We start from the raw sequence: 54,639 nt of genomic DNA on the forward strand, positions 1-54,639 counted from the left end.
CCGTACGCAATGATCGTGCCCGGCGGCCTCGTCCCCACCCTTGCCGCGATGGCCGACGAGAGCCTGCTGCGGAATCTGCGCGACGCCGCAGCGCGGTCCCAAATCGTCGGCTCCGTGTGCACCGGCTCGCTGCTGCTCGCGGCGGCCGGCCTCCTGGAAGGCCGCAAGGCCACCACGCACTGGATGTACCGCGACCTGCTCGCCCGCTTCGGGGCAACACCGGTCACCCGGCGCTGGGTCGAGGACGCGCACTTCATCACCGCCGCCGGAGTCTCGGCCGGCATCGACATGGCACTGCACCTCGTCGGTCGCCTCGCCGGCAGCGAGGTCGCGCGTATGGTCCAGCTGTTCATCGAGTACGACCCCGAGCCGCCCTTCGGCCCGATCGACTGGACGGCGGCCGACACCGGTCAGTACACCCCCTTCGCCCGGCAACTGCTCCAGAACGCCCTCGTTGACCACCCAGCCCTGCTGGCGCGCCTGAGCAGATGAGTGACAGCGCGCCGTCGGCGCGGGACATCCGCCTGCGCGGCGAACGCCAGACCGTGGGCGACGGCCTGACCGAAGGTCTTGGTCCGATGTCCAGCCTCGGCGAGTGGCGACGACCGGACCTCATTTCCCGCATGAGAGAGGGGCCGCCCCCGGGACGGCCCCTCTCTCGGTCTGTGCGGTGGTGGCGGGATCAGCTGAAGACGACGGAACGGAGCTTCAGTCGGCTGGAGGCGTGGCCGCCGAGCGGCCGGAGAGAGAAGAAGTCGCCCTCGCAGTCGACACCGGTGAAGACAACGGCGGTTGCGTCGGTGTGGTTCCACGGAGTGTGGGCGGGGTTCGAGGAACCGGGGTCGGCGACCTCGGGCAGGGTGATGCACACCCCGCTCGGCGGGTCGAACAGGAAGCCGACCTGCGGGGAGCCGTCGAGACCGGTGTACGTGTAGCTGAATTCACCGGAGGCCGCATTGGCCGAGGACGGCACAGCCACGATGAGCGCGAGTGCGCCGAAGGCGGCAGCCACGGTGGAACGAAGACGCATGAAGGGCACTCCTTGAGCGGGAAAAACGGAACCGGCCCAAGCTTGTGCCGCTGACCTGCAGTTACTGTCAGATTCGGGTTTCCGTCACCCGGAAGGAGCTGCTGAATCGGTTCTGCCGACGGCCATGTGGGTCATGCACCTCGGGCGCCGAGTTGACCGCCGCTGCGGTTTTCACGCATTCCCTGACCTGAGCAGCGTTCCGCTGTTCGCTCACCGCAGCCACCACGAACCGCTCATCGACGCCATCGCCACCAACTACGCCGCGACTCTCCTGCACCGCGCCGCGCCGCGGTACGGCAGTGGGCGCAGGCAACGGAGCCGGAGCGGGAGAACGGTGAGCGGTTCGCAGCCATAGCCAAGGGCTGGATCACCTGGCGGGCCCGAGCCGTCATGACCGAGTGCCGCGAACGCTGCGGTGCGCAGGGGCTTTTTCTGGCCAATGGAATCGCGGGCCAGCTGGCGGCCAACGAGGGAACCATCACAGCGGAAGGTGACAACCTCGTCATCTGGGTCAAGGCCGCCGGCGAAATGCTTCTTGGACACTTCACTCCGAAGGAGCCCCATGACGTGCCGCCCGAGACTCGCGACCTCGACGATCCGTTCTTCCTTCAGGACCTGTTGGCGGACATCGAACGCATCTGGCACCAGCGTGCACGTACGCGCCTGCGCAGCGCACCGGCCGGTGCGCCCCGGGAACCCAGGTCACGGTCGTACGCGTCTGCCCGCGCCGCAAGGAGCGCCTTCGCCCCCGCTACGACCATCGGGCCGTGACGGGGGCGTTTGGCCGAATTCCCTTGCGGGAGACTTCAGTTGGCGGGCGCCTGGTACAGGCCTCGGCCGGCACGGTGCGCCCGGGAAGTGGCGACGAGCCGGTCGAGGGTGCTGCGTACGGTGTTGATGCTGTTGGGGGTGAGCTCACGCCCCAGTGCCTTCGTGACCTCGCGGGCACGGACAGGGGTGTCGCCGAACGTGGACAGCACCTTCATGGCCATCTCGGTGAGGCTGCCGCTGTCGTCGACGGCAGGTGCGGCAGGCGCTGCCTTCTTCGACGCCCTGGCCTTTGCGGGCTTGGCGTCCTTGGCGGACACGGTGGCCTTCGCGGGCTTGGCGGACTTGGTGGCGACCGCCTTCTTGGCCTGCCCGCGCTCGCTCTTCGGCTTGGCGGGAGCCTGCTTGCGGCCCTTGGGCGCAGAGGCCTTCCGGGCGGCGCGGCGCGCGGGGGCGGCCGCTGCCGGCTCATGCGGGACCTCCGCCGGGACGGTGGCGTCGATGGAGTCCTGAGCCTGCTGCGGAATCCTGGGAGCGGCAACGCTCTCGGTCTCCGCCTTGACGTCCCCGGCTTCTGCCTTGACGTCCTCTGCCTTGACCTCCTGCGCCTGTGTGTTCGAGGCAACAGGGGAAGTGGACAGCGAACGCAGGGCCGTCAGTGCGGTCCGCACCGACTCCAGGCGCTCGGTGACGGTCGCGAGCTCCTTTTCCAGGGTTTGCTGGTGCTGCTCAAGACGCGGAAGTTCCGCCTCCAGCAAGGCAGTTGTGGCATCGATGGTGCCGAGTGTGTTGGTCTCGGAGGTCATGTTGTCGCCCTTCTCTTCCGGCCGACTGATGGCGACCGATGTGTTGCAGCGTACGGGGCGTTGTGTTGTGGCCGGAAATCGACCTTTGGCGTGAACCGTCCAGAGCCACCCCCAGTACTGACTGCCAGTCTCCTGAAACTCCCTGCCGCACGTCCCGGAGACGGACTGATCGGCACTCATTTGGCCGCACACGCATCACCGGAGCCGGCCCCCTCCAGCCCTCCCCAGCCCTTCTGCCCCGGTCACCTGCTGTCAGCTGTCACCGGCCACATCGCCACCGCGCGAGGCGGCCTCAACCATGCGAGCCGTGGTGCCGGCACCGTCCAGCGCCTCGCGGATGATGTCCGCGTGCCCACTGTGGTGCGCGATCTCCCGGAAGACATGCAACAGCACGTGGCGGACGGTCCAGGTGATCGGTTCCGGCGGCGACCAGGGGTACTGCGGGAGATTCACGAGGCTGCCGAGGTCGGGCGCCTGCCGGACCGTACGAATACAGCTGGAGCCGGGTCGGGCGGAAGGCGGCAAGGGCGAGGAGATCCATGCCGCCCTCCAAGGACGTCTGCCGGTGGTCAAAGGACGGCTCGTCGGCGCCCGTTCCGATGAGGGGGTCAGGGGGAGTCCCGATGACCGGCTCCGGTCGTCTCAGCTCCGAACGTTCCCGAGTGTCCGCACCTCCTGGCCGGTGGGCGGCGTCTGTCGCGCGCCGACGCGGTCCAGTCCCAGGCGCAGAGCCATGGCAATCAGTGCGGCGACCGCGAACCCAGCTCCTGCCCAGGCGAGTTGACGGGCGCCGTGCTCGGCCAGGACCCAGCCCCCGACCGCGGTTCCGACGGTGATGCCGAGGTTCGAGAACGAGATGAAGAGGCTGTTGCCGAACTCGGGCGCGTCGACGGCGTCCCTCCCCAGCCAGCTCTGGCTCACGATGAGCCCGCCCGAGTGCACGGCCCCCCAGAGCAGTACGGCCAGGACCATCGGCGTGAACATCGGGCCGACGGCGTACAGGAGCACGTAGACGAGCAGACACAGGACCGGGTAGGCGACCACCGTACGAATCAGGTTGCGCCGCAACAGGGTGCCGAAGGCGAAGTTCCCGAGGATCATCACGATGCCGAACGCCATCAGCATGGCGCTGACCCAGGTGCCGTCCATGTGCGTGACCTGGCCGAGGTACTCGGCGAAGTAGCCGTAGACCGAGAACATCGCCGCGAAGACGAGGACGACCGACGTGATGGTCAGCCACATCCGGGACTGCTTGAGAACGCTCAACTGGGCACCGTAGGAAACCCGTTGTCCGACAGGCATCGACGGTACGAACCGCAGGATGCCGAGAAAGGCGATCAGGTTGACGAGTGCGCCGAACCAGAACGCCGATGCCAGGGACACATGCTCGGCGAGGTACGAGCTCAGCGGCACACCGAAGGCGAAGCCGACGGTGACACCGCCGAACACGGTCGTCGTGGCCCGGGTCGCGTCCCCGGCGGGCACCAGCCGTGCGGCGGTCGCGAGCGCGACCGCGAAGAACACCGGATGGAAGAGGGCGGGAACGACGCGGAAGGCCAGCATCACCTCGTACTGCGTGGTGAGCGCGTAGACGGCATTGGAGACGGCGAACACCGCGATTGCGGCGGCGAGCACCTTCTTGCGGTCGATGCCGGAGGCGAGCAGTGTGGTGAACGGCCCGGACACGGCGATGACCAGGGCAAAGACCCCGACGAGCCACCCCGCGGCGGACGGTGTGACACCGAGCTCGGCCGAGACCTGGGGGAGCACGCCGACCATGCCCATCTCGGTGGTGATGATCCCGAACACGCCCAGGGCGAGTACCAGGACGGTGAGGGAGGTCTTTCTCATTGCGACCTTTCATCAAATCTAGAAAAGTAGATGCATCGGATGGCGGGAAGCCCCGTGAAGGGCTCCGGCGGAGTCGGGGTGGGCTACAGCTCGTCGCGGACGTGCGCGGCGAACTCGGCGATCACTGTTTCGTTGCGTCGGTAGTACGTCCACTTGCCGATGCGTTCCGAGGTGAGCAGCCCCGCGTCCTTCAAGGTCTGCAGGTAGCCGGACACCACCGACTGCGCCAGCCCGGCACGCTTCTGGATGTCGCCGACGCACACGCCGATGTGGAAGCCGAGCCCCTGCTGCCGGTAGGAGTCCTCGTCGAAATGCTTCGCCGGGTCCTTCAGCCACTGCATGAACTGCAGGCGCGCGGGATTGGCGAGCGCCTTGTGTACAGCCAGGGGATCCATCGGTCTGCCTCTCGGTCCACCTCTTCAGAACGTATCCAGCTTTCGCGATATGTAGTGGCAAGTCAAACCGGGCGGCTTCCCCCGCTCCCTTCGGGCGATGTTTTGACGCGACGGCCGTCCTACGCGCCCCGCCCACCATTCGGGCCATCGAAGATCTCCCGGAAGACGCGCGCACACGAGCGCTCATCGGCCTCCAGGCACTCGCGATCGGCGCAGTCGCCCATCTCGAAGCCGAAACCGTGTAGCGACTTGAGTCGTTCGCCTCCAGCGAGCGCAGCAGCGCCGGCCCGGAATCTCTCGCGCTCACACTCCAGAGCCGACCCGACCAGGAAGAGGCCCACACCCCGTGACACATCAGAATCCCACCCGCACGACAGAAACCCCCGACACCCCGGGCGAGCCTGCCAGGCCCTGGATGCCCCGCCAGGAATGGGTCAAGACCCAGCCTCAGGCACTCATCGCTTCCTGCGTCGTGCTCCTCGACCAGCAGGGCCGGATGCTCGTGCTGCGCTACGCCGAAAGCGATCCGAGCGGCGGCACCTGGTGGTTGCCGGGCGGGATGCTCGACCACGGCGAAGACCCGTTGACCGCAGCGCGGCGAGAGATGCACGAGGAGACGGGAGTCACGATGAGCCCCGCCCCGCGGCTGATCGGCTACGACCACCGCGTCGATGTCGGCGGCACCGGACCGGTGCTCGACTTCTTTTGGTACGGAGGCACCGTCGCAGACAACCCCGCGATCCGATTGAGCCCCGAGCACGATCGGCACGCCTTTCTGGGGCTGGACGAACTGACCAACACGCCACTCGCCGCGCATATGCGCACTCTGGAAGCACTGCACACCGCTGCCACAACCGGGACCGTCGTCTGCCTGCGGGAAGGGCAGCCGATCGGACCTGACGATTCGTCGCTGTAGCGTTGATCCGAGGCACAACTGGAGCCAGACCACCAATGATGTGTGCAGGAACGCCATGTACGCGTCTCGGGCTTGCGCTCGCATGCGGTCGAAGGGGCCCGCAGGCGGCCGACAGCGTCGCCTGCACCGATGGGGCCCTTGGACAGGTGCAGCTCTTCCTGGGGGCGAAGGGCCCTGCTTGTCGCCGAGAGCTACGGTCCGCCGGGGCCTTCCCCGTAGCTGTGCGACTTCGGAAGCTCGACCCGTAGGGTGAGCCCGCCGGTGGGATTCGCGGTCGCGGTGACCGTACCGCGGTGGGAGGTGGCGATCGAGCGGACGATTGCCAGGCCCAGACCGTGGCCCGAGCGATCGCTGCCGACCCGGGAACGCGCCCGGTAGAAGGGCTCGAAGAGACGGTCCACCACGGCGTCGTCGACTGCACCACAGCCCGTACGCCGACAGCTCTGCCCCGAGCGCGTAGTGATGCTGCCCCGGGTCTGCCCCGGGGGTACTTCTCAGAGGCGGCCCGCTGTCGTGAGCATGGAGACCGGCCAGGAGGAGGGACGTATGCGCGCACAGTCCATGCTGGAGGCGGAGCTCGCTCACGCTCAGGCAGCGCGGTCACGGCGGAGCGGCGAGCGGGGCGGAGTGGCGGCAGTGAGCGCCGGAGCGCCGCCGGAGGGGGCGCTGCTCGCCCTGCAGCGCAGCGTCGGGAACGCCGCGGTCGCAGCCGTGATCAAGAGAAGCCGCCACGGACACGGCCCCGGGTGCGGCCCGGTCGACTACGACGGGGCCGTCGGTGTCGGTGTCGTGCAGCGCGCCAAGAAGAAGGACTGGAAGCTCGGGTCGACGAGCAGCGAGCTGGCCGCGGTGAAGACGGCGCACTCCAGCGGTCCACTGGTCGATACGCTGCACCACATCATTCCCAAGTCGCTCTTCCAGCCGTTCCTCGCCGTGCTGACCCCCGCTCAGGAGCAGCAGATCAGCACCACGCTGGCGCCACTCGCCCCCAAGGCGTTCGGCACGTCCGATGTCGACAAGGCACTGAAGAACATGCCGGCCAACTTCCGAGTCGGCCCCCGGCCCGAGGACAGGACCGACGACCCGGGAGACGGCCTCGACCTGAACAAGGACGCCAAGGGCAACACCACGCCCCGCTCCGCCGAGCTCGAGAACGCCTTCAATTACATGACGGCCGCCATCAAGGCGGGGACGGTCACCCAGACGGACTTCGAAAGCAAGTTCCTCGCTCCGGTCGAGGCGGCGTGCAAGCTGCACGGGACCCTCATCAACATCGACCCCGCACGCGGGACATGGTTGCAGGACAGCAGCGGCAAGTACCACATGCCCTAGTACTGCAGGGCTGGATCTGAATCATCTGGAGGAGCATGCGTCGGCGGAAGTGGTGGCGCCGGGCGTCGGCTTGGTGTCGACGGCGGAATGTCGACCGACCCGACCAGCACGTCCCGCAGCCGGTACGCGTCCCACGGCTCAGGTTTACGAACCGCTGCACGCGCTTGGGCTTGGGCGCGCCCGCGTACTCGGTGATCGTCCAGCCGTTCTTCTTCTCCAGCGGCGCCAGCAGTCCGCGCAGGCACCCACGCGCGTGCGCCCGGTGAAGGCGGTGAACGACGCCGACGAAGGGTGCAAGCTCGCCCTCGCCTCCCTGACCCAGGACTCGAACCTCCTGGACGGCGCGGTGGGCGGCTTCAACCGGGAGCCAAAGGCGAACCCTTACCCGTCCCTGGAAGAAGCGGCGAAGGCCCAGCACATTTCCCAAGGGCAAGCGCGAGAGCTCAGACGGCTTCGGTCAAGAGTCCGATCCCTCATGTATCCCGTTCAGGAAAGACGCTGGATCGTTGGGCGCATCCCGCCTTACGGTGACGCCATGAGCGATCACTCGGAAGCGCCTGTCGCGCCCGTCGAGGCCTATGAACCCCCCTACTACGTGGCTGTCTTCACTACGGTGCGAACCCAGGATCAGAGCGGCTACGGCGAGACCAACGCACGCATGGAAGACCTGGTGAAGGACGTCCCTGGGTTCCTGGGGATGGACCACGCGCAGACTCCCGGCGGGCTGGGCATCACCGTCGGGTACTTCCGCGACGCCGATGCCCTCACGGAGTGGCGGTGCAACGCCGAGCACCACGCGGCGCAAAAGCGTGGGCAAGCCGAGTGGTACCAGAGCTATACGCTGCATGTGGCGAAAGTGGAGCGGAGCCACGGGTTCATGCGAGCGTAGGTCCTGCAGAGCCCGACAGCAGGCTGACCAACCGAAGTCACCTCCTGGTCCGGCGAAGCGCCGTCCCGCCAGGTGTCCGGGTGGCAGAACGAGTACGCGTCCGCGAGATCGATGACGACGAGGGCAAGCGCCTGCTGCGGATCATCCGCAGGGGCACCGGCTCGGTGGTGACCTGGCGGCGGGCCCAGAATTGCCTGATGCGGCACTATGCGGCACTAGGTGAGAGTGGACACCACGTACGCGGCAGCCTCGGCGAGGAGGGCCTGGTCGTACTCGGCGTCCTTGGTGGCCTTGCTGGACATGATCGCGATGACGAGTGGCGCGGCATTCGGGGGCCACACCACAGCTATGTCGTTGAGGGTGCCGTAGTCACCGGTCCCGGTTTTGTCCGCCACGTTCCACCCCCGCGGTACGCCGGCCCGGATACGTTGCACGCCGGCAGCGGTGGCGTTGCGTTCCAGCAGGCGGCGGAGGAAGGCGCGCTTGTCCGTCGGCAGGGCGTCCCCCAACAGGATCTTCTGGTAGTTGGTACCGAATGCCCGGGGCGAGGTGGTGTCGCGGGGATCTCCCGGGGTGGCTTGCGCGATCGTCGGCTCGATCCGGTCCATCCTGGTGACCGTGTCGCCGAGGCTGCGCACGTACGCCGTGAACCGGGCCGGCCCGCCGAGATCGCGGAGCAGGAGATTGCCGGCCGTTCCGTCGCTGTAGCGGACCGCGGCATCACACAGCTGTCGGATCGTCATTCCGGTGGCCACATGCCGCTTGGTGATGGCCGAGCTCTTCATCAGGTCGCCTTCGGTGTACCTGATGACCGTATCCAGGTGCGACAGCGGATTGCGGTGCAGGACCGCCGCTGCCGCCAGCCCCTTGAACGTCGAGCAGAACGCGAACCGTTCGTCTGCCCGGTGGGTGATGGTGGCCCCGGTGCCGGTGGCGAGGGCGTACACCCCTAAGCGGGCTTCGAACTTCCTTTCCAGTGCGGCCAGTTGAGCGTGGCGAGTACGCGCCGTGGCGGAGGGGGATGAGGGCGCGCCCGCTGACGGTCGCGTCGCTGTCCTCTTGCCCTCCGCGCATCCGGCCAACGGCAGGAGTGCCGCCACCCCTAGAAGAGTGCGGCGCGTGATGGCCGGCTGTCGTGACGTCATGGTCTTCCCTCCACCGGGGCGAGTTACGACTACGGCAAGCGGGCTCGGCAGCGCCGAGCCGGCAGGGCAGACGATATACGTGGAAAAACTGCGCGCCGGCCGGGCCGGACGTAACGCACGCCGACGCCGCATCTGGATCCAGCCGGAGGACGACGTGCCGCACGTGCGCGACCGGGTGATCCGGTTACGGGACGGGGTCGGCCTCCAACCCGCCCAGCAGACGTTCGCCGTCGCCGCCCTCACCGAATCCCGCGTACCGGCCGTGCTGCAGCCCGAGACGGAAGCACTGATGGCACAGGTCGCCCGGACGCTTCGCGACCAGTTGCGGATGGCCTGAACGGACGGACGCTACCACCACTCCTGACGGCTCAACGGGTCTACGCCCGATGAGCCGTCAGGTTCCCCATCACCGCCCGGTTGGCCTACCAGCCGTCGGGGAACTCGACCGGGACGTTCAGGCGGACCGGCTCGGTCGACTGGCTCGCCTGATGGCGAGAAGTCCCGTTCGCGTGGGCTGCCCGCGCCACGGTCATGGGAACACGCTCGAAGCCCATGCCCTCAATCGTTATGCGGGACTAATGGGGCAAGCGGTGCGCCGTGTGACACAAGTGGTCAGAGGTGCATTGACGGGCGCACGCGGTCGCAGGAGGCTGAGTGGAACCCCCCACGGCAGCCCCCCACAGCAGCCCCCCACGGCAGCCCCCTTTTTCTCCTTCACCGTTGGATTGCCCATGCGCCCACTCGTTTCCGCAGGCACGCTCACGGCCGCCGTCGCCGCGACCCTGCTGCTCACCCCTACGGCATACGCCACCGCCCCCGGCGACAACGGCACCGTGAAGATCCACGACGCCGCGACCGGCGAGGAGCTCCGTAAGAACGAGCCCCACGTGTGCACCTTCTATCTCGATGCCTTTGGTTTCGACGCCGACCAGAAGGTCGACTGGCACATCGAAGCCTGGCCCCCGACCGCCGAGGTCAAGGGCGAAACCGTGAAATCCGGTTCGCTGACGCTCGACGCCGAGGGGCACCGCCGTACGGAGGACCAGTCCCTGCCCGACGGCCACTACAAGCTGTTCTGGAACTTCGACGGCGAGCACGGCCGGGCCAAGCACAAGACCTTCTGGGTCGACTGCGACGGCGAGGGCCAGCCGGGCGGTGGCAAGCCCGACAAGCCCGGTAAGCCCAGCGAGCCCGGCAAGCCCGGCGACGGCAAGCCGTCGAAGCCTGCCACCCCGTCGAAGCCCGCCACCCCGTCCAGCCCGGCGCAGCCGACCGCGGCGCCCACGTCGTCCGCCCCCGGAGGCATCGCACCGACGCCCTCGGCCTCCTCCCCCTCGTCGTCACCCTCCACGCAGACCGGCGGGAACCTCGCCGAGACCGGTAACGGCGCGCCCGTCGGCCTGCTGTCCGCAGCGGCCGCCGTGCTCGTCGCGGCCGGCGGCTTCCTGCTGTTCCGTCGCCACAAGGCGCAGCAGCAGCACTGACGCACACACCGGTGCCCCCGTGCTTCGTACTACGAGCACGGGGGCACAGTCATACGCGGTCCAAGCCGGCCGCGCGCGCAGGCCAACTGCCGGGAGCTCCATGGCACTCGGTGATACTCCAAGACCCCCGCTGCGGCGCCCTCTCCGGGGAAGGGCGTGTGAAGTCCCGTTCGCGTGGCGGGGGATGGAAACAGTGCGGTACGGTGACGAAGCCATCACGCTCTGTGTGTTCACGCGCACATAGGGCGGCCCCCGGCGGTGCGCCAAACACCAACCGAGGGCCTTCATCACCAGTGGAACCAGAGGCCACCGGAAATGCTGCGTCATGCTATCGCGCCGTCCGCGCGCTATACGAAGGCATCGCACGATGTCGTCCGCCATCCGCGTCTGAGCAGTGACGCGAAGATCCTGATCCTGTACGTCCAGGGCCTTCCCGACGACTCCACGGACAGGCCCCTGAGTGAGCTTGCCCAGAAGCTGGGCATCAAGGGCCGCGCGTACCAGAAGGCGAAGCAACAGCTGGTCGAGCACGGGTACGTGTACGAGTGGCGAAGCCAGGGCGTCGGCGGCCGTTGGGTCACCGAGCAACTGGTCGCGAACAACCCTCTGACGAGTGAGCAGGCGGGACATGTGCGCGGAACTTTACCCGCAGCCGCCCCGCCGCCGAGTACGCAGTTCCCGACGGTCGGCGAACCGACTGCCCGGCCGACCGGTGGCTATGAACCGGTAGAAGACCACAGTGATAAGACCACTCCCCACCCACCCTCCGAAGCCGCGCCAACGACGAACCCGGACCCAGACCCGAACCAGGACCCGAACCAGGACCCGAACCAGGACCCGAACCAGGACCCGAACCAGGACCCGAACCAGGACCCGAACCCAGACCCGGACCCAGACCCAGGCTTGGAGCCGACGGCGAGGTCGGCCGACACCCTCCAACTGGCCCGAGCGGAAAGGGTCCTGCTCTCCCTGCGCCACTCCCGCCGCGAACTGCACCTGGGCGTACGGGAGGCCCGCGCACTGGCCGTGGAGGCGGTCAAGTGGCTGGAGCGAGGCCTGAGCGAGTCCGACCTGCGCCAGGCCTTACTCGCCGAACGCCCGCAGGACGGCGTGCGCTCAGCAGTCGGCTTCCTCCGTTACCGCCTCATCCAGAAACTCCCCGAGCCCCAGACCCCACTCCAGCCCTACGATCCCCCGACCGTCCGCGAACTGCTCGAATGCAAGGGCCCGGGCGAGAAACACGTCTTCCGCCCCCTGGCCGACGAGACGGAATGTGCCCCGTGCCGCCGGTCCACAGCACACGCGACCTTCTACGGTACCCCCGCCCCGGAGCCCGAACGCATCCCGTGGCGCGAACGGATCGCGAGGATCAACGCAACACCGGCAGCCTGATCCTGGGTGTGGGTACCGGGCCGAAGGAACCCCGGGCGGGGCATCACACTTCGGCACCGGTGAACTCGGACTCGTCTACGGCGTCACTTGCTTGACGGCCGAAATGAGGCAACGGACTATCCGAAGCTTCAGGGCGCGGGCTGGGCCAGCCTCTGGAAGAGGGCAGCGATCTCCCCCTTATCGGCGATCAGGGGCAACGTGTCGAAGTAGAGCTCCCACTCCCCCCGGGGGCCGAACCGCTCGACGATTCCGAACGGGACGTCCGCCCCCTTGGCACTGGTCACCTTGCCATGCCACTCCACGTAGGTCGTACGTTCCCCGAAGGCGACCTGGCCCGCCTTCAACTGCACATCGGCGTGCGCGAAGAGCCGCTTGAGATAGTCGGTCTTGCCCGCGGCCGTGGTCAGCGGTCGAGAGAGCCCCGGCGCCTGCAGCCGGGTGCTGCCCAACCGGTCGGTCAGTGCCGTGACGTCCCCGGCGTTCCATGCTGCAAGCCGAGCTGTGATCTGGTCGGATCGGAACTGCGCGCTTGAACCGCCAGTTGTGCCAGTTACGGGCCCCGAGTCGGTAACTCCCTCGAAGAGGGGCCGCAGTTCGGGGGCGATCGGCTTCAACAACTCGTAACGGTCGTAGTAGCGCCGGGCCTGAATCGTCTTGCCGTCGTCAGAGAGTACGTTTCGGGCGATCTGAGGATAGGCCACCTTGTGTCCCTTGAGTGTGACCTCGTTCCACTGGCCGAACATCATCACTGCGCCGTCAGCCACCACGTTGGTGCCCCTGTACCGCAAGTCGGGGAAGAGCCCGAGCGATCCGGTGATCGAGTTACCGATTGTGGTGTGCCCGTGCTGCGGCAGGCCGCCCGCCTCCCAGAGTGTCGCATCCTCATCAAATATATCCAGATATGCCTGGACCCTCGGGTGAGCGATCTCTCCCGGCTGGGGCGGCATCCCGGTCGGCGTCTCCCCGAAGGTGATCTGCCGCTTCATGAACGCGCACGCGTTCGGCGTGATCCGGCCCTCCAGTCTCTCGACCTTTGCGCGGACTTCCGGACAATCGGTCCCAGGCGACCCCGCGGTGGTCCTCGCCGAGGCAGCGCTGGCCGACCAGGTCGAGCCGGCGGTCAACGTGCCGAAAGACAGTCCAATCCCGATCGCCATCGCGAGCAGTCCGGTCCGTCCCAGTGCCGGCGCATTCGCATATCGTCCTCGCTGGTTTGACCTCATGCTGACACTCCTCTCCTCATCCCCCTCGCATGGATGCGGGAGGGGCACTGCCCGGCACCTTTGCTGCTCCGTGCCTGGTGTGAGCACTCTGCCCGCAGACGTGCAGCGTGGCGATTACCTCCCATGTAATGCGGGGCCGACGGTCCTTTCGGGTTACGCCCGTCTTCCGCCCCCTGGCCGGCGAGACGGAATGCGCCCCGTGCCGCCGGTCCACAGCACACGCGACCTTCTACGGCACCCCCGCCCCGGAGCCCGAACGCATCCCATGGCGCGAACGGATTGCGAGGATCCAGGCCGCAGACGTCCGACTCGGCGAGGGCTGAGGCTGCGGTACCACCGGATTTTCAGGGCGGCTGTGGGGGAGTTGCATCGCACTTTCAGCGCAACTGTTCCGGGCCCGGCCACGGGCGCCAGGGAAGGGCTTCACGCCAGCCAGGTCGCCCGAAGGCCCAGTCTTGAAGGACCTTGGCCACAGGCTCCAAGCCGAAGAGTTCGTGACCCCGCGGCGCCCAAGCCTGAAAGTGTTGCTCGGGGCCCCCTTCCCTGTACTCCAACTGGTAGCTCAGGTCATCGTTGAGGTAGACCTGCATGTAGTGCTGGTCAGCAGGTTCCAGATCGAGTCGGCTGACAACGACGAACCGGCAGCCGAGACTCATGTCGGCAAGCAAGTCGTGCAGCTGTTCCGCGGACGGGTCGTCCCAGGAGGCCCCGTTCGCCTCAGTCGCCTGCAGTATCGGTGTTTCCATGCCGCGACAGTATTGGCTGGCCGTGATGCCGGACGTCCCCGGGCGGGGCTTCTGAAGCACGCCCTGACCAGTCGGCAAGACCTGCCCCTTGGTGCAGCGCTCCGTACGAGGGCGGCAACACGCCCGGCCCGCCGCAGCGGCCGGCCGTCCTCGACCACGCAGCGGGCCAGACGCAGCCGTCCGGTCTCGGTCAGGGGTGCATTGCGGTGGGGCACGAGGGCCCTTCCGTCGCTGGTCGTATATGTCGCAATCCACACCAGGCCAGAAGGCCCTCACCCATTTCAATTTTGTTCAGCCGTGAGCCCTGTCACCGTCCCCAACCTCACGGGTCAGTGCACCTGGCGCTCCTTCTCCAGGTAGTAGGTGCTGCGGCTGTCGGGGTCGCTGAAGAAGAAATACAGCGCCAGTCCCTTGTTGCCGCGCTCCAACTCCAGGGTCCAGGTGTATGTGTCCGGTGCCGGCTCCCTGATGTCAGTGGTGCCGATCGCCCCGTCCTCTGCGTCCTCGTCTTCACGCCATGCCGACGAGGTGCGTTGAGTGACGCTGAGGGACACGTGCTGACCATTACCCCAACCGATGTTCCGGTCGGTCAGTTCCCATGTTCCGGTGCCGGACATCCGCCACTGATCGTCGAAGTCCCACTCCTGCCCGTCGAGAAGCTTCACGACGGCGGTTCCGTCCTTCCGCATGGTGACCGCGGTGCCATCGATACACCGCCAGGTCCCGACGATCTCCGCCGATGAGACCCCGGTAACGCCCGGCACTTCCGCGTACTGCCCCGGCACACACCCGGACACCGAGAGGGCGAACACCACCGAGGCCATCCCTGCCAAGACCCCACGACGACCGCACATGTCCATCCCGCACCCCCTGTTGCCGCCCAACATGGGCAGACGATCACCATCTTCCAGCAAGGGGGCGAGACACGGATTGCGGGGTGGTGGGCTACGCACGCCGGGGCATATGGAGGGACCTCGACCTACTGGGCGCGCAGGAAGGCGACGAACCCCGACCACGCGCTGTGGCGTACGGCTATGTGTGGCCCGCGTGGCCGCTTGGAGTCCCGCACACCGACAGCCGAGTGCAGGTCAGCGACCTCGACGCACTCGGTGCCGCTACCACCGCTGTAGCTGCTCTTTCGCCACTGCAGGCCCACGAAAGGCCGATCTGTCATCACCACACATCCTTGCCGAGCTGCTGGTGCCTTACGGCGGCGAGGAACCCTGCCCACGATGCGTTGCCGAATGCCAGCATCGGACCGTCGGGTTTCTTCGAGTCGCGGACCGCAGTGCCCTGCGAGAGGTGGGCGGCCTCAACGCACTCAGTCGTGTTCGCTCCGCTGTATGACGACTTGAACCAGCAGAGAGACTCGGGGGAGTGAGGAACCGAAAGCATTACATCTCCTTGCGAACGCGCTCGATCAAGGCCGACGACGCGGCCATGTCCAACGCTTGTGCACGCAGGTAGTCGAACGCAAGTCTGTATCGGTCGAGTTCTTCGTCCTTCTCCATGAAGAGCGGGCCGACGTGAAGGTCGACGTACACGACGTCCAGGCTCGCCTCGACCCCGCCGAGGATCACGAAACTTCCCAAGGCCGCGCCGTGGGCGCCCTTGGAGAACGGCAGGACCTGCAAGGTGATGTGTTGTGAGTTGTTGGCTTCCAGCAGGTGACTCAACTGATCGCGCATGCTCTCGGGGGATCCGACGACGCGCCGGATCACCGACTCGTCGAGGATTGCCCACAAGTGGGGTGGCTTCGGTCGGCTCAGGATCTCCTGGCGCTTCAAGCGGATATCGACGAGACGCTGGATCTCCTCGGGTGCCAGACGCATCTCGCTGGCGCATTGGATTGCTGTGCTGTAGTTCCGTGTCTGTAGAAGGCCGGGTACGTAAGTGCCGGAGAAGTGGTCTTCGCGTACTGCCTCGTCTTCGAGCGTCAGCAGGAGATTCATGTCAGCGGGGATGGAGTCGGTGTACGGCCCCCACCAACCCTGCTGTTTTGCGTCCTTCGCCAGGGCGACCACGGCATTCCGCTCCGCGTCGGTCGCGTCGTACTGCCGACAGAGGGCGTCCGCGATGGGCCATTTCACCGGCCCTTCCTGGGTCTCGTAGCGGCTGACCGTGGCCTTTGAGATCCCGACGAGCCGTCCGGCTTCCTCCAGTGTCATGCCCTTCCGCGCGCGCAACTTGCGCATCATCGCGCCGAGCTGTCGACGTCGTGTTGTGGTCTTGACGGACATAGAGAGTGGCCTTCCGTTCCGTGTGCGCTGAGGCTTTCCGGCGCCAACGAGGCTATGTCTGACGCCCGTTGCCGGGGCCTGGATTCACCCGATCGATTCTCGTGAGAAGTTTCATGAAGAGACTTCTTGCTGCCATACTCGCAAACCTGGCCACTCAGCGCAGTCGTTTGGATACGGCAGGTGCAGGGCTGATGTGGCGCCGGAAGGAGAGTGCATGTCCGGACACGACAACCGTTCGCAACTTCGCAGCGTTCTGCCGTTCGAGGCCGAGCCCGCAGCGGTTCGGGACCTGCGAAGAGCCGTCAGGGGGCAGCTTGCGGAGTGGCGCCTGCCGGCTTTCGTCGAAGAAGCTGAGCTGGCAGTGAGCGAACTGGCAGCCAACGTGATCAAGCATGTGGGTAGAGGTGTCGCTGCCACCCTGGTCCTGGAGGCAGCAGGGGACCGGCTGCGGATCGAACTCCATGACAAGAGTTACCACGTGCCGGTCCTCAAAACGGTGGCCTGCGACGACGAGTGCGGGCGGGGCCTGCATCTGCTCGCCGGCATGGCTGCTGACTGGGGAACGTTGCTGACTGCGACGGGGAAAGCTGTCTGGTGTGAGCTGTCAGCCGACCCGGATATGCGATGTCGCCGGGTGCGGCGCGCCGAGGCGGCCTTGACGAACTACCGGCGAGGTGTCGGAGCGCCGCCGCTGCTGCAGACTCGCACGGCTCAGATCCTTGAGGAATCCGCCACCGACCTCATCGCGGATCTCCTCCACTGGGTCACGGCCCAAGGCGGCGATCCGGACGGCCTGTTGGACCGAGCGCAGATGCACTTTGAAGTCGAGGCGGAGGTGACTGCCGAGGCGGCTTGACATTGGTTTCCGACGGCAAAAGTCAGCCGGAAGCCCGGATCGCGGCGGCCAGTATGAAGTCGACATCTTCTTGCCGGCCGGCGTAGTTGCAGGCTGCCGTGATGTTCAGGACAGCCTGTTTGTCCGTACGTTCAGCCGCGTTGATCAGTATGGTTTCCGCGGCGTCCCGCAGGCCGGCCGAGCGGCATGAGTTCACGGCCTTGAGGATTTCGTCCGCAGAGTACGACGCCCCTGCCCGCCAGAGCACGAGGTTCGCGTCGCGCTTCCGGCCGTCAGCGAGGTAGCGAGCCACTACCCCGGTCTCCGCCCATGTGAGCTCGGCGGCTTTTGAAGGGTGCCGGTCCCCCTCCGCTCGGGGGACCTGCACCCTCATCTGTTTTTGCAGCCCTGCAAGTTCGCGCCGATGGACCTTACGGCGAAGGCGCTGCGTTCGCCTCACCGGTGACTTCTGAACGGTGTGGGAAGCCGGCCGCTCCGCATCGGCCGGGTCGTCAGCAGGCGGGTACCCGACGTCGCAGCATTCGCAGTGTCTCTTCTGGGCGTGGGGGCGAATCCCGGGAAGTGGGCGCGAGCCGGGTGGGCGTTGGAGGCGGCCGTAGTACTGCTATGAGCCGGCGGACAACAGAACCGTCGGCAGGGGGGGGCCGCTGTTTCGTTGATGTGCAGGTTGTCCGGAGGGGCTTGGTGAGTGTCGTTTCGCTTATTTCCGCCACGTCGGGATCCCTGAAGCCGGATCCGGTCCGAGCCTTGTAGCCGACCCAGGGGGTCGAGGTGGGATTCGCTCCGGTCAGCCGCGCAGGAACGCGTGGATCGAGGAGGCTATCGCTGTGCCGAGAGGGATGGGCACAGCGTTGCCGATCTGGCGGGCGATGTCGGTCTTCGAGCCGCACCAACGGAAGTCGTGAGGGAAGCCCTGAATGCGGGCGGCCTCGTAGTGGGTGATGGGGCGGGCGTCCGTCGGGTGGAGATAGCGGCCCTTTTCCGGCTTGAAGAACTCGGTCCGGATGGTGACAGAGGGCTCGCCCAGGCGGAGCCGACCCATCACATCACCGGTGCCGGAGTTGTGGTTGTCCCAGCTCTCGGTCGACAGGTAGGCCACCGTCGTCTTCACGCCCTGAGGGTTCGGCTCGCCGAAAATCCTGATACGGCCGTTCTCGTCCACGGTGAACCACTTTTTCCGCAGATCTTTACGGTTTCCACCCGGAGGGATGGCTTTGTAGCGGGCGATCGACAGCGGCTCCGGATTGCGCCCGAAGTGCAGGTCATGAGTGGTGAAGATTCCGAGGACGCGAGCGTTCACGTCGGCGACGTCTTTCTTGGAGTCCGGAAGTTCGGTGCCCCGGAGCCCCAATTCGGAGGACTCCTCGAACACGCTGTCCACGGTGCGCCAGTACGGCAGGCCCACGTCGGTGCCGTCGAGCGCCTGCGCCGAGCCGCCCTTGCCGCGTCGTGGGCGTCGGACGTGAGTTGCCGTGGGGTACGTCATTGTCCGGCCGCTGTCGATGTCTTTGCGGACGCCGATGACGATGGCGCGGCGACGGGCCTGGACCGCGCCGTAGTCAGCGGCGTTGAGGAGGTACCGCTTGATCCTGCGTTCCTCTGTGTCCGTCGGTTCGTGGCCCGGCGGGTCGACGAGTCGGTATTCGGCCAGCCGCCCACCCTCGCCCACCTCTTTGAGTAGATTGCGAAATTCGTCCGATTTCAGGAATCGGTCGACGTTCTCGATGACAAAGACCTTGGGTCTGATTTCCTCGACAACTCGGACGTATTCCTCCCACAGGCGATTGCGCTCGGTGCCCTTCTTGACCCGGTTCAGCGCAGAGAAACCCTGGCAGGGAGGACCCCCGACAACGACGTCTGCACTCAGCTCGTCCGACGTCGGCTTCCAGTCCTCGATGTTCTCGAGATGGATACGTGCCGGTGGAACGTTCTCGTCCCGCCGGACGCTTCCGAAGTTCGCGGCGTACGTGGCAGCAGCAGCCGTGTCGTGTTCGACGGCCGCGATGCTGTGGAAGACCGGACCTCCGTCCGGCGCTGTGGCCGGACGGAACTCGTGAAAGCCCTGTGTGAAGCCCCCGCAGCCGGAAAAAAGATCAAGGACGGTGACGGGCTCGGGGTCGCGGGGGCGGGACGTACGCATGGGGCGATCTTAGCTTTGCAGAGCGGCTGCTATTGCCCGGCCGACGGCACTTGCCAGCGGGGGCGGCATGGCGTGACCGATCTGCCGGTACCTGGACGTTTTGCCGCCGACGAAGCGCCAGTCCTCGGGAATCGACTGGATCAGGGCAGCCTGTTCGACGGTCAGCTTGGGCAGGCCGTCCACGGGGAAATCCGGGCCAGGTGGCTCGTTGCCGAGGCTGCTGCCGTTCACGCCGAGTGCCTCCCACGCTTTCTTGCTGCCGGTCGGACCGAGGTCGGCTCCACCGCGCCGGTCGGAGCCTCCGACGAGGGCGGGCGCAATGCGGTCGGCTACCTTGGTCCAGCGTTCCGCCCCTGGCCAGTCATTTGCAGCCATGGTGGGTCCGAGCACCTGGCCCACGGTCGGCGGTGTCCTGCCGGCAGGCTGGGGCCAGGAGAATCGGGAGTGGTACGGGTCCTGCAGCGCGACCAGGAAGCCGCTGCGACGGTTCTGCGGAACTCCGAAGTCGGCTGCGTTCAGGACTGCCCAATGGCACTCGTATCCCGCTTGTACGAGAGCCTCTGTCACCCATGAACGGTCTGCCTCGAAGTCCGGGCTTCCGACGAGGTCGGGGACGTTCTCCAACAGCACGGCCTTGGGCCTGATGATGCGGGCCAAGTCAATTGTCGCGCGGAGCACTCTGCGCTCGTCGGTGTCCTTGTCGCGGCCGACGGTGGCCATCGACTTGACGCGTGGGAGGCCACCGCTCAGAAGGTCGACTCCGATGACGTCCTGGCGCTCGAATACCCGGAAGTGGGCGAGGTCCATGCAGACGACGTCCCACTCGGGACGGTTCGCCTCGATGGTGAAGCAGGCGTCGGCCTTGCTGTCGATAAGAAGCACAGGCTCGAAACCGGCACGCTCGAGTCCGAGCGCCTGTGCACCGCACCCGGCGCAGATCTCGACGGAGCGGAGCCGACGGTCAGGCACTGACACCGCCCGGGTCGAGGTCGTCCGAGACACCGATGCCGCTCCCTCCGGTGCCGCTTGGCTCCCCCTTCCCTCGAAGGCCGTTCCCTGTGTGGTGCCTCTTGCCCTGTTGCCGGCGATCTGCAGGGTCGCGAGTTGTTGCGCGTCGATGGACTCCTGGGCGACAGCGTGCAGCTCGTCGTCCAGCGCCGCTCCGGCGACGCCGTCGAAGAGAACGAACGGGGCGAGTCTGAGCAGTCGCTTGAGGAAGTCGCGGAGAGTTTCGCGTTCGTTCAGGCCCTGCAGGTCGAGGCCTGCCCAGACCCGCAGGATGGCTCCGACCATATGCGGACTGCCACCGAGCGCGGCTCGGCGCGCGTAGATCTGGTCGAAGGCGGATTCGCCGAGAATCTTCAGAGCACCGTACGGTTCTGGGGCGTCGGAGGAGCGTACGAGCTGGGCCCGCCACCAGAGCCGGCCGAAGACGTGTCGAGTGAGATCCGTACCGAGAACGCGGTCCCTCGGCGGCTGGGGGTAGCGCCAGAAGGCGATGTCGGGAAGGACGATCAAGGCAAGAAATGCCCAGACATCGCGCGCGGCGGCCTCAGCGGGCACCATACCCATCTCGGCGTGCAGGAGCGCGGCGAGAGCGAGGTCGAATTCGGCATTGCGCGTGCGGTCGGAACCGTCCGGGAAGCCTGCTTGCTTGGCAAGGTCGACAACACCATCGCGCAGTTCCCGCAGCCGGTCGGCGGAGACACGGTCGCCGCCGGTGGCCACATACACCGCTGACTCGTGGGTGAAGGCCACGCGTCTGGTCAACTCGGGGATCGGTAGCTCTCGGTACTCGGCGAAGAGGGGTGCGGCCTGTTCGGCGAGCAAACGCGGGTAGAGGAAGCTGATCACGACACCTCGAAGATCTTGACTGCCGCCTGCAGATCCGAGGCGAACAAGGACGGCGACTGGCGTTGGCGCAGGCGAATGTCAGTGATCGGCTGGTCGGGAAAGAGCTGGTCGAACAGACTCAGCAACGTCGCGCCCAGTGAGTCTTCGGGGTAGTCGGAGTCCTCGGTGAAGTCCTCGTGGCCGAGCGCATGCTCGACCATGATCCGGGCGGCGTCCGCGTACACCGCAGAGAGCACCACCCGGTCGATCGGCCGAGGCTTTCCTGCGTTCTCGAAGGCGGTGGCAGTGACCGTGTTTCGTTCGTTGACGAGCAGGAGGAGGGCACCCATGGTGGCACTCTCCAGGCCGCCGCTGATTTGCAGGTGCCAGGCCGCGGAGTCGGGGAAAGACGTGCGGGCGAAATCGATCACGGCCATGGGGAACTGTGGCGCATCACCCTGGAGACGCAGCGCCTCTCGATCGCTCCACAGAATGGAGCCGGCTCTGCGGGGAGAGGAGGGGCGGGCGTCGGCGCGCCGCTCGGCCAGGACGAGAGCGGTATCGAGGAGGAGCAGACCGCCCAGATCAGCGCCGCGAAGCTCGACATCGATCTCCGCCGGGACGATGCCTGCCTGGGGCAGGCGTAGATGTTGGCCCGGGCCGCTGAGACTGGATCCGGTGGCGGTCCACACGGTTGCGAGCATCAGCGCCGCGTCGGCTGGGAGCCCCGACTGCGCTCGTGCCCGATCCAGGTCGATGCGGACGGTCCTGCGCAGGCGCAGGTCCATCTGGTAGTCCCAGTCCGGCAGCGCCTCCGGCATGGCAATCTCGCCGTCCTCGGTCACCAGGAGCCAGCTCTCGGCGGCGACAACGTCGTCTGACGGAGTGCGGTATGGAAGAACTCGGCGGGTCACGACGACTTCACCGCCTCCACCTTGATACCGATCTCCGTCACCGTGTCCGGGGCCGGGAGCACGAGCACACGCCAGAGGGACTCGCCGCCCTCGATCTCGAACGCGTCGGAGCCGTGCACCTGTCCGTCGCTGTCCTCCCAGCCGACCAGCTCAGGCATGCTGGCGCCGATGGGCGGGTCCATCTCACGCCCGCCGGTACCGGGCAGGGTAACTGCCAGATCCACCCGGACCCGCTGTGGCCCGGGCGCAGGGAGGCGGAACTCCTGGACGAGGAAGGACGTGTCCTCGCGATCTTCGTAGTACGGGTCACCGACGTACTGGACCCGCGGGCGCCTCCGCGGCACCGTGGCCCGCCCGCTTTCGCCGGGCCCGCCGGTCCTTGTGTCCTCCGCACCGAGTGATGCCGCCTTCGGGGAGTGACGGCCCGTGCCCAGAGGCGCAGTGCTCTCTTCCTCGTCGTCCACCTTCGACTTGCGCCGTGTGGCGGTGCTGCCCGGCTTGGAGTACGCAGTGGCCCCACCTATGCCCCAGGCTCCGCCCACCAACCCGGAGAAGAATGAACTGGCCGCACCCAGCGCGACGCTGCTTGCTCCAGGGCGTGCGACACCGCCGAGCGAGAGTAGATTCTCCAGCGCCTCGCCAATGCGTCGGAAGGTCGTTTGCACGAAGGTGCTTTCAGGCCTTTCGAGGGACTGCGGGTTCCAGGCGTCGTGCGTGGGTGGCTCGGCCCTGGCGTAGGTCTCGTCCATGGACTCGTCGGCCCGGAAGACCCCGGCGTACCCCTGGTTCACGCTGGGCGGCTTCGGCCCGGGTCGGTAGGTGACGACGAGCTCGGCAGGGCGCATCAGGCAGACGTGATGAACAATGTCCTCGATGTCGACCATGCGCGAGGCCCGGCTCGGCTCCAACGGAGGCGTGATCCGCTTCTCCAGCCCGAGGCGCCCGAGATAGCGCTTTGGGCGGATGCAATGCAGCTCAACGCCGTTGGGGCCGGTCATCTTCTCGTAGGCGGCGACGAACATGTTGAGCGGACGGGTCTCGCGGGGATCCGGCACCGGGAAATCGACGCCGTCGCACGTGACTGAGAAGCGCATATCGGCGGGTCTGCCGCCCGTATTTATCATCTTGGGCCAGAGGTGCCAGGCAATGGACTCGGCCAGGTAGCCGGCCGCCTCGACCGGCGTGAGCTCATCAAGAATCGGATCAATGACGACGACCATCGTCCCCGTCTCCTCGGGCCCGAAGGGACGGAGCCCGAGACGTCGAGCCACGGCTTCCGCATCCTGGCCCGTCAGCGGCTCGACGACGGCATCCGACGTGTCACCCCACCAATGCCGCCCGGTGTGACGGCGATTCCCGCCGGACTCGTTCGCGACATAACTCTTCCAGAGCGTGCAGCCGATGAGCCTGGTTTCGTAGCCACCGTGTGCGGTGCGGCAACGTGAGTGCACAAGGATCGTTCCGGCGTTGGACAGCAGGTAGAAGATGCCCTTGCCGAAGCCGTAGGTCCCGCCTCCCAGGGCGTTGTCTCGAGGTTCACCAATGTTGCGGATGAAGGACACGAAGTCGCGCTCGGGCTCGAAAGCGTCGGCACGGGTGGGGCCTCCGAGCCCGCGCGTGCCACGGTCGGACACGACCATGACCCGGATGGAACTGCGTCTGAGGACTTCGTGCAGTGGGAAGCTGTCCCGCTCGGCGGGCGCACCGTTGAGCAGCAGTTCACGCCACGCACCGGCATGGGCCGGGCCGACCGTCCACATGTCGATGCGGTAGTCGACGGGAGCGGATGACTCCGGAATTCGAGCATCCCAACTGTTCTGTGCAGACTCGCGCACCAGGATGGTGAGCAGGTCGAGCTCCGGACGCCCGAGCTGGTTGCGAATCCCTTCGGCGGCACTCGCACCCTCTGGCGGGTAGGGTTGGGAGACCCACTTGGGTGTCGTCACACGGACTCCTGGATCAAACGGTTGATCAGCTGGGGGACCTGGTCGAGTTTCAACGGAGCGGGGGATTCACCGGACAGGTCGATTGTGTATTCGACGTCCAGTACCGATACCGGGACGCCGACCGAGACAAGGGCTTCCCCTGTGAGACCTGGGAAGTCGGGGCCGACTCGGTACCAACGCTCCTCGCTGACGGAGAAGCGGATATCCCGGTAGTGGTCGATGTCGGCCGGGCGATATCCGGCATTGGCAAGAAGGCCGATAAGCGCACTCTCGTCGTCACACAGGCCGAGCACCTGGCCGATCAACTCCGTGAAGCCGGTGCCTACATCGGTTGCGGTGGTCCTCCGGAGCCGGAACCAGGTGAGCCAGAGCGCTCCCCCTTCAGGGGCTTCCAGCTGGTCCAGCCCATGGATCCGCGGTCTTCGCCCTTCCGTCAAGGTACTTGTCTTCACTTCGACAGCAGTCATTCCGGCCCAGAAGTCGTGGCGGTACCCGTTCGGACCGCACCACAGGCGATGTGCGCTCGGGTCCTTCTCGAGAAGTTGTTTCAAGACCACCAGCTCGCCGAAGAGGCCCGCAACCTGCTCGGGACCCAGCGGTGCTCCTTGCGTGCGGAAGAGTGCCTTCCATCGATCGAGGACGGCGTAGAGCGCCTTGACCGGGTTCTCGGACATCTTCCTTGTTGCGTCCAGCACGTCCACGCAGAGTTCCGCGAAAAGGTCTCTGAAGTCGTTGCGCAGACAGCCGAGGTCGGCGTAGTTCTGGTAGCTCTCCTCGTCTTCCAGCGCACGCTTGCGCAGCTGCAGCACGGGACCGTCGAGGCCGAGACGAATCTTCCGGTGAGCGTGTATCGGCACCAGGAGATGACGGTATCCATGGTGATCGACTGCCGCCACCAACGGACCCTGCTCGGTATCGACTGGCAACGGAGTGACTCGCAGGCGGCGCTCCCCAGTGGTCTGCTCGACCTCGAGCGCTGTCCAGCTCTCCCCGACGATTCTGCGGAGCGTTTCGTCGCTCATGCGTCCTCGTCATCGAGGAGGCTGAAGTCCTCCTCCTCGATTCGGACGTTGGTCAAGTCGGCAGAGATGTAGCCCTCCACCTCGCTGTCGCGATCCCTCGGTGGGGGGAAGACCAGACCGACGCCGATTACATGCTCCTCAGCGTTCAAGGGGGCACGCAGCTTCTTCGAAGGGTTCGGCTCGGAAAACTTGTCGATCGGGTACAGAACCAGCAAACCGGTGTCGGGCAACTGCTTCTGACGCTCGCGCATTATCTCCTTCTCCGTCAGCTTCGCCGTGTCCCCCGCCAGGTCAACAGCGGCATCGCGACGGCTCATCAGCGTCTTGATGTCAGCGAAGTCCGGAACAGGGTTGGACAGATCCAGGCGAGCACGGTTGACCCTTCCAACGGTCACGATGGGCGTGAAACTGAAGTCGTCTCCCTTTCCCCTGGGAGTGCCGACGATCGCGACGTTCCACCGCCGCAGCGCACCGGCTGCGACTCGCTTCCGGATGTAGCCGGTGATCAGGTCGGCGTTGTTCTCCTGGGACTTCTCGTGGAACTGGTAGGTCGCCAGGAAATCGGTCACGACGTCGTGCGGCACATCGCGGAACACGTACCGGCCCGCTGTCAGGCCCTCATCCACTTGATTCGCGTTCGTGACGGAGGCAGCAACCAGAGCATTCGCGGCGTCGATGTTCCCGCGCAGCCAATCGGCGTTGGTGTGGAAGAAGTGGGTCTGGACCCGCTTGCCGCCGTAGGAAGAGGCCGCCGTGACGGCGTCGCGCATCTTGGCGGCTGCGGTCACACGCAGGGCGGGGTGCGTTCGCAGGCGCACCGCGAACGTGAGCGGACTCTCGGCCTCGGTCAGGTAGACGTCGATGTCACGGCGCATCTCGGTTTCGACGGTGGCCAGGTGCCGGAACCACTCGGCCAGCTCGTCAGTCATCCAGATGCGCGGCAGGTCGGCGTAGCCGTTGCGGAATCCGAACCAACGCCCCATCTGCAGCAAGGTGTCGTACGCCGAGACTGCTCGGACGAAGTAACTTACGGACAGGCCCTCCAGCGTCAGTCCTCGGGAGAGCGTGTTGCCGCCCACGGCGATGGCCACGACCGGACCGTTCTCGTAGTCGAGGCGGTCCTCGCTGCTGGAGTTGTCCATGATAATCCGGCAGCTGTTGAGCACTCCGGCCAGCTCGGGAGCGAGCTTGTCGAACGGCACCTTGGTCTCGCCGAAATCCTCAGCGAGGACACGCGCAGCCTCCTCATCCCAGAGGTCTCGCAGACGGGACAGGAACCTCGCGTCCGCCAGGGACCGTGCGGCACGGTCACGCAGAAACTCCAGCGGTCTTCTGAAGCTGTTGTGCACTGTTGTATTGACGCTCGTGTGGATCAGCATCGTGTTGTGCGGATTGCCGACACCGCGTACTCGTCGGGCAGCGGTCACCATCCAGAAGTACTCGACAGACCGACGCAAGGTGTCGGTGATGACCGGCTCGAAACCATCGATATCGGCCCGTGTCCCCGGGCGTACCGCCGACACGTCCTCGTCGGGAACGGCCCTGATCATGTCGTACCCGTCGTCGACGTCCTCCGGGTCGTCTCCGTCGAGCGCATAGCGTCCGAATAGGACCTCAGTGCCGAAGTGACCTTCTGGCTTCGGCAGGTTGACGACGAAGTCCTTGGGGTACAGATTCTCGGCGCTCGGGTCGATCAGCAGGTTTGCGAACGGCGAGGCGGTGTAGCCGACGTATGCGGATCGCGGCAGGCTGCTCATGATGTTGAGGATCAGCGGGTTGATGGACTTGGTGGCCACCGTCGCCTGATCGGCCTCATCGTCAATGATCAGTGCCGGGCAGTCGGCCAGGTAGTCCGATGCCTTGTCGAGCCACTTGGCCAATTTGCGGAGGACTGTTGCGTTCTTCTTCACGACGCACAGCACATGGGTCTTGTTGTTCTTGCCGAAGTACGAGGCCGGGTTCTCATGCGGGGTGAAATCGTGGTCGAGGCCGGTCAGCTGCGACCACAGCGAGGGGTTCGGCTCCACGAGTTGCTGGACGAGGCGGGCCTGCGTCTGACGGCGGAGGCCGTTATGGACGCCGGCCAGAACGATGAACAGCTTGTAGCCGCGGTCGGCAGCCTTGGCCATGACCGACGTAAAGTTGGTCGTTTTGCCCGACTGTACGTAGCCGACGACGAGCCCCCGCGTGGCGAACGACTTTTCCTTCGGGTGGTTCAGCAGTGACACGACGCGACTGGAGGAGTCGTCAAGGCTCTTGATCGCAGGCTCCTCGGACCAGCCGTCCTTGCGGAGTAGCTCGACGATTGCCGGCCAGCACTTGTCCTTCGACTGGGGGCCCGTGTACCAGGTGATGCGATTGTCTCGAACAACCGCATGTGGCTCTTCAAGCTCCTTGATGCGGAGGGCCTGCTGCTCGTGCCTCTCTCGAATTCGCTCGACGATGTCACGACTGATGCCGAACTGCTCGAGTCGCTTGACCGCCTCGACGGGAGGGAAAGAATCCAAAAGAGCCTTGAACGTGTCGTACATTGCATCGAATTCATCGGTCATGAGAGTCGACCGTTCCCCGTTCTCGTCCACTGAAATCAAACCCGAACCCCTCCGCATCTGCGGATCACGGGCACGCCGAGGAGGCGCCGATCGCGCGACCTCGTACGGTCTCTACACCCTATTGGGTGACATGAGCACAGATGCGCGAAACTGGAAGCCTGCTTGAGCCGCCGCGCCCGGGAGCCACGAGTGGTCACCAGGGTTCGGCGAAGGGCTGAACCCACGCATCGCGCACTTGCGGCTGCCATGCTCACAGTTACGACTTCGGTACAACGCATCCCGCCTTGCTCGCGGACGGCGGCCCCACCGCTGCGATGATCCTGCTCGCGACGTCCTGGGTCGACTCGTGCTCCCAGAACCTCAGGACCGTCCACCCATCGGATTCGAGGTGGGCGGTCGTCTCCCTGTCCCGCGCCATGTTGCGGTCGAGCTTCTGCCGCCACCACTCGGCGTTCGACTTCGGTTGCGTGGCGTGAACAGGGCACCCGTGCCAGAAGCAGCCGTCCAGGAAAACCGCCACCTTGGCCCGGGTGAAGGCGATGTCGATTGTTCGCCGGGACATGTTCGGCACCCGCTCATTGACCCGGTAGCGGTAGCCAGAGGCATGCAGCAGCTTCCGTACCGCCACCTCGGGTGTGGTGTCGCGGTTCGTCTGGCGGCTCATCCGGGCGGAGACGCCGGGGGAGGAAGGTTTCGCAGTGTTCATCACTACCAAGTTTCCTACGCCCGTCCGTCTCTCGATCGTCGATCGCGAAATCGCTCCTTTCCGATCGATGTTCCGATAGCGCATAAGGCTTGTCTCGCGGTCGCACGAGCAGGCGGTGCCACTCCAGTCGTAGTGCGTCGATGTGTCGGACCGTGGCGGTCAGGTCGGCAGCCTGGTCCTGGGCGTTGGTCCTCTCACACCAAATGCGAATGTCATCTTCGCCAGCGGCCTGCCGACCGAGTTCGATGCGGAAGACCTTGGACTCCTGCCCGCCTGTAGTGCGGTGACCGGAAACGATCACCGGTGGTGCGACGGCTGGGTGTCTACAGCGGTGGATGTCGCGCAGGTCAACATCAACGTCGGGCCACGGCCTGTCAGTTGCCTGATCTAGGGTCGCCCGCATGGCTGAGCCCTCCTTTCTGACCGCCGTCCGCGAGTCGTACGACACGATCGCCGCCGATTACGTCGAACGCGTCCCGTCTCCAGCCGAGATGGATCCGCTGTCACGCGCGATGCTGGCGGGGTTTGCCGAACTGGTGCGGACGGCCGGTCTGGGGCCGGTCGCGGACCTGGGGTGCGGCCCCGGACGCGTGACGGCGCACCTGGCCGGGCTGGGGGTGTCCGCCTTCGGCGTCGATCTGTCGCCGAAGATGGTCGGGCTGGCCCGGCACGCCTATCCGAACCTGCGGTTCGCTGAGGGCTCGATGACCGCACTGGAGATGAGGGACGACGAGCTCGGCGGCATCCTGGCCTGGTACTCCACCCATCACACGCCCCCGCAGTGGCTGCCGGCGGTGTTCGCCGAGTTCCACCGCACGCTCGCGCCCGGCGGCTACCTGCTCTGGGGAGACTTTGTCGGCAATGAGCGGCTGAAGCCGAGGCAGGGCTATGGCCGTCCGGTGTCCTACGAGTCGTACCTCCTGCCCCTGGATCGCATGGTCGACCTGCTGGATAATGCCGGACTCGTCGTCACCGCGAGACTGGAGCAGGAGCCCGGCGGACGCGTGACGAGACCGCACGCCTGCCTCCTGGTCCGCAAGCCCGAAAGGCCCTGACGGGACTTGTTCCCCGGGGTGAGGCCGCTCGTGCTGGACCGCTGACGATCACGGGGCGGGCGGTCAGACCGCTGGGTTGAGAGGGCGGCCGCCCCAGCGGATGCCTTTCTCGCTGCGGACACGGGCGCATTCCCGGCGGGCGCGGCCAGGACGCCTGGATGGCGTGCGTTCTGGTTGCGCCAGTGCAAGTAGTGGTGCAGCGCGCGGGTCTGGACGGTGTGGTTGGGGTGGTTGGAGTTGGCGAGGGTGAACTGCCGCAGCGGCCCGAAGTGCGCCTCGATCGGGTTCGCCCAGGAGGCGTTGGTCGGTGTGAAGCAGAGCTCGACCTTGTTTCTGGCCGCCCATCGACGGATCTTGCTGCCCTTGTGGGCGGAGAGGTTGTCGAGGATGACGTAGATGGGGGCGCCGTCCGGGCGGGCCGCCCGGATGCTCTTGAGTGCGGCGAGACTGTGGTCGGTGTCTTTGCGGCGCCGGTTGACGCCCCAGAGAGTGTCGTCGCCGACGGAGTCGTTCGGGTGCTGCTGCTGTCGTCCGGGCGCCGAAGGCGGTCCGACAGCGGGTGGGTCTCGTCGGGCCGTGGGGCCTCGGCGGCGAGGACGGCTACCACGGCCGCGGCATCACTCACCCGACCGTGCTCAACGTGCCGTACGCAGCCCTGCTGTCAGAGTAGGCGGCTACGCTCACGGGCCATGACCACAGCAACCGACTGGGGGGCGCGGTCTGACGCCTCCGTCATCGTGGCCCGTGACACGGACGGCAAGGTCGCCGTCCTGACCGCCGGCTTTCCCCAGCACGGCGGCGAGTACGTGTTCCTGCCCGGGGGACGCCGGGAAGGCCAGGAGACAGCAGAAGAGTGCGCACGGCGTGAGCTGCGCGAGGAAGCCGGCGTCACCGCCGAGTCCTGGTGCCCCCTCGGCTCGTACGCCATCACACTCGACTCCACCGCCCGCATCCACCTCTTCCTGGCCGAGGGGCTAACCCGCGGCCCGCAGCAGCTCACGCCCAGCGAGGCCGACTTCAAGCTGATGTGGTGGCCCATGGTCGACGCGCTCCGGGCAGTCGCCGATGGACGCTTCCTGCTCCAGGGCGGCCCGCTGGCGCTACTGCTGGCCCAGCAAGCCATCTCAGCCTGACCAGCGCACGGATAAGACGATTTCGGGCATAGCTCGGCCGTCGCCACTCGAAGCAGGCGCCGACCCCGGGGCTACGTCGACAGGAGGCAATGGGGGGACGGCGCCGCAGCGTGTGTAGGGCGGCGCGGCGGGGATCGGTGCTCAGGGCACCCGAGCCGTCGCCCGGCACGTCTCCGGCGGACCGCGTCCCTCGGACCCCCGCGCCCCTCAGCCCTGCTCCGCCGCCCAGGCGCCCGGTTTCCGCAAGGTCAAGGCGGATGTGGCGGCAAAGCGTACGAGAATCGCTGTCCACGCCCCGGCCGCCACTGAGTCCAAATCGGCGCAGGACGCGGCGGTCGCTCCCCCCGACGACAAGGAGGCGCAGGGCAAGGCGGCGAACGCGGAGAAGATGAACGCGGAGAAGCCCGACGTCTTCCGCTTCGCGCAGCGCACTGCGACTCGCCGACGGCTGCGCTCCGCGCTCGGCTGCCGAAACCCGCACGAAGCGCCTCAAGTAGAGTCACGACATCGCCCTCGCAGCGCACAGATCGAGTGTCCACTCCGCTGGGAAGCTTCACCGAGTGGAAGCACCACACTGGAAGGGATCGCCACACATGAGCGACAACCGCACCATCACCAATGCTTCCGGGCTGCACGACCCCACCCCGTTCGGTTACAGCCATGCCGCTTCCGCACCCGGCGAGCTGGTGTTCATCGGTGGGCAGTACGCCTCCGACGACACCGGTCAGGTCGTGCCCGGTGACTTCGCCGCACAGGTCGAGCGGTCCTTCGGTAACCTGCGCATCGCGCTGGCCGGTGTCGGTCTTGGCTTCGAACATGTCGTACGGCTCGGCACGTACATCGTCGACCACGACCTGGAAAAGCTGGAGATCCTCGGCAAGGCGCTGCACGGCGCCTGGGCCGACCGGCTGCCCGCCCAGACGCTCAGCGGGGTCGCTTCGCTCGCGCTGCCCGGGATGCTCTTCGAGATCGACGCGGTCGCGGTCCGTCCGGCCGAGGGAACCGAAAGCTAGGAGCGTGGACCGGTAACGGGCAACCGCCTTGCCGGGCTTGGTCCGCAGATTGCGGGCCATGCGTTCCTTGAGCTGCCCGCACGCGTCTCTCACACATTGCGGCTGTTCAGCGGAGGACGGACGCGGATGTGACGGTCGTCCTCGACGGGCTCGACGTCTTCCGAACTCCCAGCGACGAGCTGCTGGAGCGCCTTGAGGAACGGGGCCACACGGTCGAGCAGAACGACGACGGAGTGGACACCCTTCCCGACCTCAAGGTGATCCTGTCGAACGAGAGCAGCTTCGCGTACCCGATGGACGAGGAGGGGGACCCGATCTACTTCGACTATGCCCTCGTCACCTCGGTGGACTTCCGGGGGCCGCGCGGGGACTGACTCCGGCGGCTGTCGACCGGGCCGGTCGCCTCGGCCCGCTCGCACCCGGTCGAGGACGACCGTGAACGTCGTACCCGGGGGCGTGCTGCGAAGCGGAGTGCAGGCGGTTCGTGTTCCGGAGCGCAGACGTATTTGAGCGCAGCGGCAGTGATGGACTGGGTGGCTCGCGGTGCCGTCCGAGGTGACGGGGGCGCGTCGCCACCGGGCGGCCCGAACGGCACAACGACCGGCAGCCCGGCAGCACGAGGTTTGGCCCGCAAACCTCGGCGCCCCCTCAGACCTCGCCCGCCGTGCTCCGTACATAGCCCAGCCCCGGCCGACCGCCCAGCAGGAGTTCCTCTCCTGTGGGGATGAAGCCCGCGTGTGTCAGGACCGCCTGTGAGGCCGGGTTGTCGAGGGTGGTCTCGGCACGCAGTGTGGTCAGGCCGTACTCCTCGGCAGCCAGGGCGCACAGTTGGCGGACGGTGGCTGTGGCCAGGCCTCGGCCGGTGGCCTTTTCGGCTACGCGGTAGCCCAGTTCGGCGGAGCCGTCCGCGACGCCGACCAGGTTGAACCGGCCCAGGATCTCGCCGTCGGTGTCCACCAGGAGGTGGAAGTGGCAGAGTCCGGCGGCCTCTTCGGCAAGCAGAGACTTGTGTCGTGCGCCGAAGTGAGTGAAGTAGTCGTCCCCGCGGTCCGGTACCGATGCGGCGAAGAAGGCGCGGTTCTCCTGCTCGAACGCGAACAGGGCCGGGGCGTGGTCGAGGCGGAGGCGTTGGAGTTCGGGCATGGCAGAACCATACGGACTCCGGGCGGGAAGGGAGAGGACGCAGCGCAGTCGGGGCGAGGGTGCGCGCGGTGGGCTTCGGTATGGCGTTGGACGTGGCGTACGCGGAGGATGCGGGCGTCCCTTCGTGCCCTTTCGCGCATGATGGATGGCCGTAGAGGCAGCCCATCCCCTTCCGGTGGTTTCTTCTCTTCCTCCGTCCCGGCCGGACTTCGTATCGTCCTTCTTGGTGCGTCGGCTGAAGCAGCTGGGAAGCAGTAGCGGCGACTGGGAGGGTGGATGAAGGCGGTTCCGGGGAAGGACACCGCCTCTGGGTCCGGCCGTGGGCGTACCCCGCATCCTGACAACGTGACAGTCGCGCCCGATGTGTCACGTTCGCAATCACCCCCGCCCCACCGCCAGGGCGGTGACCGTCCGGTTCCTGATCCGCGCAGTCTTCAGCGTTTACAGCGGGCGGCGGGGAATGCGGCGGTGTCGCGTCTGGTCGCGCAGCGTTATACCGCCCCGGTGAAGCCGTCGCCGGCCCAGGCGCCCGGTTTCCGGAAGGTGAAGGCGGATGTGGCGGCGAAGCGGGCGAGGGTTGCGGCCCACGCCCCCGCAGCCACCGAGTCGAAGTCCGCGCAGGACGCGGCGGTGGCGCCCCCCGACGACAAGGAGGCGCAGGGCAAGGCGGCGAACGCGGAGAAGATGAACGCGGCGAAGCCGGGCGAGTTCAACAAGCAGGCGTTCGTCGACGCGGTGAACAAGGCGATCGACGCACAGGCGCCGAAGAACCTCGATCAGGCGGACAAGTTCTCCAAGTCGGGGAAGGCCGACAAGATCAAGGACGAGGTCGACGGCAAGGTCTCGGACGGCAAGGAGTCCTCCGCCAAGGACATCGACACGGCGACGAAGGCGCCGCCGGACACGTCGGCCGCCAAGGACAAGCCAGTCACCCCGATGACCCCGGACCAGGCGCCGGCCAACCCGGGCGCCCCGTCCGCCACGGACGCGATCCCGGAGAAGCAGCCGGCCGCGGTCACGGACTTCTCCCAGGGCCCGGCCGCCAACGATCAGACGATGGCGGACGCGGAGGTCACCGAGGAGCAGCTCGCCAAGGGCAACGAGCCGGAGTTCGATCAGGCCTTGTCGGCGAAGAAGACGGCTGAGACGGACTCGGCGAAGGCGCCGGTCAAGGGCAGGGCGGCCGAGGCCGAGCAGTTGTCCACGGCGAAGGCGGGCGCGGCGGCGTCCGGGGCGCAGGCCATGAACGCCCTGACCGCGACGCGTGCTTCGGCGGGGAAGCAGGTCGACGGGGGCAAGGGCGAGACGAAGTCGAAGGACGAGAAGAAACGCGCCGAGGTCACGGCAAAGCTGCAGAAGGTCTACGACGGCACGAAGAAGGACGTCGAGGGAACCCTCTCCGACTTGGACAAGAAGGTCGACACGGCGTTCACGACGGGGGAGAAGGCGGCGAGGGACGCGTTCACCGCGGACCACAAGCGCCGGATGAAGAAGTACAAGGACAAGCGGTACTCGGGGATGTTCGGGCCGGCGAAGTGGGCCAAGGACAAGCTCATGGGCATGCCCAAGGAGGCCAACGACCTCTTCCAGGAGGCCCGCAAGCTCTACGTCGCGAAGATGCAGGCGGTCATCTCGTCCGTCGCCGACATCATCGGCGCCGAACTCGGCAAGGCGAAGGCCCGTATCGCCAAGGGTCGTGCGGAGTTGAAGGCCGAGGTCGACAAACTCCCCGCCGACCTGCGTCAGTTCGGCGAGGAGGCGGCGAAGGACTTCGCGGGGAAGTTCGACGACCTGGAAGCCACCGTCAATGAGAAGTCCGAACAACTCGTCCAGGACCTGGCCACGAAGTACACCGCCGCGCTGAACAAGGTCGACGAGGAGATCAAGAAGCTCCAGGAAGCCAACAAGGGCCTGGTCGACAAGGCGAAGGACGCGATCGTCGGCGCCCTCAAGACGATCAACGAGCTGAAGAACCTCCTGCTCGGCATCCTCGCCAAGGCCGCCTCCGCGATCATGAAGATCATCAAGGACCCGATCGGCTTCTTGGGCAACCTGGTCAAGGCGGTCGGCGCGGGCCTCAACCTCTTCATCACCAACATCGCCACCCACCTCAAGACCGGCGTCGTGTCCTGGCTGCTCGGCACCGCGGTCAAGGCGGGCCTCGAACTCCCCCAGAAGTTCGACCTCAAGGGCATCATCCAGCTCATCGCCTCCCTCCTCGGCCTGACCTGGGACAACATCCGCGCCCGCATCACCCGCAAGGGCGTCCCCGACCAGGCGATGAACGCCGTCGAACAGTCCGTCCCCGTCGCCCAGACCCTCGCCCGCGAGGGCCCCGCGGGCGCCGTCAAGGAAATCACCGCCGAGGCCGGCGACCTCAAGGCCACCATCCTCGAGAAACTCACCAGCTACCTGATCCCCACCGTCATCATCGCCGGCATCACCTGGATCATCTCCCTCCTCAACCCCGCCTCCGCGTTCGTCCGCGCGGTCAAGGGAATCATCGACATCGTCACGTTCATCGTGAACCAGGGCGCCCAGATAGTGGAATTCGTCAACGCCGTCCTCGACGCCGTCATCGCCATCGCCAACGGCGGCACCGCAGGCGTCCCCAAGATGGTCGAAACCGCCCTCGCCGCCAGCGTCCCCCTCCTCATCGGCTTCCTCGCCTCACTCCTCGGCATCGGCAACCTCGCCAACAAAGTCAAATCCGTATTCCACGCCGTCGCCAAACCCGTCAACCGCGCCATCGATAAAATCGTCGGCTTCATCGTCAAGAAGGGCAAAGCCCTCTGGGCAAAACTCAAAGGGAAGGGTCAGGGAGGGAATAACCAGAAGGAAGGGAAAGGCGGGGAGAACGGCCGGAATCCGGACGGCCGAACAGACGCACAGAAGAGGCGGGACCTCGACGCCGGGCTCGATGCCGCCGAATCCCTGGTCAAACAAGACGTACCCGAACGCGATGTGCGCCGCCGACTCCCTGAGATCAAACGTCGCTACCGGATGACGGAGCTGACGCTGACGATCAAACCCGACTCGGGAGGCGAACAGCTCTACAGCATTGACGGCGCAGTCAATCCTCGCAAAAAACTGACCGGAAAGATGGATGGCCCGAAGCGGGGAGACCATGTATTCGCCCTTGGGCTGGCGGGGACGCTGGGCGAGATGCAGGGAATCGCGGCCGCCGGACTGCAGCGCCGGGACCTGAACCGGGACGTAAAGGCAAGACGCTTGATGACGTCTTTGGAAGGTGCCCGCAGTGCGGCGACGGAGATCCCTGAGATCGTCGTCCGGAAAGGTGGCTCCAGCGAAGAAGACGGGGACGCTCATTCCCGGTCCTATGGGACGCGATCCCGCACAGCGGTCTTCGCCATGACGACACTGGTCCATAGTCTTGATCAATACTATGAAGAATACCGGGAGGGTGATGCCCTGCGCCGGGCGCGCGGCCTCGAAACATCCGCCGTAAACGCGAAGTTCGCGGTGGAACGCTGGCTGGAGCAGGTGGTGGACAGGGATTCAGTGCCTCTCCTCTCCTCTGGCCAGAGGGCTCAGTTCCTTGAAGGAGAGGACAAGCTCGAAGAGGTCCGTCAAATCCTGGTTGTGGCCTGCGAGGCAGCTCTTCCCGGGGTTCCGCAAGGGTGGCGGCGGGATGGGGCGAGATCGCGGAACTCCCCGGGGAACTGATTCCGGTCAGAAGCCCAGCCGTAGCACGTCGTCGTCCCCCGCGATATCCGAGGCGGCATGGAGGAATTCCAGATAGATACGGTAGGTGGGACCATAAGCGGCCCTGGCGGCGCGTACGCGTGCCTCCCGAGAGGCTTCGTCCGCCGAGATCGCCTCATGGACCACGGCGCGATAATCGGTCAGCCTGGTCGAGGCCGTGTCGGCTTTCGCCACCACGGCGGCGGGCCCCTGTGCGCGGACCAGGGCCTCCGTCGGCCCGAAGGCCTCGACCGGTTCGCTCCAGAGCCGCTGCGCTTCGGAGAGCAGCCGCGCCGTTTCCTGCTCAGTCGTACCGATGCTCAGGGCGACTTGGATGCCGGCCCTGCGGCACAGGTCGAGTCGCTTCTTGAACTGTTCGGCGAATGCCAGGTACGCAGCCTTGCGTGAGGCGCGGTCCACGCGTTCGGATTCGGCGTCCATCCGGTCAGCTTCCTTCATCGTGGCTGTGATGTCACGGGGTTGCCGCAGGAAGGCCGGCGCGGCGATGGCACCCAGGTTTCCGGCAGCCGCGAGGAGGAACCGGTATGCGGCGGCGGCCCTCTGCCCGGCTTGGCCGTCCCACCCGGGGCACGTCCTGCGGCCACGTCCTTCGGTACGGAGACGGCCCCGGCCGAACCGGGGCCGATAGCACCGTGGTTCACTCCGCCCCGTGGCACTCCCGGTACGTCCGACCCGACCCGCACCAGCACGCCGCGTTCCTGGCCGGGGGCCAGGGGATCGCTCGGCCGCGGGCGGCGAGGGTGGTGGCGTACAGGGGGAGGAGGTCCGGGTCGGCAGGGGACGCGGCTTCCGAGGCGGCGAAGGCCTCGTACGACGGGACCGTGCCCGTCACGATGCCGAGGTTCGGGGTGCCGGCCTGGTGGAGGTCACGGAGTGCGGCTTCCAGGCGGGCCAGGTGGTCGGGGTGGGAGGGGTACTCGCTGCGCAGGCTCGGGTACGCGGCGAGAAGCTCGTCGAGTTCGGCGGCCGACCAGTGGAGCACCGCCACCGGGAACGGGCGTGACAGCGCGGTGCGGTACGTGCCCAGTTCGGCGCGGAGGCGGGTGATCTCGGCCCGGAGCTCGCCCGGGTCCGAGGAGCCCAGCGCCCACAGGCGCTTCGGGTCGTGCAACTCGTCGAGAGGAACGGCGGCCGTGTGGACGGTGTCGGCCAGCTCGTCCCAGACGTCGTGCTCGGAGCCCATCAGCCTGCGTACGCGGTGGCGGCCGATCAGCAGCGACTGCGTGGCGTACGGAACCTCCTCGCCCGGCGTCAGGAGGAGCGTCAGCGCGGTCGTGAAGCAGTCGTGGGCCGCCTCCAGCTCGTCGTGCGCTTCGAGGGTCTCGGCCACGATCTCCCAGGGCGCCGGGTCGAGCGGCCCCGCCGCGCGGATACCGTCGAGGATCGCGCGGGCCTCGGCCTCATGGCCGTACTCCCACAGGTTGGCCGCGTTCAGGGCCTTGACCAGGTGCGGGTGGTCGAGGTCGGGGGAGCCGAGCAGTTCGTCGTAGAGGGTGGTGGCGCGGGCGCGGTCACCGGCGAGCTCCAGATGGGCCGCGGCCTGGAGGAGCAGCGGCTCGCGGTCCTCGGGGTACTGCGCCGCGGTGCGCAGCAGGCGCTCGGCTTCGGTGGTGTGGTCAGCAGGCGTGTCGGGGCGCATGCACCACACCGTACTGCTGTACGGCACCTGGACGGAGGGTTGTTCCGGCCCTGGAGAGTTACGCGACATGGCCTTATCGTGCGGGCCGTGCGGGAGCGGATACCGGTTGTGACGCAGCGGAACTCGCGAGGGCGGAGGGTCGCCGCGCGCGGGTTGTGGATGGGCGCCGAGGCGGTGGTGACCGTTGGTGTCGTCCTGTTGTTGCTTGTTGTGCATCAGCTGTGGTGGACCAACCGGCAGGCCCGTGCCGACGCCGAGCATCAGGTGCGGGCCCTTCAGAGGGAGTGGGGAGAGGCGGAAGGACAGCCACCGGGACAGGAGGACGGGGGAGCGGGTGGTGGTACGGGGAGCAGTGGCGGGTCCGGCCGTGGGGCTCCGAGCGGGCGTTCGTCCGGGGGCGGGGACCGCACCGCATCCCCCGCGCCCCGCTGGGATCAGGCGTACGCCGTCATCCGTATCCCGCGGCTCGGGCTCACCGCCCCCGTCGCCCAGGGCATCAGCGAGCGAGGCGTCCTCGACAAGGGGTACGTCGGGCACTACCCGCGCACCGCGCAGCCCGGCCGGGCGGGGAACTTCGCGCTCGCCGGGCACCGCAACACGCACGGCGAGCCCTTCCGCTACATCAACCGGCTGCGGCGCGGGGACCGGATCAGTGTCGAGACCCGCGAAGCCGTCTACACGTACACCGTCGACCGGACGCTCGCGCAGACAAGCGCCCGTGACAGCGGTGTCATCGCGGCCGTCCCGCGCAGCAACGTGAAGCCGTACGTGGGATACAGCACGGCCGGTTCCTATGTGACGCTCACTACGTGCACGCCCGAATTCACCTCCCGATACCGGCTTGTCGTATGGGGGAAGCTGACGGGGGTCCGGGCGCGGTAGTGGTGCCGCACCAGGGGTTCCCTGACGTGCTCAGACGACATCCGCAGTTGTTGTGGTTGCTGGTCCCCCATGTGCTGTACCTGGGGGTCCTGCCGCTCGTGAACCGGGTCCATCCCGTGATCCTCGGGCCCGCCGACAGCGGAAGCGCGCCGTCCGAGCCTGCGCCTGCGTCCGAGCCTGCGCCCGAGCCTGCGCCTGCGTCCGAGCCTGCGCCCGAGCCTGCGCCTGCGTCCGAGCCTGCGCCCGAGCCTGCGCCTGCGCCCGAGCCCGCCCGAGCCCGCGTCTGCGTCGGCGCACGGCTCCGCGCCCGCGCCTGTTGATCCTTGTTCTCTTCGGCCGGCGACCGAAGTCTCATCCGCGCTTGCGGAGGTACGCCTCCAGCTCGGCGGCCCCGGCCAGCATGGCCCGCCCCCGGGCGGACAGCCGACCGCGCCAGTCGCACAGTGCGGCCTCCAGCGGCTCAAGACCGCCGGCCGCCCCCGGCAGGCCCTCACCGCACTCCACGACCACCTTTCGGCCCGGGTGGACGCGGACCTGCTTCCCTGCAGCGCGGAAACACTCGATCGCCTGCTCGGCACCGACGACCGGTGGACCAATCCCGCCGCGATGATGGACCCGGCCCAGTCCGTGGGGCAGTCGGCCGAGGCCGGGGAGTTGCGGCTGCTCGCCGACGATCTGGTGGCGCTGCTCGACGCGCAGACGCCGCACCTGCTCGCGGCGACCTCGCGGGACGACTGGGACCGGGCGCGCCTGTACGGGCGCACCGCGACCGGCCTGCTGCGCTACCACCACTGGATGGCCGACACCTCACCGGCCCGCATGACGCGGCTGTGCGCGCTGCGCGATGTGATGATGGCCCACAACCTCCTTGCCGTCACCGCTCGCGGCCCGGCACTCGTCCACGCCCACAACTCCCACCTCCAGCGGGAGAAGAGCACGATGCGGATGGGCGGGATGCCGTTGGAGTGGTGGAGCGCCGGTGCGTTGGTGAGCGCCCAGCTCGGCGAGGAGTACGCCTTCGTGGCCACGGCCCTCGGCACGATCCGGCACCAGGGAGTGGACACGCCGCCGCCGGACACCGTCGAAGGACTCCTGTACGCGCTCCCGGAGGACCGCTGCGTCATCGACCCCCCGCGGCTGGCCACCGCCCTCGGCGACACGCGGCCTGCGCCCCGCGTATCCCCCTGGTTCGGCTACTCCCCGCTTGACCCGGCCCACCTGGCGGACAGCGACGGGATCGTGTTCGTCAAGGACGTCCCGCAGAGCTAGTGCCACCCTCAGCAGTCCGGCCTGTCGGGGCGCCTCGGAGACCGATCGTGCCTGACCGATCGTGCCTGACCGATCGTGCCTGAGGGCGGGCGGGGCGGGGATGTCGGACCCATCGTGTATTCGGACCCATCGTGTATAACGGCTGGAGAGCTATACGTACACATGCGCGGATGCCGCGGAGGCGTGAGGGGCATGGATGCGTGGGCCGGCTGAGCGGCCGTGAAGGTGAAGAGGGGAGGGGCCGATGAGCGGCGATGCGAACCGTCTGCTGCGCGCTGACACGAACCGTCTGCGCGGAGGTCTCGCCCGGCTCCTCCGCCCCGCAGCGCTGCTGCTCTTCTTCGTCACCGAAGTCCTTCTCGCCGAAGGCGGCAGCCTCTCCGCCACCGTCGCGCTCGCCGCCACCGCAGCCGCCGGCTCCGCGCTCGCCGTCGCCTCGGTCATCAGCGCACGCTGCGCCGTCCCCGTACCCCGCACCCGGGTCCGTACAGCCATACGCGACCGGGAGAAACGCACCGCGTTCCTGCCACAGCGAGACCCGGACGCCAAGGGACGCAGACGCCCCCGAGCCCCCGGACGCGCCCTTCCGACGGCCGCGTAGGGGACTCACCGCAGCAGTAGGCACCCCTGTGGGCATCCCAGTGGGCGCATCCCTGTGGGCACCCCCGTGGGTATCCAAGTGGGCACCCCCTGAGCACCCCTCGCGGTTCGTCATGCCGAGTTCGTACCTCTTCCCGGCAAGACGAGACCCTCGGAGGGCTCACCCATGTCCGTTTTCATGTCCGCATTCGCCGACATGGTCGGCGCATTGGCCGATGTGCTGCACCCGCTGTTCCAGACCGCGTCCACCGCCGCCGCCATCGTGCTGTTCACGGCGCTCGTGCGGCTCGCCATACACCCCCTGTCGCGGGCCGCGGCGCGCGGGCAGAAAGCCCGCACCCGGCTCCAGCCGCAGATCGCCGAACTGCGCAAGAAACACGGCAAGAACCCCGAGCGCATGCAGAAGGCGCTCATGGAACTGCACAGGGAGGAGAAGGTCTCACCACTGTCCGGCTGCCTGCCCAGCCTGCTGCAGATGCCCGCCTTTTTCCTCCTCTACAACCTCTTCTCCAGCCAGCAGATCGGCGGCGAACCCAACGCGCTGCTCGACCACCAGCTCTTCGGCGCCCCGCTCGGCGAGCGCTGGCACGACGCCCTCGCGCACGGCGGGCCGTTCGGGGACCAGGGCATGGTCTACCTCGGCCTGTACGCGATCGTCACCGTCGTGGCCACCTTCAACTACCGGCGGACGAAGCAGCAGATGGCCGCCAACCCCGTTACCCCGACCACCGGCCCCGACGGACAGCCGGTCCCGGGCATGGGCATGATGACGAAGCTGATGCCCCTGATGTCCTTCGCCACGCTTTTCACCGTGTCCGTCGTACCGCTCGCCGCCGCGCTGTACGTCGTCACGAGCACCACCTGGACCGCGATCGAGCGCGCCGTCCTCTACCGCGACGTGTCGGCCGCGGGTGCCGCCACGGCCACCACGACGGCATCGTAACGGCGAGAGCGTCGGTCCAGTGTGTGAACAGGGTCTTGCAGAGTGATCGGATATCTTGCGCGATCGGACAAGCCCGCGATGGCCGCCACTCATCCCACAGTGGTGGCCGGAATGGGCTCGATTTTCCGGCGTGGGCGTGGACCTGAGGGCTCGGCCCTGGAGCGGGCCAGGAGAACGCTGACGTAAACGTCGGAGGGGTGGGGTGCTGTGTCAGCAGCGCCCCACCCCTCCTGCGCGTCATGCGCCCATCGTCGTCGCGAAGTGTTCCAGCGCCTCGACCACCAGGGCGTGGTCTTCCGCCTGAGGCAGGCCCGAGACCGTCACCGAACCGATGACGCCCGCGCCCTCGACCGCGATCGGGAACGAACCGCCGTGCGCGGCGTATGTGTTCGGGTCCAGGCGCGAGGCGTCGTCGAACGTCGTCCCCTTCGCCCGGAACCGGGTTCCGACCAGGTACGAGCTTTCGCCGTACCGTTCCACGACCCTGCGCTTGCGGTCGATCCAGGCGTCGTTGTCCGCGCTCGATCCCGGCAGCGCGGCATGGAACAGCTGCTGTGCGCCGCGGCGGATGTCGATCGCGACCGGGGCGTGCCGTTCCCGGGCCATCGAGACGAGCAGGCCGCCGAGCGCGTACGCGTCGTCGTAGCTGAAATGTGGGAGCGTCAGTCGGCGCTCCTGGGCGATGAGCTCGGAGATGGTCGGAGCGGTGGGGTTCATACGGTCTCCTCCTCGGTATCGGTAGCGGCGGAGGCGGACGGGGTTGCGGCGGGCAGGGTCACGGTGACGCCCTCGTGGGCCGAGCGGCGCGCGGCCTCCAGCACGTCCAGGGCCGCGGCGGCCTGAAGGGCGGTCACTGGATTGTCACCCTTTCCGCGCAGTGCGTCGGTGACCGCCGCGTAGTACGCGGGGTAGTCGCCCGGCAGAGTGCGGACCGGGGCGCCGCCGCCCGTCAGCGGCGACTCGCCCGAGCCGATCCGGCCCCACAGGTGCTCGGGCTCCTCGCCCCACGGCCGGCCTGCCGTCGGATGCGCGCCCGCGCGCAGGTCGGCCTCCTGCGGATCCAGGCCGTACTTCACATAGCCGGCGGTCGAGCCGAGCACCCGGAAGCGCGGGCCGAGCTGGGCCGTCGTGGCGCTGACGTACAGATGGGAACGGACCCCGTTCGCATGGGTGATCGCGAGGAACGTGTCGTCGTCGTCGGCGGCGGCGCCGGGGCGGCGTACATCGGACTCCGCGTACACCCGCACCACCGGCCCGAACAGCACGAGCGCCTGGTCGACGACATGGCTGCCCAGGTCGTACAGCAGCCCGCCGATCTCCTGCGGGTCGCCCGACTCGCGCCAGCCGCCCTTCGGCTGCGGGCGCCACCGCTCGAAGCGGGACTCGAAGCGCTGCACGTCCCCCAGCTCGCCGTCCGCGACCAGGCGGGCGAGAGTGAGGAAGTCGTTGTCCCAGCGGCGGTTCTGAAAGACCGAGAGCAGCAGCCCACGCTCCTCGGCGAGGGCCGCGAGCTCCCGCGCCTCGGCGGCCGTACCGGCGATCGGCTTGTCCACGACGACCGGCAGTCCGGCCTCGATCGCGGCGGTCGCGATCGGGACATGGGTCCTGTTCGGCGAGGCGATCACGATCAGATCGAGTTCGTCCGCGCGCCCCCACAGCTCCTCCGGCGACGCGGCGAACCGTACGTCGGGGAACTCGGTGCGCGCCTGCGCCCGCCGCTCCTCGCTGGAGGTGACGATCGTGTCGAGGACGAGGCCCTCGGTCGCGGCGATCAGCGGGGCGTGGAAGACGGAACCCGCCAGGCCGTAGCCGACGAGTCCGACGCGCAGGCGGGTCTCGGACATCCCGGGCGTCTCGTGAGTCGCTTTGCCAGTCATGCAGGCCACTTAAGCAACGCTGTTGCCAAAGTGCAAGCGACAGGGACAATGGGGCTGTGAACAGGAGTAATAGCGGCGCGAATCTGCCGACGCTGCGCAGCCACAATGCGGCGCTGGTGCTGGATCTGCTGCGGGTGGCGGGCGAGCGCGGCATCAGCAGGCTCGAACTCGCCGAGCGCACGGGGCTCACGCCGCAGGCCGTCAGCAAGATCACCGCCCGGCTGCGGGCCGAGGGCCTGGCGACCGAGGCGGGCCACCGGGCCTCCACCGGAGGCAAGCCGCGCACCGTGCTGCGGCTGGTGCCGGACGCCGGGTACGCGGTCGGGCTGCACCTGGACCGCGACGAGCTGACGGTGGTGCTCGTCGACCTGGCCGGTGCGGTCGCCGCGAGCCGCACCGCCCCGCTGGACTTCGGTGCCCCGGCGGACGAGGTGCTCGCGGTGGCGGCGGACGGGGTGCTCGCGGTGGCGGCGGATGGGGACGCTGCGGTACGGGGCGGGGTTGCGGCGGTACGGGACGAGGGCGTCGCGGCAGTACGGGGCGGGGTCGCGGCGGTACGGGACGAGGGCGTCGCGGCAGTACGGGGCGGGGTCGCGGCGGTACGGGACGAGGGCGCGCAGCCTGTGGACCGGCGGCCGGTGCTCGGGGTCGGTGTGGCGGTGCCGGGGCCGCTCGACCACCGGGGCGGCGTGCTGCACCGCGTCACCGGATTCCCGCAGTGGGACGGCTATCCGTTGCGGGACGCGCTCGCCGCGAGGACCGGGCTGCCCGTCGTCGTCGACAAGGACACCAACGCCGCCGCCCTCGGGCTCGCCCTGCGCGCGGCGGACGCGGGCGACTTCGCGTATCTGCACCTGGGGACCGGGCTCGGTGCCGGGCTGGTCCTCGGCGGGGGACTGCACCGCGGGGCCCGTACGGGGGCCGGTGAGTTCGGGCACCAGACCGTCCAGCTGGACGGGCCGTTGTGCAGCTGCGGGGGGCGCGGCTGCATCGAGGCGCTCTGTCTGGCCGCCGTGGCCCGAGACGATGTTGCGGAGGCCGCGCGGGTCCTGGGGACCGGTGCCGCCAATCTCGTCGGGCTGCTCGACATCGACCGGGTGGTGCTGGGAGGCCGTACCGTCGCCGCCGATTCCGATGCGTACGTACGAGGCGTCCGCGCCGTGATCGACGAGCGCGCCCGGCTGGGCGGCATCGACGCGCCGGTGCCGGTCACCGCCGCCGGGGGAGGGGACCGGCCGGTCGCGGAAGGGGCCGCGCAACTGGTCCTGGCCCCGCTGTTCGGGCGGGTCGGGGGCGCGGGCGAGGCGTGAGCGGGGGCGGTGCCGGTGCCGGTGCCGGTTACGGGCCTGTCCGGTGGCGGGTTCGGTCGGTCCCGTGCCCGCCTGTGTTCGGTCCCGTGCCCGCCTGTGTTCGGTCCCGTGCCCGCCCGTGTTCGGTCTCGTGCCTGCCCGGGTTCGGTCTCGTGCCTTCCGGGTTCAGTCTCGGGCCCGTTCACAGGTCCGGATTCCGACCTGCCCGGCGGCTGAGGGCGGGAGTGCGGCCGCGGGGCGCGCGCGAACTGGGCTGATCGAGCGGTTCGCGGCTGCCGACCGGGCGGTCCTCCGGAATGTCGGTACCGGTCGCCTCGCGCGTGCGTGGCAGGGTCGCGGTCGAGAACCGGTGAACTCCCGGCGCACGGGGCGAGCCGACCGTTTCGCGAGCAGCGAAGGGTGCCCCCACATGCCCCCCACACCGCCCCCGCCCCCGCCCTCCGGACGGACGCGGCACGGGCTCGTGCTCGGGCTGGCGGCGGCCAGCGTCGTTCCCGTCGTCCTTGGCGGCACATCCGCCGCCCCCGCCTCCGCCGCGCCGTCGGCCACCCCGGTCTCGAAGCCGGACTCCACCACCGTCGACCAGCAGCCCACCTGCGGTGAACCGGAGGCGAGCGAATTCCCGATCAGCACCCGCATCCACGGCGGCCCGGACACCTACGCATCCGGTGGCGGCTACGGAACCTGGTACCTGGACCTGACCAACACCACCACCGAGTCGTGCCGGGCCATCCACCCGGTGCTGGTCCTCACCGACGAGGACCGGAAGCTGACTTCCGACCAGATCCAGCTGGAGTTCTCCGAGCCGGCCCGTCCCGATATGGCGCACCGAGTCCCCTGGGAAACCACCGACGAGGACGAGCACATCGGCGTCTTCGGCGGCGACGGCGCCGACTCCTTCGACGGCTTCACCGTCCCCGCGGGCCGTACCGTCACCGTCGAGGTCCGGATGGCGTTCACCTCCGACACCGGCCTGGGCCGGGTCACTGTCAGCGCCGCGATCGTCCAGCGACAGCAAGCAGCGAGCGGCAACACTGTGAAGGACGACGGGGCCTGGGTCGGCGAGTCCGACGACTACTCCTTCACCATCGTCGAGGACGACTACAGCGACAGCGACGACGACAAGTGACATCGGCGAGATCGGCGGTATGGAAGAGACCCGCGAGATCGGAGACAGCGGAGACACCGCAGACCCCGGAGGACCTTGGGCGGAGCATCGCCCACCGCTCAGACGAGGTCGACGAGGTCCGCGATCGAGTCCACGACCTTCGTCGGCCGGTACGGGTAGCGCTCGACTTCGGCCTTGGTTGTCAGCCCGGTGAGCACCAGGAAGGTTTCCATCCCGGCCTCGAGCCCGGCCAACACATCGGTGTCCATCCGGTCGCCAATCATGGCGCTGCTCTCGGAATGCGCACCGATCGTGTTCAGCGCACTGCGCATCATCAGCGGGTTGGGCTTGCCGACGAAGTACGGCTCCTTACCGGTCGCCTTCGTGATCAACGCAGCAACGGAACCGGTGGCGGGCAAAACCCCCTCGGGCGAGGGCCCGGTGCTGTCGGGATTGGTGGCAATGAAGCGGGCACCGTTGTTGAGCAACCGGATGGCTTTGGTCAGGGCCTCGAACGAATAAGTCCGCGTCTCACCCAAGATCACGAAATCAGGCTCGGTGTCGGTCAGCACGTATCCGGCTTCATGCAAGGCGGTGGTCAGCCCCGCCTCGCCGATGACGTACGCCGTGCCGCCAGGGTGCTGGTTGTCCAAGAACTTGGCGGTGGCCAGTGCCGAGGTCCAGATGTTCTCGGTCGGTACTTCGAGACCGATCCGGCTGAGCCGTACATGCAGATCCCGGGCCGTGTAGATCGAGTTGTTCGTCAGGACGAGGAACGGCTTGCCCGAATCGCGGAGCTTCCTGATAAAGGCATCCGCGCCGGGGATCGGCACGCCTTCGTGCATCAGGACCCCGTCCATGTCGGTGAGCCACGATTCGATGGGCTTGTGATCTGTCATGGATGTGGCTCCTGCCATACGAGGACTCACGGGATGACCATCCTATTCACTCGTCGCATTCAGAGCCCGAACGTCTCGTAGCCCGGACCGGAGCAGAGGGAATCTTGTTGCCTGCCCTCAAATCCGCGCCTACCCGTGCGGTAACGCGTACGCACTCCTCGTGGCGGCCGTGCCTCTCGGAGCAATGGTCAAATCCTGTGGAGCAGATTTGCTCAGTGCTCATTGGCGGCTTTCTCCAGCTGGGCGGTGATTCCCTGCCGGTCGATCTGGATCCAGTACTCGACGATCAGGCCGTCCTCGATGCGATAGACCGCACTGGTAATCGCCGTGACCTCCGCTCCGGTTGGCAGGTGGTGGTCGATCGGCCCTACATGGCGTCCGACTTGGGTCCAGCGAGCGTAGACCCGGTCCCCTTCGGCGATGAGCTCGTCCACGGTCAGCGCGAAGGAGCCATAGGCGTCGAGCATCTCCTGAACGTGTTCGGCGTACTGCTGCGGGGTGCGCTCCACGACCACCGGCGTCTCCGAGACGACCTGGTGGGCCAGGACGCGGCCGGCCATGAAGCGGTCGGCCCAGTCGGGGTGCCTGCCCGATCGCACCTGCAGAAGGAACTGGCGGACTGTGTCTTTGGTGCTGGTCACCGGCCTATTTTGGCATTTTGTTCCTGCCGCGTGAGCTTCGGGTTGTTCGACGAGGTGGCCGCGAGGGCGGGGCATGAACCCGGCTCATGACACCTGGTCGCCGTGCTCACCGCGCAAAAGCGAACCGATGTGCTGGCCGGCCTGGAGGCGGGGATGCTGGCCGGCCTGGAGGCGGGGATGCAGACGTTCCCGGTCCTCACCGGTCTTGCCACGGTCGCCGACATCGACACGTACTCCTTCCGGCCGTCCACGGTCGTCGATTCCATCGCCGACCTGGTCGACCTCATCGACGTGGGCGAGCACGGCGGGGCACCGGCCCCAAGGGGCGGGGGAGGGCTCCGGGCGCTCCTGGCCGGCCCGTACCTGCGCGCTCCTGCGGATGCGAAAAGTCGGCGCAGGCGTGAACCTGCCCTAAGGAGGTTCACGATGCGTTCCATACCCCTCACACTCTGTGCCGTCGTAATCGTCGTGGCGACCCTGGTGCCGGCTTCCGCCGCACTGGCCGAATCCGGCTCCGGGACCGACAGCGAGGCGGGCTCGGGCTCCCGCGCCGCTCTCTCGGTGACCCCGCCCTCCATCGCCCCGGGCGGGGCGGCGGACCTGCGGCTGGACGGCTGCGCGGGCAAGGAGGCCACGGGCAAATCCGATGTCTTCGTCTCCGAGGCGCGTTTCTCGCCCGCCGCGGACGGAGGCCTCTTCGCGGAGGCCCGGATCAGCTCGGACGCCTCCCCGGGCGACCACGGCATCCAGGTCGTCTGCACGGACGACAAAGGCACCAAGATGTCCGGCACAGTCACCGTCGTCGACCGCGACCGGCCCACACCCCGCGCCCCGGTCAGCGCGGGCGGTGGCGGCACCGCCCTCCTCACCGACGAGAAGGTCGAACAGGACGGCCCCGGCATCGTGCACGCGGTGATCGGCCTGGCCCTGGCCGCCGTCGCGGCCGCGGCCGTCGCGTTCCGCAGTGTGCGCCGTCGTCGTCGGAGCACGGACTGACATGACCGCCCCCGACCGCCCCGCGGGCCACGGCCGGCTGCTCACCGGAGTGGTCTGGGCCGTCCTTCTGATGTGCCTGTGGCTTTGGGGCCGCGGCATCACCGACGGCTCCGGTGCCAGTTCCGCCCCGACCACCGGCGACGTCGCCGCGGTCGGCCGCCCGCTCGGTGTCCCGCTGCCACCGCCGCACGACCCGATCGAGGGCGCCGTGCCGGAGCGGGTCGAGATCCCGTCGATCGGCGTCAAGGCGCCCGTGATCTCCCGCGGCCTGGACAAGGACGGGGCGATCGAACCACCGTCGTTCGACTCGCCCCAGACCGTCGGCTGGTACGGCGACGGCACCGAGCCCGGCGCGAAGGGCCCCGCCCTCTTTGTCGGCCACGTCGACACCGAGACCGAACCGGCCGTCTTCTACGGGCTGAGCACGGCCCGCCCCGGCGCCAAGGTCGAGGTGACCCGCGCGGACGGCACGGTCGCCGAATTCACCATCGACGACGTCCAGGTCTTCACCCGGGAACGCTTCAACGCCGACAAGGCGTACGGCCCCCGCAAGGACGGGCGTGCGGAACTCCGCCTGATCACCTGCGGCGGCACCTACGACCGGTCGTCGCACTCGTACGACGCGAATGTGGTCGTCTCGGCCTACCTGACGGGCAAGAAGTCCGTTAGGAGCGGCAGGGTCTGACGCACCAAGCGCCCGGTGGATGCCGGCCACCGAGAGGTTCTGTCCCTTGCGCTTGCCGGTGGGAATGACCAGGTCGGGCGGACGTCGTCGGCGGGAGGCTCGGGGCGGGTGGGCTTCCCGTCGGTGCGGCCCGCCCACCCCGGTGGTCACTCGCCGCTGACGATCTCGTTCACGATCCACGCGCCGAGTTCTTCGGTCATGGTGGTGTGTCCTTCGTTGCGGCTGGCGCACGCGAAGGCGTTGAGTGCGCTGTGCTCCGGTGTGACCGGCTGGTAGAGCGCCTTCGGGTCGTTGATGTCACCGGCGTCGACGGCGCTGATGCTGGGGATGAAGCAGGACGTGCCGGTGACGTCCGGGTCCACGGTGTTGCCGAGAAGACTCATGAGGAGGGCGGCCAGGCCGAAGCTGCCGGTGTCGCCCGCAGGGGACGGCATGGTGAACAGTCCCCCGGGAGCACCGTCGATGTCGGGCAGTCCGCCGGTGCGAACCGATGTCGGCTCCTCACCTGCCTTCTGCAGGCCGGCGACTACTTGATCACTCTGTGCCTGGGTCTTGAGCCACGTGTCGTGCAGCGTCGCGGCGCGGTCGTGCTCGTCGAGCGAGGCGAGGAGCATGCGCAGCGCCCCTTGGGAGACGGCTCCGAAGGCGATGCCGGCCAGGGCCGCGCCGCCGTAGATGGCGGGCAGTCCGGTGCCGTGCAGACCGCTCAGGGTCAGGGCCGTGGCGGGCAGGATGGACAGGCATCCTCCGATTGTCGCGGCGAGGGGCGCGGTGCGGCGCAGTATCCACACGGTGAGCACGGCGGTGGCGCTGAGAGTGAAGAAGACCATGCCGCGTACTGCCTGCGGGGCGTCGGGAGCCGCCAGGCCTACGAGGGCCGGGCCGAGGGAGGAGTAGAAGCCGCCCAGTGCCCAGACGGCAACGACTGCGGTACCGGCGGTCAGCAGGGTGCGGCGGACCGTGGGCGGGACGCTGAGCCGCGGGCGCAGCGACCGCAGCGCGCCTGTGTGGCGTTGGGCTGTCTCTGCGGTGAACGTGACTGCGATCGCCTGGGCGACGAACAATGCCGCCAGTAGGACGTAGACGGTGACGGTCGGTGCGGGGGCGAAATGGACTAGAAGGGTGGAGGCAAGGACGCCTGTGGCCATGCCGGCGACCGGGGTGATGCTGTTGGTCAGGGCGGACCGGCCCGGGTGCCGGGGGTTTTCCAGATCGAGGACGGCTGCGCCTGCGGCGCTGGTGGCCACGCCGGTGGCTGCTCCCTGCAGGACTCGGGCGGCTGTCAGGGAGGCTGCGCCGTCCGCTGTGGCCAGGAGAGCCATGGAGGTGGCCTCGACGATCAGGGCCGCTGCCAGAACAGGGCGCCGCCCGAGGTGGTCGGAGAGCGCTCCGGTGGTCAGCAGGGCCAGAAGCAGCGCCAATGCGTAGGCGCTGAAGACCACCGTGACGGCGAGCGGGGAGAGGCCCACTGGTCCTGGTAGAGGGAGTACAGCGGCGTCGGGGCACTGGAAGCGGCCAGAAGGGCCGCCAGCACCGACGCATCGAGGGCGAAGGACGCCGCGCGGTTCCTCCTGCGGGCACGGTCGGCCCGGACGGAGCAGTGCGCTGGTGCGTCGGACAGGGCGGTGGGCATGGGCCCCCTTCCCAGTAAAGGCAATTTATTTGCGTTAAGCCACCATAGAACTACAGTCGAGCTAAAGCAAATGGTTAGCTTTTGGGATATCTCGATGGACCCAAGGGCCTGATCGACATCGCTGGATCGGCTACCACGGCCAGTTCCTGGGTCCGCGCCGACCCTTGCGCGGCATCCGACACAGTCGGCGCCGTCCTGGCCGGCAAGACACAAACCCGCGAGTTCACCTATGACCTGACCACCCCGCAGGCCAACAACGCATGGGACCGCGACAGGGTCGCCGATGGCTCGAGCGGCAGATCCGCCGCATCTAAAGCTAAATGGTTGCGTTAGGCGAGCCGTAAAAGCAAGATCTATGCTTTAAGGTGGTGTCATGAGTCGTAGGCAGATGGTGCGCCCCGGGGGGCGCAGCGCCCGGGTCCAGGCGTCGGTGCACACCGCTGTACGCGAACTCCTGTCGGAGACAGGCCGCGACGCACTGACAGTGCCGCTGGTCGCTCAACGGGCAGGAGTCACGCCGTCGACAATCTACCGCCGCTGGGGCGATCTGCAGGAGCTGCTGTCGGACGTCGCAGTGGAGCACCTGAGACCCGACACCGCGCCGGAGGACCACGGTGACCTGATGTCCGACCTGACGGCCTGGGCCCAACAGTTCCTCGACGAGATGGCCTCTTCCGCCGGCCGCGCCTACATCCGTGACGCTCTGCTCGGCGATCCCGATGGCAGCAATGCCGGTCAGTGTTCGGCCTACGCAGCCGAACAGATCGACACCATCCTCACCCGCGCGAGCGAACGCGGGGAGCAGGCTCCCGATATCGAGACGACCATGGACCACATCGTCGCCCCCTTGATGTACCGCATCCTCTTCCGCCCGGCTGGGCTCGACGCCGCGTGCGCTCGTCGGCTCGTGATCGAGTTCCTCGGCGCACGTGGGGAGGGCGGCCAGTGACCAGGTGACGGTCGCCGCGCTCGTAGCCCCAGACCTGCTTGGTGAGTCTCGAAGAGGCGGACCTCGCTGGTCCTGGACAGCCGGAGTGCTTGCCGTCGTACAGAGCGGCGTCGGCCGCCCTCTGCAACGCCGTCAGGTTGCGGGTGCCGATCGCGTCCGACGCGGCATGGTGTCACGCCATCCGATGGCTCTCGGGGTGCGTGGCCCAAGCGCCGTGGCTGTCCGGGTGGTCAGGTCCAGGTTGAGGGGCTGCACGGCGTCTCGTGGGTGAGCATCCGACGGACGGTCTCCGGGTGCCGGTGCTCACCGCGCCGAAGGTCCATCCGGCTCCGCCGGCAAGCCGCCTGCTCGTCCGGGCCGGTTCGGGAACGAGCAAGACCCCCTCACCCGTAGTGAGGGGGTCTTGACTTTGCGTGCGCCGCCAGGGACTCGAACCCCGGACCCGCTGATTAAGAGTCAGCTGCTCTAACCAACTGAGCTAGCGGCGCCTGCTGACCTGGAGAACTCTACCCGAAGGGGAGGTGTGCTCCTGACCAATTCCCGCCCGTCGCGGCCTGTCGGATGGTCGTTTTTTCACGTCTGTCCGTCAAAATGCGATATGTCAGGAGAGTCGAGACGCCGGCGTCCGTGCAGATGTGCCCAAAGGTCTTGACGAGTGCGGAGGGGAATCGCATGACCGTGCCGGCTTTCGAGGAGTACGTACCCGCCATCGACTGCACCTGTGCGGGGTGCGCCGCGCAACGGCGAGCCGCCGCCGACGCCTTGCCCGTGCGGTACGGAGGCCATCCGGCCGCGCATGGCGCGCGCCGCGCGCTGGTGCTGGTCACCGTGGCCGGGGTGCTGCTGAGCGTCGGCGTGGCCACGGCGGCGAGCGCGCCGGGCGACCGGGCGGCGGACGCGGCCGGAGCCGCCCGGACGGACGAGACGACGGCGTCGGTGGGCTCGGCGGACCCGATGGTCCCGGCTGACGAGGGCGACCCGCCCACCCAAACCGACACGGATCCGTCGGGCAGCCCGCAGGGCGGGCCGGGACCGCTGCGGGGCACGGGAGCCTCGGGCCCGCCTTCGTCCTCCAAGCCCAAGCTGCGCAAGACCAGCCGGGCCGCCATCATCAACCGCGCGAAGAAGTGGGTGTCCTCGCAGGTTCCATACAGCATGAGCAAGTACTGGTCCGACGGGTACCGGCAGGACTGCTCCGGCTTTGTGTCGATGGCCTGGAATCTGACCGGCAACGAGTGGACCGGCAGCCTCACCGCATACGGCAAGCGGATCGCGCGGAAGGATCTGCATCCCGGCGACATCCTGCTCTTCCACAACCCGGCCAACCCCTCGAAGGGCTCGCACGTCACGATCTTCGGCGGCTGGACCGACCACACGCACACCCACTACACGGCGTACGAGCAGACGAAGCCGCACACCCGCAAGCAGAAGACGCCCATGGCGTACTGGACCAACTCCGGCAAATACGTCGCGTACCGCTACAAGGGCATCAGCAGCGGAGGCGGCAAAAGCGGCAGCGGCGGCGGTTCGTCGTCGACGACGTTCCCGGGCGCCGGCGAGTTCGGCCCCGGTACCAGCAACACGTTCGTCACCCAGCTCGGGAAGATGCTCGCGGACCGGGGCGGCAAGCGCTTCTACGAGCTCGGTCCGGGGCCGGGCTGGAGCGACGCCGACCGGCGCGCGACCCAGGCGTTCCAGAAGGCCCAGGGCTGGAAGGGCAAGGAGGCGGACGGCATCCCCGGCCCCGACACCTGGCGCCTCCTGGCCAACGGGACCGGTCGCGACATCCCCGCCGCCGGAAGCGGAAGCGGAAGCGGAAGCGGAAGCGGTACGGAGCGGACCGCGCCCCCGGGTCCTCTCGCAACTGTCCGCCGACGCCTTCCACGAGGACGCGCACACCCTGCGCAACGCGGTGGCGTCAGTGGCAGCGGCCGTATTGATCATCGTGACCGGTGGAGTGGTGAGAGTCACCGGGTCGGGGCTCGGAGGTGGCATTGGCTGACTTGTTGCTGCGTACGGCGTTGAGGTAGTCGGCGATGGCGTCCCTGTTGCGGATCAGGCACTCGATGCGTTCGGTCATCCGGTCGCGTTCACGCTCCAGCGTGCCGATCATCTCGGGTGTCGCGTCCGAGAAGTAGATGATCCGGGGCTGATCGAGGCACGGGAGGATCTGTTTGATGATCCGGGTCGGTAGGCCGGCGTCGAGCAGTCCTCTGATCTGCAGGACCCTGTCCACCAGGTAGTCGTCGTAGTCGCGGTAGCCGTTCGGGGAGCGGGCTGCGGTGATCAGGCCCTGCTCCTCGTAGTAGCGCAGGAGCCGCCGGGGGGTGCTGGTGCGCTCCGACAGTTCTCCGATACGCATATGTCCGACCTCACGCTTGCTCGCTTGACCTTCACATCAATGTGACGGTTCGAGCATAGCTGCCATGCGAACTCAAGCCGCGCGGCTGACCAGCGCCGCGCGAGGTGGCCGCGCTCGGCGGCGGTGCTCGTAGCGTTCGTCATGATGGGAATGTACGAGCGTTTAAAACATTCGTCTAGTACGCGTGTGTAAAACATTCGTACATCTCAATGGGCAGCAAAAAGCGCACTGGGCGGTTCACGTGTGTACGTGAACCGCCCAGTGCGTTGTCTGTGCGCCGCCAGGGACTCGAACCCCGGACCCGCTGATTAAGAGTCAGCTGCTCTAACCAACTGAGCTAGCGGCGCCTGCTGACTCGAAAATAATACCCGGTCCCGAGAGGTGCTGATGACACCCGGACAAATCGAGCCTGTCCGGCGATTGAGGGCAGAGTCGCCCGGGGGTACCCGGAGAGGCCTTGCCGATCGCCGCCCACTCCTAGAGCGCCAGCGACAGAAGTACCGGCGCCGCCCGCTGGTTCAGTGTGTCCGCCGCCGCGCGCAGGCGATGCGCATCCTCGATCGGCAGCGACAGCGCCAGGCACCCCGCCG

Annotated in this window: 55 protein-coding genes, 2 tRNA genes and 6 pseudogenes (2 of these 63 running past the window's edge); 27 read left to right on the forward strand and 36 right to left on the reverse strand. The window is 67.7% G+C overall.

Translation table 11 applies throughout. The features are described from left to right. On the forward strand, positions 1-492 hold the 3' portion of the coding sequence (locus ACZ3IC_RS18420) for a DJ-1/PfpI family protein (RefSeq protein WP_467417416.1). It extends 231 nt beyond the left edge of the window; only the last 492 of its 723 coding nucleotides appear in the window; its start codon lies beyond the left edge, outside the window; the stop codon is at positions 490-492. Between the two features lie 190 nt (positions 493-682). Here ACZ3IC_RS18420 and ACZ3IC_RS18425 read toward each other — a convergent pair whose 3' ends face one another. Then, positions 683-1,030 carry a hypothetical protein gene (locus ACZ3IC_RS18425; RefSeq protein WP_467417417.1) on the reverse strand — a complete coding sequence of 116 codons (348 nt, stop codon included), beginning with the start codon at positions 1,028-1,030 and terminating at the stop codon, positions 683-685. A 196-nt stretch (positions 1,031-1,226) separates the two neighbouring features. Here ACZ3IC_RS18425 and ACZ3IC_RS18430 point away from each other — a divergent pair. Further along, positions 1,227-1,720: pseudogene (locus tag ACZ3IC_RS18430) on the forward strand (acyl-CoA dehydrogenase family protein); the annotation flags it as partial. Between the two features lie 116 nt (positions 1,721-1,836). Here the strand turns inward: ACZ3IC_RS18430 and ACZ3IC_RS18435 are convergent. From ACZ3IC_RS18435 to ACZ3IC_RS18450, 4 genes are all read right to left on the reverse strand, one after another. Beyond that, complete coding sequence (locus tag ACZ3IC_RS18435) at positions 1,837-2,604, reverse strand: hypothetical protein (protein ID WP_467417418.1); 768 nt, start codon at positions 2,602-2,604, stop codon at positions 1,837-1,839. A gap of 252 nt (positions 2,605-2,856) precedes the next feature. Continuing rightward, positions 2,857-3,129 (reverse strand): mycothiol transferase, encoded by a 273-nt coding sequence (locus ACZ3IC_RS18440; RefSeq protein ID WP_467417420.1) that lies wholly within the window; start codon positions 3,127-3,129, stop codon positions 2,857-2,859. 117 nt (positions 3,130-3,246) lie between these two features. Next, the gene (locus tag ACZ3IC_RS18445; protein WP_467417421.1) at positions 3,247-4,455 is read right to left on the reverse strand and encodes an MFS transporter; all 1,209 of its coding nucleotides are present in this window, start codon (positions 4,453-4,455) and stop codon (positions 3,247-3,249) included. An 83-nt stretch (positions 4,456-4,538) separates the two neighbouring features. Further along, positions 4,539-4,850 carry an ArsR/SmtB family transcription factor gene (locus tag ACZ3IC_RS18450; protein ID WP_093900325.1) on the reverse strand — a complete coding sequence of 104 codons (312 nt, stop codon included), beginning with the start codon at positions 4,848-4,850 and terminating at the stop codon, positions 4,539-4,541. Between the two features lie 346 nt (positions 4,851-5,196). On the opposite strand from ACZ3IC_RS18450, the gene ACZ3IC_RS18455 reads away from it, so the two are divergent. Next, a complete protein-coding gene (locus tag ACZ3IC_RS18455) occupies positions 5,197-5,766 on the forward strand; it encodes an NUDIX hydrolase (RefSeq protein ID WP_467417422.1) in 570 nt (189 codons plus the stop codon). A gap of 191 nt (positions 5,767-5,957) precedes the next feature. Here the strand turns inward: ACZ3IC_RS18455 and ACZ3IC_RS18460 are convergent, their stop codons facing one another. Then, positions 5,958-6,230 (reverse strand): ATP-binding protein, encoded by a 273-nt coding sequence (locus tag ACZ3IC_RS18460; protein WP_467417580.1) that lies wholly within the window; start codon positions 6,228-6,230, stop codon positions 5,958-5,960. 82 nt (positions 6,231-6,312) lie between these two features. On the opposite strand from ACZ3IC_RS18460, the gene ACZ3IC_RS18465 reads away from it, so the two are divergent. From ACZ3IC_RS18465 to ACZ3IC_RS18475, 3 genes and pseudogenes are all read left to right on the forward strand, one after another. Continuing rightward, the gene (locus tag ACZ3IC_RS18465; protein WP_467417423.1) at positions 6,313-7,098 is read left to right on the forward strand and encodes a hypothetical protein; all 786 of its coding nucleotides are present in this window, start codon (positions 6,313-6,315) and stop codon (positions 7,096-7,098) included. 535 nt (positions 7,099-7,633) lie between these two features. Further along, the gene (locus ACZ3IC_RS18470) at positions 7,634-7,987 is read left to right on the forward strand and encodes an antibiotic biosynthesis monooxygenase family protein (protein ID WP_467417582.1); all 354 of its coding nucleotides are present in this window, start codon (positions 7,634-7,636) and stop codon (positions 7,985-7,987) included. A gap of 80 nt (positions 7,988-8,067) precedes the next feature. Continuing rightward, positions 8,068-8,187 (forward strand): annotated as a pseudogene (locus ACZ3IC_RS18475) (IS630 family transposase); the annotation flags it as partial. A gap of 15 nt (positions 8,188-8,202) precedes the next feature. Here the strand turns inward: ACZ3IC_RS18475 and bla are convergent. Continuing rightward, on the reverse strand, positions 8,203-9,132 hold the full coding sequence (gene bla, locus ACZ3IC_RS18480; RefSeq protein WP_467417425.1) for a class A beta-lactamase: 930 nt from the start codon (positions 9,130-9,132) through the stop codon (positions 8,203-8,205). A 79-nt stretch (positions 9,133-9,211) separates the two neighbouring features. Between bla and ACZ3IC_RS18485 the strand changes: the two genes are divergently transcribed. After that, positions 9,212-9,469 carry a hypothetical protein gene (locus ACZ3IC_RS18485; protein WP_467417427.1) on the forward strand — a complete coding sequence of 86 codons (258 nt, stop codon included), beginning with the start codon at positions 9,212-9,214 and terminating at the stop codon, positions 9,467-9,469. Between the two features lie 85 nt (positions 9,470-9,554). On the opposite strand, the gene ACZ3IC_RS18490 is transcribed toward ACZ3IC_RS18485, so the two are convergent. Continuing rightward, a complete protein-coding gene (locus ACZ3IC_RS18490) occupies positions 9,555-9,686 on the reverse strand; it encodes a hypothetical protein (protein ID WP_467417428.1) in 132 nt (43 codons plus the stop codon). A 177-nt stretch (positions 9,687-9,863) separates the two neighbouring features. Between ACZ3IC_RS18490 and ACZ3IC_RS18495 the strand changes: the two genes are divergently transcribed. Further along, entirely contained in the window at positions 9,864-10,616 is a 753-nt protein-coding gene (locus tag ACZ3IC_RS18495) for an LPXTG cell wall anchor domain-containing protein (RefSeq protein ID WP_467417429.1), read from the forward strand. A 315-nt stretch (positions 10,617-10,931) separates the two neighbouring features. Beyond that, the gene (locus tag ACZ3IC_RS18500; RefSeq protein WP_467417431.1) at positions 10,932-12,008 is read left to right on the forward strand and encodes a hypothetical protein; all 1,077 of its coding nucleotides are present in this window, start codon (positions 10,932-10,934) and stop codon (positions 12,006-12,008) included. Between the two features lie 128 nt (positions 12,009-12,136). Here ACZ3IC_RS18500 and ACZ3IC_RS18505 read toward each other — a convergent pair whose 3' ends face one another. The 6 genes from ACZ3IC_RS18505 to ACZ3IC_RS18530 all read right to left on the reverse strand — a co-directional run bounded on the left by ACZ3IC_RS18505 (position 12,137) and on the right by ACZ3IC_RS18530 (position 16,217). Next, complete coding sequence (locus tag ACZ3IC_RS18505) at positions 12,137-13,279, reverse strand: nuclear transport factor 2-like protein (RefSeq protein WP_467417433.1); 1,143 nt, start codon at positions 13,277-13,279, stop codon at positions 12,137-12,139. Between the two features lie 329 nt (positions 13,280-13,608). After that, on the reverse strand, positions 13,609-13,977 hold the full coding sequence (locus ACZ3IC_RS18510; protein WP_467417434.1) for a hypothetical protein: 369 nt from the start codon (positions 13,975-13,977) through the stop codon (positions 13,609-13,611). 329 nt (positions 13,978-14,306) lie between these two features. Beyond that, complete coding sequence (locus tag ACZ3IC_RS18515; RefSeq protein WP_467417436.1) at positions 14,307-14,792, reverse strand: hypothetical protein; 486 nt, start codon at positions 14,790-14,792, stop codon at positions 14,307-14,309. Positions 14,793-14,956: 164 nt separating this feature from the next. Beyond that, positions 14,957-15,151 (reverse strand): DUF397 domain-containing protein, encoded by a 195-nt coding sequence (locus tag ACZ3IC_RS18520; RefSeq protein ID WP_467417438.1) that lies wholly within the window; start codon positions 15,149-15,151, stop codon positions 14,957-14,959. Beyond that, positions 15,151-15,372 (reverse strand): DUF397 domain-containing protein, encoded by a 222-nt coding sequence (locus ACZ3IC_RS18525; RefSeq protein WP_467417439.1) that lies wholly within the window; start codon positions 15,370-15,372, stop codon positions 15,151-15,153. The genes ACZ3IC_RS18520 and ACZ3IC_RS18525 overlap by 1 nt, the downstream gene beginning before the upstream one ends. Beyond that, positions 15,372-16,217 (reverse strand): helix-turn-helix domain-containing protein, encoded by an 846-nt coding sequence (locus ACZ3IC_RS18530; protein WP_467417441.1) that lies wholly within the window; start codon positions 16,215-16,217, stop codon positions 15,372-15,374. Before ACZ3IC_RS18530 ends, ACZ3IC_RS18525 begins: the two co-directional genes overlap by 1 nt. 214 nt (positions 16,218-16,431) lie before the next feature. Here ACZ3IC_RS18530 and ACZ3IC_RS18535 point away from each other — a divergent pair, with 214 nt between their 5' ends. Then, on the forward strand, positions 16,432-17,073 hold the full coding sequence (locus tag ACZ3IC_RS18535; RefSeq protein ID WP_467417443.1) for an ATP-binding protein: 642 nt from the start codon (positions 16,432-16,434) through the stop codon (positions 17,071-17,073). A gap of 22 nt (positions 17,074-17,095) precedes the next feature. On the opposite strand, the gene ACZ3IC_RS18540 is transcribed toward ACZ3IC_RS18535, so the two are convergent. The 8 genes from ACZ3IC_RS18540 to ACZ3IC_RS18575 all read right to left on the reverse strand — a co-directional run bounded on the left by ACZ3IC_RS18540 (position 17,096) and on the right by ACZ3IC_RS18575 (position 28,186). Next, positions 17,096-17,365, reverse strand: coding sequence for a hypothetical protein (locus ACZ3IC_RS18540; protein WP_467417445.1), 270 nt, complete (start codon positions 17,363-17,365; stop codon positions 17,096-17,098). A gap of 495 nt (positions 17,366-17,860) precedes the next feature. Further along, positions 17,861-19,213 (reverse strand): DNA cytosine methyltransferase, encoded by a 1,353-nt coding sequence (locus ACZ3IC_RS18545; protein WP_467417446.1) that lies wholly within the window; start codon positions 19,211-19,213, stop codon positions 17,861-17,863. A 9-nt stretch (positions 19,214-19,222) separates the two neighbouring features. Next, positions 19,223-21,067, reverse strand: coding sequence for a DUF6339 family protein (locus ACZ3IC_RS18550; protein WP_467417447.1), 1,845 nt, complete (start codon positions 21,065-21,067; stop codon positions 19,223-19,225). Further along, on the reverse strand, positions 21,064-21,891 hold the full coding sequence (locus ACZ3IC_RS18555; protein ID WP_467417448.1) for a hypothetical protein: 828 nt from the start codon (positions 21,889-21,891) through the stop codon (positions 21,064-21,066). Before ACZ3IC_RS18555 ends, ACZ3IC_RS18550 begins: the two co-directional genes overlap by 4 nt. 65 nt (positions 21,892-21,956) lie before the next feature. Further along, positions 21,957-23,906, reverse strand: a complete 1,950-nt coding sequence (locus ACZ3IC_RS18560; protein WP_467417450.1) for a hypothetical protein — start codon at positions 23,904-23,906, stop codon at positions 21,957-21,959. After that, positions 23,903-24,928 carry a PD-(D/E)XK motif protein gene (locus ACZ3IC_RS18565; protein WP_467417452.1) on the reverse strand — a complete coding sequence of 342 codons (1,026 nt, stop codon included), beginning with the start codon at positions 24,926-24,928 and terminating at the stop codon, positions 23,903-23,905. The genes ACZ3IC_RS18560 and ACZ3IC_RS18565 overlap by 4 nt, the downstream gene beginning before the upstream one ends. Then, entirely contained in the window at positions 24,925-27,480 is a 2,556-nt protein-coding gene (locus ACZ3IC_RS18570) for a Z1 domain-containing protein (protein WP_467417454.1), read from the reverse strand. Before ACZ3IC_RS18570 ends, ACZ3IC_RS18565 begins: the two co-directional genes overlap by 4 nt. 256 nt (positions 27,481-27,736) lie before the next feature. Then, positions 27,737-28,186 carry a very short patch repair endonuclease gene (locus ACZ3IC_RS18575; RefSeq protein WP_467417455.1) on the reverse strand — a complete coding sequence of 150 codons (450 nt, stop codon included), beginning with the start codon at positions 28,184-28,186 and terminating at the stop codon, positions 27,737-27,739. A gap of 401 nt (positions 28,187-28,587) precedes the next feature. Between ACZ3IC_RS18575 and ACZ3IC_RS18580 the strand changes: the two genes are divergently transcribed. Further along, positions 28,588-29,241 (forward strand): class I SAM-dependent methyltransferase, encoded by a 654-nt coding sequence (locus tag ACZ3IC_RS18580; protein ID WP_467417457.1) that lies wholly within the window; start codon positions 28,588-28,590, stop codon positions 29,239-29,241. 63 nt (positions 29,242-29,304) lie between these two features. Here the strand turns inward: ACZ3IC_RS18580 and ACZ3IC_RS18585 are convergent. Then, positions 29,305-29,747 (reverse strand): annotated as a pseudogene (locus tag ACZ3IC_RS18585) (transposase); the annotation flags it as partial. Between the two features lie 183 nt (positions 29,748-29,930). On the opposite strand from ACZ3IC_RS18585, the gene ACZ3IC_RS18590 reads away from it, so the two are divergent. The 3 genes from ACZ3IC_RS18590 to ACZ3IC_RS18600 all read left to right on the forward strand — a co-directional run bounded on the left by ACZ3IC_RS18590 (position 29,931) and on the right by ACZ3IC_RS18600 (position 31,761). Further along, a complete protein-coding gene (locus ACZ3IC_RS18590; RefSeq protein WP_467417459.1) occupies positions 29,931-30,374 on the forward strand; it encodes an NUDIX hydrolase in 444 nt (147 codons plus the stop codon). Positions 30,375-30,967: 593 nt separating this feature from the next. Further along, a complete protein-coding gene (locus tag ACZ3IC_RS18595; RefSeq protein ID WP_467417461.1) occupies positions 30,968-31,387 on the forward strand; it encodes a RidA family protein in 420 nt (139 codons plus the stop codon). Positions 31,388-31,515: 128 nt separating this feature from the next. Beyond that, on the forward strand, positions 31,516-31,761 hold the full coding sequence (locus tag ACZ3IC_RS18600; protein ID WP_467417462.1) for a hypothetical protein: 246 nt from the start codon (positions 31,516-31,518) through the stop codon (positions 31,759-31,761). 274 nt (positions 31,762-32,035) lie between these two features. Here the strand turns inward: ACZ3IC_RS18600 and ACZ3IC_RS18605 are convergent, their stop codons facing one another. After that, entirely contained in the window at positions 32,036-32,530 is a 495-nt protein-coding gene (locus tag ACZ3IC_RS18605) for a GNAT family N-acetyltransferase (protein WP_467417463.1), read from the reverse strand. Between the two features lie 468 nt (positions 32,531-32,998). Between ACZ3IC_RS18605 and ACZ3IC_RS18610 the strand changes: the two genes are divergently transcribed. Continuing rightward, positions 32,999-36,217, forward strand: coding sequence for a phage tail protein (locus ACZ3IC_RS18610; protein ID WP_467417465.1), 3,219 nt, complete (start codon positions 32,999-33,001; stop codon positions 36,215-36,217). A gap of 6 nt (positions 36,218-36,223) precedes the next feature. Here the strand turns inward: ACZ3IC_RS18610 and ACZ3IC_RS18615 are convergent, their stop codons facing one another. Both ACZ3IC_RS18615 and ACZ3IC_RS18620 read right to left on the reverse strand, forming a co-directional pair. Then, positions 36,224-36,676, reverse strand: coding sequence for a hypothetical protein (locus ACZ3IC_RS18615; protein WP_467417467.1), 453 nt, complete (start codon positions 36,674-36,676; stop codon positions 36,224-36,226). Between the two features lie 217 nt (positions 36,677-36,893). Beyond that, on the reverse strand, positions 36,894-37,895 hold the full coding sequence (locus ACZ3IC_RS18620; RefSeq protein ID WP_467417469.1) for an SEC-C domain-containing protein: 1,002 nt from the start codon (positions 37,893-37,895) through the stop codon (positions 36,894-36,896). A gap of 159 nt (positions 37,896-38,054) precedes the next feature. Between ACZ3IC_RS18620 and ACZ3IC_RS18625 the strand changes: the two genes are divergently transcribed. Then, a complete protein-coding gene (locus ACZ3IC_RS18625) occupies positions 38,055-38,777 on the forward strand; it encodes a class E sortase (RefSeq protein ID WP_467417584.1) in 723 nt (240 codons plus the stop codon). Between the two features lie 351 nt (positions 38,778-39,128). Here the strand turns inward: ACZ3IC_RS18625 and ACZ3IC_RS18630 are convergent. Then, positions 39,129-39,254: pseudogene (locus ACZ3IC_RS18630) on the reverse strand (MerR family transcriptional regulator); the annotation flags it as partial. Between ACZ3IC_RS18630 and ACZ3IC_RS18635 the strand changes: the two are divergent. The 3 genes and pseudogenes from ACZ3IC_RS18635 to ACZ3IC_RS18645 all read left to right on the forward strand — a co-directional run. Further along, a pseudogene (locus ACZ3IC_RS18635) lies at positions 39,246-40,046 on the forward strand (erythromycin esterase family protein); the annotation flags it as partial. The pseudogenes ACZ3IC_RS18630 and ACZ3IC_RS18635 overlap by 9 nt on opposite strands. 244 nt (positions 40,047-40,290) lie before the next feature. Next, entirely contained in the window at positions 40,291-40,647 is a 357-nt protein-coding gene (locus ACZ3IC_RS18640) for a DUF6412 domain-containing protein (RefSeq protein ID WP_467417471.1), read from the forward strand. A 165-nt stretch (positions 40,648-40,812) separates the two neighbouring features. After that, positions 40,813-41,589, forward strand: coding sequence for a YidC/Oxa1 family membrane protein insertase (locus ACZ3IC_RS18645; RefSeq protein ID WP_467417472.1), 777 nt, complete (start codon positions 40,813-40,815; stop codon positions 41,587-41,589). Positions 41,590-41,826: 237 nt separating this feature from the next. On the opposite strand, the gene ACZ3IC_RS18650 is transcribed toward ACZ3IC_RS18645, so the two are convergent. Together ACZ3IC_RS18650 and ACZ3IC_RS18655 are read right to left on the reverse strand one after the other, a co-directional pair. After that, complete coding sequence (locus tag ACZ3IC_RS18650) at positions 41,827-42,306, reverse strand: heme-degrading domain-containing protein (RefSeq protein WP_467417474.1); 480 nt, start codon at positions 42,304-42,306, stop codon at positions 41,827-41,829. Then, positions 42,303-43,433, reverse strand: coding sequence for a Gfo/Idh/MocA family oxidoreductase (locus tag ACZ3IC_RS18655; protein ID WP_467417476.1), 1,131 nt, complete (start codon positions 43,431-43,433; stop codon positions 42,303-42,305). Before ACZ3IC_RS18655 ends, ACZ3IC_RS18650 begins: the two co-directional genes overlap by 4 nt. 89 nt (positions 43,434-43,522) lie before the next feature. On the opposite strand from ACZ3IC_RS18655, the gene ACZ3IC_RS18660 reads away from it, so the two are divergent. Next, positions 43,523-44,776: an ROK family transcriptional regulator gene (locus ACZ3IC_RS18660; RefSeq protein ID WP_467417478.1), complete on the forward strand. Its 1,254-nt coding sequence runs from the start codon at positions 43,523-43,525 to the stop codon at positions 44,774-44,776. Positions 44,777-45,185: 409 nt separating this feature from the next. Then, positions 45,186-45,905, forward strand: coding sequence for a hypothetical protein (locus ACZ3IC_RS18665; RefSeq protein ID WP_467417479.1), 720 nt, complete (start codon positions 45,186-45,188; stop codon positions 45,903-45,905). Positions 45,906-46,003: 98 nt separating this feature from the next. Here ACZ3IC_RS18665 and ACZ3IC_RS18670 read toward each other — a convergent pair whose 3' ends face one another. Next, the gene (locus tag ACZ3IC_RS18670) at positions 46,004-46,783 is read right to left on the reverse strand and encodes an HAD-IIA family hydrolase (RefSeq protein ID WP_467417480.1); all 780 of its coding nucleotides are present in this window, start codon (positions 46,781-46,783) and stop codon (positions 46,004-46,006) included. Between the two features lie 212 nt (positions 46,784-46,995). Further along, positions 46,996-47,424, reverse strand: coding sequence for an ester cyclase (locus ACZ3IC_RS18675; protein ID WP_467417482.1), 429 nt, complete (start codon positions 47,422-47,424; stop codon positions 46,996-46,998). Between the two features lie 153 nt (positions 47,425-47,577). Here ACZ3IC_RS18675 and ACZ3IC_RS18680 point away from each other — a divergent pair. The 3 genes and pseudogenes from ACZ3IC_RS18680 to ACZ3IC_RS18690 form a co-directional block, all read left to right on the forward strand. Further along, positions 47,578-47,718, forward strand: a pseudogene (locus ACZ3IC_RS18680) (HAD hydrolase-like protein); the annotation flags it as partial. A gap of 132 nt (positions 47,719-47,850) precedes the next feature. After that, positions 47,851-48,420: a hypothetical protein gene (locus tag ACZ3IC_RS18685; protein ID WP_467417586.1), complete on the forward strand. Its 570-nt coding sequence runs from the start codon at positions 47,851-47,853 to the stop codon at positions 48,418-48,420. 1 nt (position 48,421) lies between these two features. Continuing rightward, positions 48,422-49,105, forward strand: a complete 684-nt coding sequence (locus ACZ3IC_RS18690) for a class F sortase (protein WP_467417483.1) — start codon at positions 48,422-48,424, stop codon at positions 49,103-49,105. Between the two features lie 146 nt (positions 49,106-49,251). Here the strand turns inward: ACZ3IC_RS18690 and ACZ3IC_RS18695 are convergent, their stop codons facing one another. Further along, on the reverse strand, positions 49,252-50,574 hold the full coding sequence (locus ACZ3IC_RS18695; RefSeq protein ID WP_467417485.1) for an MFS transporter: 1,323 nt from the start codon (positions 50,572-50,574) through the stop codon (positions 49,252-49,254). Positions 50,575-50,819: 245 nt separating this feature from the next. Between ACZ3IC_RS18695 and ACZ3IC_RS18700 the strand changes: the two genes are divergently transcribed. Together ACZ3IC_RS18700 and ACZ3IC_RS18705 are read left to right on the forward strand one after the other, a co-directional pair. Continuing rightward, positions 50,820-51,071, forward strand: coding sequence for a hypothetical protein (locus ACZ3IC_RS18700; RefSeq protein WP_467417486.1), 252 nt, complete (start codon positions 50,820-50,822; stop codon positions 51,069-51,071). A gap of 40 nt (positions 51,072-51,111) precedes the next feature. Further along, complete coding sequence (locus tag ACZ3IC_RS18705; RefSeq protein WP_467417488.1) at positions 51,112-51,687, forward strand: TetR/AcrR family transcriptional regulator; 576 nt, start codon at positions 51,112-51,114, stop codon at positions 51,685-51,687. Between the two features lie 414 nt (positions 51,688-52,101). Here the strand turns inward: ACZ3IC_RS18705 and ACZ3IC_RS18710 are convergent. Further along, positions 52,102-52,175 (reverse strand) — tRNA-Lys (locus ACZ3IC_RS18710). Between the two features lie 184 nt (positions 52,176-52,359). Between ACZ3IC_RS18710 and ACZ3IC_RS18715 the strand changes: the two genes are divergently transcribed. Next, entirely contained in the window at positions 52,360-53,712 is a 1,353-nt protein-coding gene (locus ACZ3IC_RS18715) for a peptidoglycan-binding protein (protein ID WP_467417489.1), read from the forward strand. On the opposite strand, the gene ACZ3IC_RS18720 is transcribed toward ACZ3IC_RS18715, so the two are convergent. The 3 genes from ACZ3IC_RS18720 to ACZ3IC_RS18730 all read right to left on the reverse strand — a co-directional run. Continuing rightward, complete coding sequence (locus tag ACZ3IC_RS18720; protein ID WP_467417490.1) at positions 53,606-54,049, reverse strand: MerR family transcriptional regulator; 444 nt, start codon at positions 54,047-54,049, stop codon at positions 53,606-53,608. The two genes, ACZ3IC_RS18715 and ACZ3IC_RS18720, sit on opposite strands and share 107 nt — an antisense overlap. A 273-nt stretch (positions 54,050-54,322) precedes the next feature. Beyond that, positions 54,323-54,396, reverse strand: a tRNA-Lys gene (locus ACZ3IC_RS18725). Between the two features lie 130 nt (positions 54,397-54,526). Then, positions 54,527-54,639 carry the end of an IclR family transcriptional regulator gene (locus tag ACZ3IC_RS18730; protein WP_467417492.1) on the reverse strand. The gene runs 646 nt beyond the window's last position, so the window shows 113 of its 759 coding nt (coding positions 647-759); its start codon lies off the right edge, out of view — the gene reads right to left on this strand; it ends in the stop codon at positions 54,527-54,529.

The organism is Streptomyces sp. NPDC002958, assembly GCF_055563255.1.

Coding starts and splice junctions, on each gene's coding strand:
- ACZ3IC_RS18425 (WP_467417417.1), bottom strand. CDS start 1,030: ATGCGTCTTCGTTCCACCGTGGCTGCCGCCTTCGGCGCACTCGCGCTC.
- ACZ3IC_RS18435 (WP_467417418.1), bottom strand. CDS start 2,604: ATGACCTCCGAGACCAACACACTCGGCACCATCGATGCCACAACTGCC.
- ACZ3IC_RS18445 (WP_467417421.1), bottom strand. CDS start 4,455: ATGAGAAAGACCTCCCTCACCGTCCTGGTACTCGCCCTGGGCGTGTTC.
- ACZ3IC_RS18450 (WP_093900325.1), bottom strand. CDS start 4,850: ATGGATCCCCTGGCTGTACACAAGGCGCTCGCCAATCCCGCGCGCCTG.
- ACZ3IC_RS18465 (WP_467417423.1), top strand. CDS start 6,313: ATGCGCGCACAGTCCATGCTGGAGGCGGAGCTCGCTCACGCTCAGGCA.
- ACZ3IC_RS18470 (WP_467417582.1), top strand. CDS start 7,634: ATGAGCGATCACTCGGAAGCGCCTGTCGCGCCCGTCGAGGCCTATGAA.
- bla (WP_467417425.1), bottom strand. CDS start 9,132: ATGACGTCACGACAGCCGGCCATCACGCGCCGCACTCTTCTAGGGGTG.
- ACZ3IC_RS18490 (WP_467417428.1), bottom strand. CDS start 9,686: ATGGGCTTCGAGCGTGTTCCCATGACCGTGGCGCGGGCAGCCCACGCG.
- ACZ3IC_RS18495 (WP_467417429.1), top strand. CDS start 9,864: ATGCGCCCACTCGTTTCCGCAGGCACGCTCACGGCCGCCGTCGCCGCG.
- ACZ3IC_RS18500 (WP_467417431.1), top strand. CDS start 10,932: ATGCTGCGTCATGCTATCGCGCCGTCCGCGCGCTATACGAAGGCATCG.
- ACZ3IC_RS18510 (WP_467417434.1), bottom strand. CDS start 13,977: ATGGAAACACCGATACTGCAGGCGACTGAGGCGAACGGGGCCTCCTGG.
- ACZ3IC_RS18520 (WP_467417438.1), bottom strand. CDS start 15,151: ATGACAGATCGGCCTTTCGTGGGCCTGCAGTGGCGAAAGAGCAGCTAC.
- ACZ3IC_RS18525 (WP_467417439.1), bottom strand. CDS start 15,372: ATGCTTTCGGTTCCTCACTCCCCCGAGTCTCTCTGCTGGTTCAAGTCG.
- ACZ3IC_RS18530 (WP_467417441.1), bottom strand. CDS start 16,217: ATGTCCGTCAAGACCACAACACGACGTCGACAGCTCGGCGCGATGATG.
- ACZ3IC_RS18535 (WP_467417443.1), top strand. CDS start 16,432: ATGTCCGGACACGACAACCGTTCGCAACTTCGCAGCGTTCTGCCGTTC.
- ACZ3IC_RS18545 (WP_467417446.1), bottom strand. CDS start 19,213: ATGCGTACGTCCCGCCCCCGCGACCCCGAGCCCGTCACCGTCCTTGAT.
- ACZ3IC_RS18565 (WP_467417452.1), bottom strand. CDS start 24,928: ATGAGCGACGAAACGCTCCGCAGAATCGTCGGGGAGAGCTGGACAGCG.
- ACZ3IC_RS18570 (WP_467417454.1), bottom strand. CDS start 27,480: ATGACCGATGAATTCGATGCAATGTACGACACGTTCAAGGCTCTTTTG.
- ACZ3IC_RS18575 (WP_467417455.1), bottom strand. CDS start 28,186: ATGAACACTGCGAAACCTTCCTCCCCCGGCGTCTCCGCCCGGATGAGC.
- ACZ3IC_RS18580 (WP_467417457.1), top strand. CDS start 28,588: ATGGCTGAGCCCTCCTTTCTGACCGCCGTCCGCGAGTCGTACGACACG.
- ACZ3IC_RS18590 (WP_467417459.1), top strand. CDS start 29,931: ATGACCACAGCAACCGACTGGGGGGCGCGGTCTGACGCCTCCGTCATC.
- ACZ3IC_RS18595 (WP_467417461.1), top strand. CDS start 30,968: ATGAGCGACAACCGCACCATCACCAATGCTTCCGGGCTGCACGACCCC.
- ACZ3IC_RS18605 (WP_467417463.1), bottom strand. CDS start 32,530: ATGCCCGAACTCCAACGCCTCCGCCTCGACCACGCCCCGGCCCTGTTC.
- ACZ3IC_RS18615 (WP_467417467.1), bottom strand. CDS start 36,676: ATGGACGCCGAATCCGAACGCGTGGACCGCGCCTCACGCAAGGCTGCG.
- ACZ3IC_RS18620 (WP_467417469.1), bottom strand. CDS start 37,895: ATGCGCCCCGACACGCCTGCTGACCACACCACCGAAGCCGAGCGCCTG.
- ACZ3IC_RS18625 (WP_467417584.1), top strand. CDS start 38,055: ATGGGCGCCGAGGCGGTGGTGACCGTTGGTGTCGTCCTGTTGTTGCTT.
- ACZ3IC_RS18640 (WP_467417471.1), top strand. CDS start 40,291: ATGAGCGGCGATGCGAACCGTCTGCTGCGCGCTGACACGAACCGTCTG.
- ACZ3IC_RS18645 (WP_467417472.1), top strand. CDS start 40,813: ATGTCCGTTTTCATGTCCGCATTCGCCGACATGGTCGGCGCATTGGCC.
- ACZ3IC_RS18650 (WP_467417474.1), bottom strand. CDS start 42,306: ATGAACCCCACCGCTCCGACCATCTCCGAGCTCATCGCCCAGGAGCGC.
- ACZ3IC_RS18655 (WP_467417476.1), bottom strand. CDS start 43,433: ATGTCCGAGACCCGCCTGCGCGTCGGACTCGTCGGCTACGGCCTGGCG.
- ACZ3IC_RS18665 (WP_467417479.1), top strand. CDS start 45,186: ATGCCCCCCACACCGCCCCCGCCCCCGCCCTCCGGACGGACGCGGCAC.
- ACZ3IC_RS18670 (WP_467417480.1), bottom strand. CDS start 46,783: ATGACAGATCACAAGCCCATCGAATCGTGGCTCACCGACATGGACGGG.
- ACZ3IC_RS18685 (WP_467417586.1), top strand. CDS start 47,851: ATGCGTTCCATACCCCTCACACTCTGTGCCGTCGTAATCGTCGTGGCG.
- ACZ3IC_RS18690 (WP_467417483.1), top strand. CDS start 48,422: ATGACCGCCCCCGACCGCCCCGCGGGCCACGGCCGGCTGCTCACCGGA.
- ACZ3IC_RS18705 (WP_467417488.1), top strand. CDS start 51,112: ATGAGTCGTAGGCAGATGGTGCGCCCCGGGGGGCGCAGCGCCCGGGTC.
- ACZ3IC_RS18715 (WP_467417489.1), top strand. CDS start 52,360: ATGACCGTGCCGGCTTTCGAGGAGTACGTACCCGCCATCGACTGCACC.
- ACZ3IC_RS18720 (WP_467417490.1), bottom strand. CDS start 54,049: ATGCGTATCGGAGAACTGTCGGAGCGCACCAGCACCCCCCGGCGGCTC.